Origin of the sequence: Streptomyces flaveolus (genome assembly GCF_000716535.1) — a bacterium.
Lineage (GTDB): Bacteria > Actinomycetota > Actinomycetes > Streptomycetales > Streptomycetaceae > Streptomyces > Streptomyces flaveolus_A.
In genome coordinates, this window is the sequence record NZ_JNWV01000002.1 from 55,517 (window position 1) to 113,187 (window position 57,671).

Annotated in this window: 49 protein-coding genes and 2 pseudogenes (1 of these 51 cut by a window edge); 18 read left to right on the plus strand and 33 right to left on the minus strand. The window is 71.4% G+C overall.

Annotated elements, in window-relative coordinates; translation table 11 throughout:
* A protein-coding gene (locus OO52_RS01635; protein ID WP_037628381.1) for a hypothetical protein crosses the window boundary here: on the minus strand, positions 1-621 show its beginning. 735 nt of this gene lie to the left of the window's left edge; 621 of the gene's 1,356 nt are visible here — the first part of the coding sequence; the start codon lies at positions 619-621; its stop codon lies off the left edge, out of view.
* A gap of 113 nt (positions 622-734) precedes the next feature.
* Here OO52_RS01635 and OO52_RS01640 point away from each other — a divergent pair, with 113 nt between their 5' ends.
* Positions 735-2,000, plus strand: coding sequence for a molybdopterin-dependent oxidoreductase (locus OO52_RS01640; protein WP_030639790.1), 1,266 nt, complete (start codon positions 735-737; stop codon positions 1,998-2,000).
* A gap of 313 nt (positions 2,001-2,313) precedes the next feature.
* On the opposite strand, the gene OO52_RS01645 is transcribed toward OO52_RS01640, so the two are convergent.
* The 3 genes from OO52_RS01645 to OO52_RS01655 are packed head-to-tail and all read right to left on the minus strand — an operon-like array spanning position 2,314 to position 4,470.
* On the minus strand, positions 2,314-3,102 hold the full coding sequence (locus tag OO52_RS01645; RefSeq protein WP_030639786.1) for a class I SAM-dependent methyltransferase: 789 nt from the start codon (positions 3,100-3,102) through the stop codon (positions 2,314-2,316).
* 28 nt (positions 3,103-3,130) lie between these two features.
* Entirely contained in the window at positions 3,131-3,763 is a 633-nt protein-coding gene (locus tag OO52_RS01650) for a TIGR04282 family arsenosugar biosynthesis glycosyltransferase (protein WP_030639785.1), read from the minus strand.
* Positions 3,760-4,470: a glycosyltransferase family 2 protein gene (locus tag OO52_RS01655; RefSeq protein WP_030937980.1), complete on the minus strand. Its 711-nt coding sequence runs from the start codon at positions 4,468-4,470 to the stop codon at positions 3,760-3,762. The genes OO52_RS01650 and OO52_RS01655 overlap by 4 nt, the downstream gene beginning before the upstream one ends.
* Before the next feature lie 115 nt (positions 4,471-4,585).
* Between OO52_RS01655 and OO52_RS01660 the strand changes: the two genes are divergently transcribed.
* The gene (locus OO52_RS01660) at positions 4,586-5,368 is read left to right on the plus strand and encodes a response regulator transcription factor (RefSeq protein ID WP_234337828.1); all 783 of its coding nucleotides are present in this window, start codon (positions 4,586-4,588) and stop codon (positions 5,366-5,368) included.
* 1 nt (position 5,369) lies between these two features.
* A complete protein-coding gene (locus OO52_RS01665; RefSeq protein WP_030639780.1) occupies positions 5,370-6,479 on the plus strand; it encodes a sensor histidine kinase in 1,110 nt (369 codons plus the stop codon).
* 161 nt (positions 6,480-6,640) lie between these two features.
* Here OO52_RS01665 and OO52_RS01670 read toward each other — a convergent pair whose 3' ends face one another.
* The 6 genes from OO52_RS01670 to OO52_RS01695 form a co-directional block, all read right to left on the minus strand.
* Positions 6,641-7,630, minus strand: coding sequence for an NAD-dependent epimerase/dehydratase family protein (locus tag OO52_RS01670; protein ID WP_030639778.1), 990 nt, complete (start codon positions 7,628-7,630; stop codon positions 6,641-6,643).
* A 96-nt stretch (positions 7,631-7,726) separates the two neighbouring features.
* Positions 7,727-8,653 (minus strand): RNA polymerase sigma-70 factor, encoded by a 927-nt coding sequence (locus OO52_RS01675; RefSeq protein ID WP_030639775.1) that lies wholly within the window; start codon positions 8,651-8,653, stop codon positions 7,727-7,729.
* Positions 8,654-8,851: 198 nt separating this feature from the next.
* Positions 8,852-10,249 carry a GH1 family beta-glucosidase gene (locus OO52_RS01680; RefSeq protein WP_030639773.1) on the minus strand — a complete coding sequence of 466 codons (1,398 nt, stop codon included), beginning with the start codon at positions 10,247-10,249 and terminating at the stop codon, positions 8,852-8,854.
* Between the two features lie 33 nt (positions 10,250-10,282).
* Positions 10,283-11,110: a carbohydrate ABC transporter permease gene (locus OO52_RS01685; RefSeq protein ID WP_030639772.1), complete on the minus strand. Its 828-nt coding sequence runs from the start codon at positions 11,108-11,110 to the stop codon at positions 10,283-10,285.
* Positions 11,111-11,115: 5 nt separating this feature from the next.
* Positions 11,116-12,069, minus strand: a complete 954-nt coding sequence (locus OO52_RS01690; RefSeq protein WP_030639770.1) for a carbohydrate ABC transporter permease — start codon at positions 12,067-12,069, stop codon at positions 11,116-11,118.
* 11 nt (positions 12,070-12,080) lie between these two features.
* Positions 12,081-13,355: an ABC transporter substrate-binding protein gene (locus OO52_RS01695; RefSeq protein WP_037628375.1), complete on the minus strand. Its 1,275-nt coding sequence runs from the start codon at positions 13,353-13,355 to the stop codon at positions 12,081-12,083.
* 279 nt (positions 13,356-13,634) lie between these two features.
* On the opposite strand from OO52_RS01695, the gene yicI reads away from it, so the two are divergent.
* Both yicI and OO52_RS50665 read left to right on the plus strand, forming a co-directional pair.
* Positions 13,635-15,905: an alpha-xylosidase gene (gene yicI, locus OO52_RS01700; RefSeq protein WP_030639766.1), complete on the plus strand. Its 2,271-nt coding sequence runs from the start codon at positions 13,635-13,637 to the stop codon at positions 15,903-15,905.
* Positions 15,906-16,064: 159 nt separating this feature from the next.
* Positions 16,065-16,301 carry a hypothetical protein gene (locus OO52_RS50665; protein WP_158712466.1) on the plus strand — a complete coding sequence of 79 codons (237 nt, stop codon included), beginning with the start codon at positions 16,065-16,067 and terminating at the stop codon, positions 16,299-16,301.
* 8 nt (positions 16,302-16,309) lie between these two features.
* Here OO52_RS50665 and OO52_RS01705 read toward each other — a convergent pair whose 3' ends face one another.
* From OO52_RS01705 to OO52_RS01750, 11 genes and pseudogenes are all read right to left on the minus strand, one after another.
* On the minus strand, positions 16,310-18,730 hold the full coding sequence (locus OO52_RS01705) for a SpoIIE family protein phosphatase (protein WP_030639764.1): 2,421 nt from the start codon (positions 18,728-18,730) through the stop codon (positions 16,310-16,312).
* Between the two features lie 103 nt (positions 18,731-18,833).
* The gene (locus tag OO52_RS01710; protein WP_030639762.1) at positions 18,834-19,682 is read right to left on the minus strand and encodes an oxidoreductase; all 849 of its coding nucleotides are present in this window, start codon (positions 19,680-19,682) and stop codon (positions 18,834-18,836) included.
* A gap of 308 nt (positions 19,683-19,990) precedes the next feature.
* Positions 19,991-22,201 (minus strand): xanthine dehydrogenase family protein molybdopterin-binding subunit, encoded by a 2,211-nt coding sequence (locus OO52_RS01715; protein WP_030639760.1) that lies wholly within the window; start codon positions 22,199-22,201, stop codon positions 19,991-19,993.
* Positions 22,198-23,187 carry an FAD binding domain-containing protein gene (locus OO52_RS01720; protein ID WP_030639758.1) on the minus strand — a complete coding sequence of 330 codons (990 nt, stop codon included), beginning with the start codon at positions 23,185-23,187 and terminating at the stop codon, positions 22,198-22,200. Before OO52_RS01720 ends, OO52_RS01715 begins: the two co-directional genes overlap by 4 nt.
* Positions 23,188-23,189: 2 nt before the next feature.
* Positions 23,190-23,657, minus strand: a complete 468-nt coding sequence (locus OO52_RS01725; RefSeq protein WP_037628373.1) for a 2Fe-2S iron-sulfur cluster-binding protein — start codon at positions 23,655-23,657, stop codon at positions 23,190-23,192.
* 242 nt (positions 23,658-23,899) lie between these two features.
* Complete coding sequence (locus tag OO52_RS01730; protein WP_051816250.1) at positions 23,900-24,796, minus strand: helix-turn-helix domain-containing protein; 897 nt, start codon at positions 24,794-24,796, stop codon at positions 23,900-23,902.
* A gap of 44 nt (positions 24,797-24,840) precedes the next feature.
* Positions 24,841-25,689 (minus strand): oxidoreductase, encoded by an 849-nt coding sequence (locus OO52_RS01735; protein WP_030639752.1) that lies wholly within the window; start codon positions 25,687-25,689, stop codon positions 24,841-24,843.
* Between the two features lie 38 nt (positions 25,690-25,727).
* On the minus strand, positions 25,728-26,996 hold the full coding sequence (locus tag OO52_RS01740; RefSeq protein ID WP_030639750.1) for an MFS transporter: 1,269 nt from the start codon (positions 26,994-26,996) through the stop codon (positions 25,728-25,730).
* Between the two features lie 151 nt (positions 26,997-27,147).
* Positions 27,148-27,330, minus strand: a pseudogene (locus OO52_RS52400) (hypothetical protein); the annotation flags it as partial.
* A 310-nt stretch (positions 27,331-27,640) separates the two neighbouring features.
* Positions 27,641-28,615, minus strand: a complete 975-nt coding sequence (locus OO52_RS01745; RefSeq protein WP_234339735.1) for a magnesium transporter CorA family protein — start codon at positions 28,613-28,615, stop codon at positions 27,641-27,643.
* 76 nt (positions 28,616-28,691) lie between these two features.
* A complete protein-coding gene (locus OO52_RS01750; RefSeq protein WP_030639746.1) occupies positions 28,692-29,159 on the minus strand; it encodes an SHOCT domain-containing protein in 468 nt (155 codons plus the stop codon).
* Between the two features lie 429 nt (positions 29,160-29,588).
* Between OO52_RS01750 and OO52_RS01755 the strand changes: the two genes are divergently transcribed.
* Positions 29,589-30,167 (plus strand): ion channel, encoded by a 579-nt coding sequence (locus OO52_RS01755; RefSeq protein WP_078876959.1) that lies wholly within the window; start codon positions 29,589-29,591, stop codon positions 30,165-30,167.
* Positions 30,168-30,231: 64 nt separating this feature from the next.
* On the opposite strand, the gene OO52_RS01760 is transcribed toward OO52_RS01755, so the two are convergent.
* The 3 genes from OO52_RS01760 to OO52_RS01770 all read right to left on the minus strand — a co-directional run bounded on the left by OO52_RS01760 (position 30,232) and on the right by OO52_RS01770 (position 33,865).
* Entirely contained in the window at positions 30,232-30,429 is a 198-nt protein-coding gene (locus OO52_RS01760; RefSeq protein WP_030639741.1) for a hypothetical protein, read from the minus strand.
* A gap of 130 nt (positions 30,430-30,559) precedes the next feature.
* Positions 30,560-33,238, minus strand: a complete 2,679-nt coding sequence (locus OO52_RS01765) for a LuxR C-terminal-related transcriptional regulator (protein ID WP_030639739.1) — start codon at positions 33,236-33,238, stop codon at positions 30,560-30,562.
* A 90-nt stretch (positions 33,239-33,328) separates the two neighbouring features.
* A complete protein-coding gene (locus tag OO52_RS01770; protein ID WP_031027645.1) occupies positions 33,329-33,865 on the minus strand; it encodes a hypothetical protein in 537 nt (178 codons plus the stop codon).
* 436 nt (positions 33,866-34,301) lie between these two features.
* On the opposite strand from OO52_RS01770, the gene OO52_RS01775 reads away from it, so the two are divergent.
* The 8 genes from OO52_RS01775 (at position 34,302) to OO52_RS01810 (ending at position 44,696) form a co-directional block, all read left to right on the plus strand.
* Positions 34,302-34,760: a hypothetical protein gene (locus OO52_RS01775; RefSeq protein WP_030937997.1), complete on the plus strand. Its 459-nt coding sequence runs from the start codon at positions 34,302-34,304 to the stop codon at positions 34,758-34,760.
* 30 nt (positions 34,761-34,790) lie between these two features.
* Positions 34,791-36,065: a hypothetical protein gene (locus OO52_RS01780; protein WP_030639734.1), complete on the plus strand. Its 1,275-nt coding sequence runs from the start codon at positions 34,791-34,793 to the stop codon at positions 36,063-36,065.
* A 25-nt stretch (positions 36,066-36,090) separates the two neighbouring features.
* Positions 36,091-37,521 (plus strand): Dyp-type peroxidase, encoded by a 1,431-nt coding sequence (locus OO52_RS01785; RefSeq protein WP_030639732.1) that lies wholly within the window; start codon positions 36,091-36,093, stop codon positions 37,519-37,521.
* Entirely contained in the window at positions 37,518-38,681 is a 1,164-nt protein-coding gene (locus OO52_RS01790; protein ID WP_030639730.1) for a hypothetical protein, read from the plus strand. The genes OO52_RS01785 and OO52_RS01790 overlap by 4 nt, the downstream gene beginning before the upstream one ends.
* Before the next feature lie 110 nt (positions 38,682-38,791).
* Complete coding sequence (locus tag OO52_RS01795) at positions 38,792-39,181, plus strand: hypothetical protein (RefSeq protein WP_030639728.1); 390 nt, start codon at positions 38,792-38,794, stop codon at positions 39,179-39,181.
* A gap of 55 nt (positions 39,182-39,236) precedes the next feature.
* A complete protein-coding gene (locus tag OO52_RS01800; protein WP_030639726.1) occupies positions 39,237-41,051 on the plus strand; it encodes a peroxidase family protein in 1,815 nt (604 codons plus the stop codon).
* Between the two features lie 74 nt (positions 41,052-41,125).
* Positions 41,126-44,038, plus strand: coding sequence for a hypothetical protein (locus tag OO52_RS01805; protein ID WP_037628407.1), 2,913 nt, complete (start codon positions 41,126-41,128; stop codon positions 44,036-44,038).
* A gap of 256 nt (positions 44,039-44,294) precedes the next feature.
* Positions 44,295-44,696: an STAS domain-containing protein gene (locus OO52_RS01810; RefSeq protein ID WP_158712467.1), complete on the plus strand. Its 402-nt coding sequence runs from the start codon at positions 44,295-44,297 to the stop codon at positions 44,694-44,696.
* A 106-nt stretch (positions 44,697-44,802) separates the two neighbouring features.
* Here the strand turns inward: OO52_RS01810 and OO52_RS45980 are convergent, their stop codons facing one another.
* Positions 44,803-46,254 carry a sensor histidine kinase gene (locus OO52_RS45980; RefSeq protein ID WP_051818137.1) on the minus strand — a complete coding sequence of 484 codons (1,452 nt, stop codon included), beginning with the start codon at positions 46,252-46,254 and terminating at the stop codon, positions 44,803-44,805.
* Between the two features lie 81 nt (positions 46,255-46,335).
* Between OO52_RS45980 and OO52_RS01820 the strand changes: the two genes are divergently transcribed.
* The gene (locus OO52_RS01820; RefSeq protein ID WP_048910536.1) at positions 46,336-47,049 is read left to right on the plus strand and encodes a response regulator; all 714 of its coding nucleotides are present in this window, start codon (positions 46,336-46,338) and stop codon (positions 47,047-47,049) included.
* Here OO52_RS01820 and OO52_RS01825 read toward each other — a convergent pair.
* A complete protein-coding gene (locus OO52_RS01825) occupies positions 47,027-47,422 on the minus strand; it encodes a response regulator (protein WP_324606059.1) in 396 nt (131 codons plus the stop codon). The genes OO52_RS01820 and OO52_RS01825 overlap by 23 nt on opposite strands.
* Before the next feature lie 524 nt (positions 47,423-47,946).
* On the opposite strand from OO52_RS01825, the gene OO52_RS01830 reads away from it, so the two are divergent.
* Together OO52_RS01830 and OO52_RS01835 are read left to right on the plus strand one after the other, a co-directional pair.
* Positions 47,947-49,023 (plus strand): PP2C family protein-serine/threonine phosphatase, encoded by a 1,077-nt coding sequence (locus tag OO52_RS01830; RefSeq protein WP_234337879.1) that lies wholly within the window; start codon positions 47,947-47,949, stop codon positions 49,021-49,023.
* 37 nt (positions 49,024-49,060) lie between these two features.
* Positions 49,061-50,656, plus strand: coding sequence for an ATP-binding SpoIIE family protein phosphatase (locus OO52_RS01835; protein WP_051816247.1), 1,596 nt, complete (start codon positions 49,061-49,063; stop codon positions 50,654-50,656).
* Here the strand turns inward: OO52_RS01835 and OO52_RS45985 are convergent.
* The gene (locus tag OO52_RS45985) at positions 50,617-50,802 is read right to left on the minus strand and encodes a hypothetical protein (RefSeq protein WP_030639710.1); all 186 of its coding nucleotides are present in this window, start codon (positions 50,800-50,802) and stop codon (positions 50,617-50,619) included. The genes OO52_RS01835 and OO52_RS45985 overlap by 40 nt on opposite strands.
* Before the next feature lie 447 nt (positions 50,803-51,249).
* Between OO52_RS45985 and OO52_RS01845 the strand changes: the two genes are divergently transcribed.
* On the plus strand, positions 51,250-52,281 hold the full coding sequence (locus OO52_RS01845; protein WP_051818134.1) for a M28 family peptidase: 1,032 nt from the start codon (positions 51,250-51,252) through the stop codon (positions 52,279-52,281).
* Positions 52,282-52,405: 124 nt separating this feature from the next.
* On the opposite strand, the gene OO52_RS01850 is transcribed toward OO52_RS01845, so the two are convergent.
* The 6 genes and pseudogenes from OO52_RS01850 to OO52_RS01865 form a co-directional block, all read right to left on the minus strand.
* A complete protein-coding gene (locus OO52_RS01850; protein ID WP_030639706.1) occupies positions 52,406-53,482 on the minus strand; it encodes a glycerophosphodiester phosphodiesterase family protein in 1,077 nt (358 codons plus the stop codon).
* Between the two features lie 38 nt (positions 53,483-53,520).
* On the minus strand, positions 53,521-54,774 hold the full coding sequence (locus OO52_RS01855) for an alkaline phosphatase (protein WP_234339737.1): 1,254 nt from the start codon (positions 54,772-54,774) through the stop codon (positions 53,521-53,523).
* 217 nt (positions 54,775-54,991) lie between these two features.
* Entirely contained in the window at positions 54,992-55,501 is a 510-nt protein-coding gene (locus OO52_RS52405; protein ID WP_234339745.1) for a hypothetical protein, read from the minus strand.
* A gap of 47 nt (positions 55,502-55,548) precedes the next feature.
* Positions 55,549-55,806, minus strand: a pseudogene (locus OO52_RS52410) (purple acid phosphatase family protein); the annotation flags it as partial.
* Positions 55,689-56,324 (minus strand): fibronectin type III domain-containing protein, encoded by a 636-nt coding sequence (locus OO52_RS52415; protein WP_234339739.1) that lies wholly within the window; start codon positions 56,322-56,324, stop codon positions 55,689-55,691. The gene OO52_RS52415 and the pseudogene OO52_RS52410, both read right to left, overlap by 118 nt.
* Before the next feature lie 222 nt (positions 56,325-56,546).
* The gene (locus OO52_RS01865; RefSeq protein WP_234339740.1) at positions 56,547-57,383 is read right to left on the minus strand and encodes an alpha/beta hydrolase; all 837 of its coding nucleotides are present in this window, start codon (positions 57,381-57,383) and stop codon (positions 56,547-56,549) included.
* Between the last annotated feature and the right edge of the window lie 288 nt (positions 57,384-57,671).

Genomic DNA, 57,671 nt, shown 5'->3' on the forward strand with positions numbered 1-57,671 from the left:
CTCGTCGGCCAGCGCCCGCACCGCCACCAGCACCGCCACGCAGGCGGTCGCTCCCACGGTGACGCACCAGGCACCGGCCCAGCCGCCGCCGCGCAGCCCGGCCCGGTCCAGGAGGACGAAGGTGACGGTGGCCGCCGGGGGATGCCCGGCGATGTGCGCGGGCCAGGGGTGGGGAGATCCGCTCACGATGTGGTGGGTGAAGCCGCGCAGCGCGGCCGGGAGGTCGTGGAACCGGCCGATCACCGTCAGGTACTCGTTGCGGGTGGTGAGCCGCCCGGCCACCCCCCGCTGCCAGCCGTCGACCAGCGCCAGCGACCACGTCCAGGCCAGTGCCGCGGCCCAGGCGGCGGGGAGCAGCCCCCGCCACGGCAGCCGTGCGGCGACGGCCGGCCCGTACGCCACCACGGCGACCGCCACCAGGACGGCGGCCGGAGTGCCCGGGCCCAGGTGCGGGTCCCAGTCGGCGAACAGCGGCGGCCAGTGCACGAACAGGGTGCGCCGGGTGTCCTGGATGTGCCGGCCGACCAGCACGGCGACGAGGACGAGCAGGGCGGCGGCCGACGCGGCACAGAGATCGGCGCGCAGGCCGGCGTACCGGTCACGGAGGGGAGCCTGGGTCACACCGGAACGCTAGGGCGCCGATCGGGGGAACGAGGGGACCGACGGCCCGACGTCAGCGTTTCGTCATGGGTCACGGCCCCGGTCAGGGGGCGCTTCCGGCCTAACGTCGGAGCATGCGAGACGACGACCCGCGGCTCCCCTCCTCGCCCGGCTTCTGGCGCAGCCCACTGCGCGGCCCGTGGTTCACCTCGGTGCTCGGCATCGTGCTGCTGGCGGGCATCACCGTGCTGTTCGTGACGGGCCTGGTGTCCTACGCCGCCTACAACCCGGGCCTCGCACGGGTGAACGACCAGACGCCGGAGAAGGGGATCCTGGGCTCCTACCTCTTCGCCTGGCCGACGAACCCGTACTGGCTGTACCGGCTCACCCAGGGCCTGCACGTCACCCTCGGCATCACCCTGATCCCGGTGCTGCTGGCCAAGCTCTGGTCGGTCGTGCCGAGACTGTTCGCCCTGCCCCCGGCCCGCTCGCTCGCACACGCCCTGGAGCGGATCTCCCTGCTCCTCCTCGTCGGCGGCGGGCTGTTCGAGTTCACCACCGGCGTCCTCAACGTCCAGCTCGACTACGTCTTCCCCGGCTCCTTCTACCCGCTGCACTTCTACGGCGCCTGGGTGTTCTTCGCCGCGTTCGTGGCACACGCGGCGCTGAAGCTGCCGACCGCCGTACGGAGCCTGCGCCGACGGCGCGAAGAGCGCGGGGAGCCCGTGTCCCGCACGCCGGAGCCGGGGGAGTTGGTGTCCCCCCGCCCGCTGCCGCCGACCGTGACCCGGCGTGGGGCGCTGTGGTTCGTCGGGGGCGCCTCGTTGCTGCTCCTGGTCACCACCGCCGGCCAGAGCATCGGCGGCGTGCTGCGGCGCACCGCCCTGCTCGCGCCGCACGGCGGGGCCGACCCCGGCAGCGGGCCGAACGGTTTCCAGATCAACAAGACGGCCGCCTACGCCGGGATCGACGCGGCGGAGACCGGAGAGGACGCGTGGCGGCTCGTCGTCACCGGCCGCACCGGAACGGTCCGCCTCAGCCGCGCCCAACTGCTCCGGCTGCCGCTGCACAGCTCGGCGCTGCCCATCGCCTGCGTCGAGGGCTGGTCGACGGACGACCAGTGGTGGCGCGGGGTGCGGCTGCGCGACCTCGCCGCGCTCGTCGGGTACGACGGCGACCCGCCGGATCTGTTCGTGGAGTCGCTCCAGCGGCACGGGGCCTTCCGCCGGGCCGCCCTGCGCGCCAACCAGGTGGCCGACCCGCGCTCCCTGCTCGCCCTGTACGTCAACGGCGAGGACCTGTCCCCCGACCACGGCCACCCGGCGCGGATCATCGTGCCCGCGGCGCCCGGTGTGCTCAACACCAAGTGGGTGGCCCGGCTGACCTTCGGAGACCTGTGATGCGCCCGCGCCCGACCCTCGGCAGCCCCTTCCAGATCCTGCTGCTGGCCTGCTCCTTCGCGCTCGCCGGTTATGCCGGCGTCCGGCTGTTCGCGGGCGACTGGCAGGGGGTCGCGCTGTGGCTGGTGGGCGCGGCGCTGTTGCACGACCTCGTCCTGCTGCCGCTGTACGCGGTGGCGGACCGGGCGGTCGTCCGCGCTCTGCGCGTCACCGGGCGGCGGGAAGGGACGATGTACGTCCGGGTCCCGGCCGCCCTGTCCGGACTGCTGCTGCTCGTGTGGTTCCCGCTGATCACCGGCATGGTGGACCGGCCCTACCGGTCCGCCACCGGCCTGTCGACGGACGGCTTCCTCGCCCGCTGGCTGCTGATCAGCGCGGCGCTGTTCGCCGGCTCGGCGCTGCTGCTGGCGCTGCGGGAGCTGCGGGTGCGCAGGGCGACGAAGCGGCGCCCGCCGGCCGTCCACTGACCGACGGCGCGCCAGCCCGCCCGGCCCGCGTACCGCAGCAGGGCCGGGGTGCCGAGCCGCGCCCACGGGAAGACGCCGGCGCCGCCCGTCCCCGCGCCGGTGTCGCCCCATTCCGCGCCGGTGCCGTCGACGACCTGCACCTCGGACAGTTCGTCGACGTCCACCGCGGCCGTCTCGGCGATCAGCAGACCGCCGGGGCGCAGCAGCCGGGCCACCCGGCCCAGCAGGGCGCGCGGGTCACCGCCGATGCCGACGTTGCCGTCCATGAGCAGCACGGTGCCCCAGCGGCCCTCGCCGGGCAGCGGCTCGAACACCGAGCGCCGCAGCGCCTGGCCGCCGAGCCGCACGGTGTGGTCGACGGCGGCCTGGCTGACGTCGATGCCGAGGACCGTTCGGCCCCGGGCGGCGAGCTCCGCCACCAGCCGCCCCGGTCCGCAGCCGACGTCGAGCACGGCACCCTCGCACCGGTCCAGCACCGCACGGTCGACCGCGTCCGCCCGCGCACACCACCGCTCGACCTCCAGCGGCAGCAGCCAGCCGTCGGTCCGGCGCAGGAAGAGCGGACCGCGCCCGGCGCGCAGGGCGACGGCGTAGGGATCGGCCCCGGCCCAGGAGACGGCCGGCGGGGTGTTCATCGCCCCTCCCGAGCCCGGTACCGGCCGGTCATCGCCCCGCCCCGGGTCCGGCGGAGCGCGCGGTGCACCGGGCCAGGCGGGCGGCGAACCGGCCGTGCGGCGCCCGGGCGGCGACCGCGACCGCGTCGGCGGCCGTGTCCACGTCCCGCAGCCGGGGCAGCTCGCGCACCCGCAGCCCGGCGGCCACCAGCCGCCGCCGCTGGACGGCACCCGTCCACCGCGTCGACATGGGCACGCCCCGCAGCAGAGCCGGGTCGGGCTCGGCCAGCCCCAGGGCCCAGAAGCCGCCGTCCTCCGCCGGGCCGAAGCACGCGTCGTACGCCTCGAAGTCCACGGTGAGCAGCTCCGGGGTCACCTGCGGGGTGTCCATGCCGATGAGCAGAGCGGGACCGGCGCACCGCGCGAACGCGTCGGCCAGCCGCAGGTCCAGCCCGCCCGCGCACTGCGGTACGACGTCGAAGCCGGGCGGCAGCCAGGGGCCGGGCCGCCCGTCCAGCACCAGGACGCGCCGGGTGGCGGGGGCCGCCGCGACGGCGTGCAGGGTGTCGGCGAGCGAGGCCTCGGCGAGCTGGGCCGCCTCGGCGGGGCTGAACGGCGGGGTGAGCCGCGTCTTGACCCGCCCCGGCAGCGGTTCCTTGGCGATCACGAGCAGCGTGGTCACGGTGCGGTCCTCCCGCCGGCCGGGGGCTCCGCCAGCACGCGGCTCATGTCCCGCACCGCCTGCCAGGTGCCGCGCCAGGTGCCCGTGACCTTGGAGGCGCCGGTGCGCGGCAGGTACGGCACGTCGTGCTCGGCGATCCGCCAGCCCGCGTCGGCCGCGCGCACCACCATCTGGAGCGGATAGCCGCTGCGCCGGTCGCTGAGGCCGAGCGCCAGCAGCGGCTCCCGGCGGGCGGCGCGCAGCGGGCCGAGGTCGTGCAGTCGTAGCCCGGTGCGGCGGCGCAGCAGCCGGGCGAGCGCGAAGTTGCCGGCCCGGGCGTGCGCGGGCCAGGCACCCCGGGTGCGCGCACGCCGCCGGCCGAGGACCAGGTCGGCCCGGCCGTCGAGGACTTCCCGGACGAAGGGCACGAGGTGCCCGGGGTCGAGGGAGGCGTCGCAGTCGCAGAAGCAGACGACGTCGGCGGTGGCCGCGGTCAGCCCGGTGTGGCAGGCGGCGCCGAAACCGCGCCGGGGCTCGTGCACGACGGTCGCGCCGAGGGCGCGGGCGATGTCCGTCGAGCCGTCGGTGGAGCCGTTGTCGACCACGAGGGCGCGCCAGCCCGCCGGGATCCGGGCGAGCACCCAGGGCAGGGCCTCCGCCTCGTCCAGGCAGGGCAGCACCACGTCCACGCTCGCCGATGAGGGGGATGAGGGGGTCACGCCGTTCACCCTACGAATGCGAACCGGGCATATCGGGCCGGCGCTGCTTACGAAACGCGGACGTCCGGGCCGGGACCCGGCCATGCGTGCGACACCTGCCACGGCCCGGTGCGAGGCTGGAGGCATGCAGCAGCCGCACGTGCCCGCCGGGCGCCCAGCCGTGGACGGGACCGCACCCGACACCGCCGCACCGGCTTACCGGTCCGCTCCCGGTGCCGCCCGGATCCTGGTCGTGGACGACGACACGACCGTCGCCGAGATCGTCGCCGGATACCTCGGCCGCGCCGGATACGTGGTCGACCGCGCCGCCGACGGCCCCGCCGCCCTCAACCGCGCCGCCGCCCACTGGCCGGACCTGGTGGTGCTGGACCTGATGCTGCCCGGCATGGACGGCCTGGAGGTCTGCCGACGGCTGCGCGCGCGGGCTTCCGTCCCCGTCGTCATGCTCACCGCCCGCGGCGACGAGGACGACCGCATCACGGGTCTGGAGGTCGGCGCCGACGACTACGTGACCAAGCCGTTCAGCCCCCGCGAACTGGTCCTGCGGGTGCAGTCGGTGCTCCGCCGCGCGCTCCCCGGGACGGGTGCCGGCCCGCTGACCGCGGTCGGCGTCACCGTCGACCCGACGGCCCGCCGCGCCACCAAGAACGGCACCGAACTCGCCCTCACCCTCCGGGAGTTCGACCTCCTCGCCTTCTTCATGCGGCACCCGGGGCGGGCCTACAGCCGCGAGGACCTCATGCGTGAGGTGTGGGGCTGGGACTTCGGCGACCTGTCCACCGTGACGGTCCACATCCGCCGGCTGCGCGGCAAGGTCGAGGACGACCCGGCCCGGCCGCGCCTGATCCAGACCGTGTGGGGCGTCGGCTACCGCTTCGAGCCGAGCGGCGCGGAAGAGGAGGGCTGACGTGCGCGACATCGTCGTCATCGCCCTGCTCGCCTTCGCCGGGGCCGCCGTCACGGGCCTGGCCGGGGCCACCGCGCTCCGGCTGCTGCGGCGCCGCTCGCTCACCGCGTCGCTCGCCGTGATCGCGGCGGTCGGCGTGGGCGGCGTGCTGGCCGGCACCCTCGCCGTCGCCTGGGCGATGTTCCTGTCCACCCACGACCTGACCGTGGTGACGACGGTCGTCGCCATGGCGGCCGTGGTCTCCCTGGCGACCGCCCTGATACTGGGCCGCTGGGTCGTCGCCCGCAGTCACGAACTCGCCATGGCGGCCCGCTCGTTCGGCGAGGCCGGTGACTTCGCCGCCCCCAAGGGCCCGGCCACCGCCGAACTGGCCGAACTGAGCCGCGAACTGGCCGCCACCAGCGCGAGACTCGCCGAATCCCGGAAACGGGAACGCCTGCTGGAGACCTCACGCCGGGAACTCGTCGCCTGGATCTCCCACGACCTGCGCACCCCGCTCGCCGGTCTGCGCGCCATGTCGGAGGCCCTGGAGGACGGCGTCGCCGACGACCCCGGCCGCTATCTGAAGCAGATCCGCACCGAGGTCGAGCGCCTCAACGCCATGGTCGGCGACCTCTTCGAACTCTCCCGCATCCACGCCGGCACGCTCCCGCTGAGCCCGTCCCGGATCTCGCTCTACGACCTCGTCGGCGACGCCCTCGCGGGAGCCGACCCGCTCGCCCGCGCCCACGGCGTACGGCTGGTCGGCGACCGGGTGGAGCCGGTCCCGGTCGAGGTCGACGCCAAGGAGATGAGCCGCGTCCTGGGCAACCTGCTGGTCAACGCGATCCGCCGGACGCCGGCCGACGGAACCGTCGCCGTCGCCGCCGAGCGCTCGCCCGACGGTGTGGTGCTCTCCGTGACGGACGGCTGCGGCGGCATCCCGGAGGAGGACCTGCCCCGCGTGTTCGACACCGGCTGGCGCGGCACCCACGCCCGCACCCCGCCGGCCGGCGCGGGGCTGGGCCTCGCCATCGTGCGCGGCATCGTGGAGGCCCACCAGGGCCGGGCCACCGTACACAACATCCCCGGCGGCTGCCGCTTCGAGGTCACGCTTCCGCCGGCCCACTAGGGCTTCCGGCAGCCCCCTGGGGAAGGCCTCCCGGACCGTGCCGCCGCCGAGGGAGGTCTTCGACGACCATGCCGTCCGCTACGACCGCGTGATCACCTGGGCACCGACGGGACCGTCCACCGGACCGGGGACCCGTGTCCCGAAGCGACGCCCCGCCCCGGTCACTTCGAGGCCGCGAACTCCCGCATGCCCTCCTGGAAGCCGACCTCCGGCCGCCAGCCCAGCTCGGCCCGCAGCCGTGAGGAGTCGGCGGTGATGTGCCGTACGTCGCCCAGCCGGTACTCCCCGGTGACGACCGGCGCGGGACCGCCGTGCGCGTCGGCCAGGGCGCGGGCCATCTCCCCGACGGTGTGCGGCTCGCCGCTGCCGGTGTTGTACGCGGTCAGCGCGCCCGGCGCGGAACCGGCCTCCAGCGCCACGACGTTGGCCGCGGCCACGTCCCGCACATGCACGAAGTCCCGGCGCTGCCGACCGTCCTCGAAGACGCGGGGCGCCTCGCCCCGGGCGAGCGCGGACCGGAAGAAGGAGGCGACGCCGGCGTACGGGGTGTCGCGGGGCATCCGGGGCCCGTACACGTTGTGGTAGCGCAGCGACACGGCGGACCCGCCGGTCGACCGGGCCCAGGCGGCGGCCAGGTGCTCCTGCGCCAGCTTGGTGGTGGCGTACACGTTGCGCGGATCGGCCGGCGTGTCCTCGCCGACCAGCCCCGGGGCCGGCTCCGCGCCGCACACCGGACACCTCGGCTCGAACCGCCCCGCGTCCAGATCGGCGACGGCACGCGGCCCCGGCCGTACGACCCCGTCGCGCGGGCACACGTACCGCCCCTCGCCGTACACCACCATCGACCCGGCCAGCACCAGGCGCCGTACCCGGGCCTCCGCCATGGCGGTGAGGAGTACGGCGGTGCCCAGGTCGTTGCGGGAGACGTACTCCGCCGCGTCCCCGAACCCCACGCCGAGCCCGACCATCGCGGCCTGGTGGCAGACGGCGTCCGCACCGGCCACGGCCCGCGCGACCGCGACGGGATCGCGCACGTCGGCGGCCGGATCCGTCCGGACGTCGAACACGACCGCCTCGTGCCCGCGCGCCGTCAGCGCCTCGACCACATGAGACCCGATGAACCCGGCGCCGCCGGTGACCAGTACCCGCATGCCCCCACGCTAGGGCCGCCGCCGCACCGGGCCAGGAGGCCGCGCCCGCACGTCACGACTCCGTAAGACGGGCGCGGGGCGCGGTGGGGTGGCGGTTCAGCGGCGCAGGACGGTCTCGCGTTCCATGCGGGACAGCTTCTCGGGGTTGCGGACGGCGTAGAGGCCGGTGATGCGGCCGTCCTCCAGGTGCGCCGCGATCACGGTGTCGATCCTGCCGTCGAGCCGGAAGACCAGCGCCGGGTAGCCGTTGACCTGGGCCGGCTCCAGCGACGCGGCGGGACCGAACCTGCTCAGGCCGGCCGCCAGCGAGGCCACCCGCTCCGCACCCACCACCGGCACCGGCGCGGCCTCGGCGACTCCGCCGCCGTCGCCGAGGAAGACGACGTCCGGCGCCAGGATGTCGAGCAGGCCCTGCAGGTCGCCCGTTTCGACCGCCCGCCGGAACGCCTCCAGCGCGGTGCGGGTCTCGGCCGCGGAGACGGCTCCGCGAGGCCGGCGCGCGGCGACGTGCGCCCGTGCCCGGCGGGTGATCTGGCGGACGGCGGCCGGGCTCTTGCCGACGGCCTCGGCGATCTCGTCGTACTCCACGCCGAACACCTCGCGGAGCACGAACACGGCCCGCTCGGTCGGCGTGAGCGTCTCCAGCACCAGCAGCATCGCCATCGAGACGCTGTCGGCCAGCTCGACGTCCTCGGCCACGTCCGGGGCGGTCAGCAGCGGCTCGGGCAGCCAGGGACCGACGTAGGACTCCTTGCGCCGGGCGAGCGTGCGCAGCCGGCCCAGCGCCTGGCGGGTGGCGATCCGGACCAGGTAGGCCCGCTGGTTCCGCACCGTCGCGGGGTCGACGCCCGCCCAGCGCAGCCAGGTCTCCTGCAGGACGTCCTCGGCGTCGGCGGCCGAGCCCAGCATCTCGTAGGCGACGGTGAACAGCAGACTGCGGTGGGCGAGGAACGCCTCGGTAGGGGAGCCCGGGCGGCTCCCCCCGGCGCGGTGTCCGGTTCCGTCCGTCTCCCGCTCGCCCATCTCCGGCCCCCGCTTCTTCGTGCTCGACTCTGCCACACCCACGAGATGCCGGTCTGCGCCGCCGTGTGACGGTCACGGTCGGTGGCGTGCGTCACATCACCTCACGATCTGTGGCGGTGACGTCTTCGACACCGCCCCGGAGATCACCGACTGCCTCGACGTCTTCGTCACACGGCGAGCGTCCGTGCGGGCCCCCCGTCACCCCCGATGTGCCGCGATCAAGGCCCGGTACCAGTGGTAGCTGTCCTTCGGCGTGCGCCGCTGGGTGCCGTAGTCGACCCGGACGATCCCGAAGCGCTTGTCGTAGCCGAGGGCCCACTCGAAGTTGTCCAGCAGGGACCAGACGTAGTAGCCGCGGACGTCGACGCCGGCGTCCATCGCGGCGCGCAGCGCGGTGAGGTGGTCGCGCAGGTAGGCCACCCGGTCGGTGTCGTGCACCGCGCCGTCGGCGGAGAGCGTGTCGTCCTCCGCCGAGCCGTTCTCCGTGATGTGGACCGGCGGCAGCGCGTCGCCGTACCGCTGCCTGAGCTGGACCAGCAGATCGGTGAAGGAGCCGGGGACCACGGGCCAGCCCATCGCCGTGTGCCGTACGTCCGGCAGCCTGACCTCCGCGTAGCGGTTGTCCGTGGCCACCCGTCGCGCCGGGTCGGCCTCGCGGTGCGGGGCGTCGGCGACCACGATGGGCCGGTAGTAGTTGATGCCGAGGAAGTCCAGCGGCTGGGAGATCAGCTCCAGGTCGCCGTCCCGCCGGAAGTCGGCCCCGGTGATCAGCTCGCCCCAGGTCTCCTCCTCGGTGGCGGGATAGCGGCCCGCGAGGATCGGCTCGGTCCACACCAGGTTGTGCTGGGTGTCGGCGCGGACGACGGCCGCGAGGTCGGCGGGGGAGTCGCCGGCCGGCAGGTTGCGGTCGAGGTTGAGGGTGATGCCCACCTCGCGCACCCCGGCCGCCCGCAGTGCCTCGACCGCCAGGCCGTGGCCGACCAGCAAGTGGTGCGCGGCGGCCAGCGCGCCCCGGCCCTCCTGCGCACCGGGCGCGTGCCGGCCCACGGAGTAGCCGAGGAAGGCGCTGCACCACGGCTCGTTGAGGGTGATCCAGCGTGGCACCCGGTCGCCCAGGTGTCCGGCGACGACGGCCGTGTACTCGGCGAACCGCTCCGCCGTCTCCCGCACCCGCCAGCCGCCCCGGTCTTCGAGCGCCTGCGGCAGGTCCCAGTGGTAGAGGGTGGCGGCCGGCTCGATGCCGGCCGCGAGCAGCTCGTCGACGAGCCGGGAGTAGAAGTCCAGCCCCTTCGGGTTCACCGGGCCGGAGCCGTCGGGGACGATCCGCGGCCAGGCGATCGAGAAGCGGTACGAGTCCACGCCCAGGTCGCGCAGCAGCGCCACGTCCTCCCGGTAGCGGTGGTAGTGGTCGCAGGCCACGTCTCCGGTGTCGCCGTTCGCCGTCCGGCCCGGCGTGTGGCTGTAGGTGTCCCAGATCGACGGCCCGCGGCCGTCCTCCCGGGCCGCGCCCTCGATCTGGTACGAGGCGGTCGCGGCACCGAAGACGAAGCCGGGCGGGAAGCCGGGGAAGCCGGTGGCGTCGGGGAAGTCAGTCATGGAGGCCGTCTCCAGGTGTGCGGTGGGGGCGGGTCACTTGACGGAACCGCCGGTGATTCCGGCGGCGATGTACTTCTGGGCGAGCACGAGCAGGATGGCCGCGGGCACCGCGGACAGCACGGACGCGGCCATCACCGAGCCCCAGTCGCCGACGTGCGCGCCGATGTACTGGTAGATGCCCAGGGTGACCGGCTTGACGTCGTCGGTCGTGTTCAGCGTGAGCGCGAACATGAAGTCGCTCCACGAGAAGAGGAAGGCGAACAGGCCCGACGTGATCAGCGAGTTGCGGCTCATCGGCAGCACCACCCGCAGGAACGTCCGCACCGGCCCGGCACCGTCCATCTGCGCCGCCTCGATCACCTCACCCGGGATCGAGACCATGAAGGACCGCATCAGCACGATCGAGAACGGGATGCCGAGCGAGGCGTCCGCCAGCATCAGGCCGAAGTAGGAGTTGACCAGGCCCAGGTCGACGTACGAGTTGTAGAGCGCGTTGGCGATGACGATGCCCGGCACCATCTGGGTGATCAGCGTGCCGAACACGATCGTCCGCGAGCCGCGCAGGCCGAACCGGGCCAGCCCGTAGGCCGCCGGGGCGGAGACCGCCAGGCAGATGACGACCGCGCCGAGCGAGACGACCAGCGAGGTCAGCAGGTGACCGCCCTGGTCGTCCAGGGCCTTGGAGAAGCCGGACAGGTCCAGGCTGTGGGGTACCGGGTCGACCTGGAGCAGACCCGAGGCGGGCTGGAGGGCGGTGTTGAGCATCCAGTACAGCGGGAACAGCATCACGCACAGGATGAGCACACCGGCGATGGTGGAACCCCAGCGGCGCCCGGATGTCGTGGGCGTGCGAGCGGCCATGGACGTCACTTCCCCTCGGTGCGGTTGGCCCGCAGGTAGAACACCGCGAAGACCGCGGAGACAAGGATGAGTACGTTGCCGACGACCGCGCCCGCGCCGAAGTCGAGCCGTACGAACGAGTTCTGGTAGGTCAGCGTGCCGAGCGTCTGGGTGGCGTCGGCCGGGCCGCCGTCGGTGAGCGCGAGGATCAGGTCGAGGATCTTCACCGTGGACATGAAGCCGAGCACGAGGACGACGGTGATCACCGGCTTCAGCTGCGGCAGGGTGATGGAGCGGAAGGTCCGCCAGGCCGAGGCGCCGTCCAGGGAGGCCGCCTCGTACAGCTCCTTGGGGATCTCCTGGAGACCGCCGTAGAGGATGACCATGTTGAACGGGATGCCGATCCAGATGTTGACCAGGATCACCGACAGCAGGGCCATGCCGGGACTGGTCAGCCACGGGGTGTGGCCGCCGAGGCCGAGCGTGTCCAGGAACGAGTTCAGGACGCCCGTGTCCTGGTCGAGGATGCGGCGCCACACGATGCCGGACACCACCATGGGCACCAGCCAGGGCAGCAGGATCAACGACCGCAGGACGCCGTTCAGCGGAAAGCGGCGGCTGAAGAACACCGCGAGCGCCATCCCGATGCAGAACTGGCCGAGCAGCGACCCGGCGGTGAAGACCAGGGTGTGCCAGAGCGCCTTGCCGAAGAGCGGGTCCTGGAACACGTTCGACCAGTTGTCGGCGCCGTTGAAGGGCGCGTCGCCGGTGAAGAACGTCTTCGGTGTGAAGTGCTGGAAGCTCATCACGACGTTGCGGACGAGCGGGTAGCCGAAGAACAGCAGCATGAAGACGACCGCGGGGGCGACGAACCCCCACTGGGTCAGTCTGCGGCGGCGGCGCAGCCGGGCCGGGTCCGGCGCGGTGGCCGTCCTGGACGCCTTCTGCGGCGCCTGAGCGGTGACGATGGACGTGGTCATGGTGGCTTACCTCAGTTCCCGCTCGTGGCCCGCTGCTGGGCACGCTTCAGGGCGGCCTCGCTGGACTGGCCGGTCAGGGCGGACTGGAAGGCGCTCTGCAGGGCGAGCGACACGCTCGGCCAGCCGGCGCCCAGCTTGGCGGTCCGGGACCGGGCGGCGGCGACCTGGTCGGCGAGCGCGTCCAGCTCGGGCACCCGCTTGCGCCACACGGCGGCGGCCTTGGCGTTCGCCGGGACCATCCAGCTGTTGAGCGCGTAAGTGAGCTGTTCCTTCTGGCCGGCGAGACAGGCGACGATCTCGCCCGCCCGCTTCTCCCGCGCCCGGTCACCGGTGTTGGGCACGGTGAGCACGGCACCGCCCAGCGGACCGACCGAGGCGGCCCCCGCCCTGGGCACCGGGATCCGTGCGATGCCCCAGTGCAGCGACTTCTTGGTGTTGAGCGTCTCGACCTGCCACGGGCCGTTGATCATCATCGCCGCGTTGCCGGCCATGAACTGGTCGTTGACGTCCGCCTGCGTCCAGCTGACCGTCGACTTCGACAGCGAGCCGTCCGCCAGCAGGGCCTTCCAGTAGTCGAGCGCGCCCACGACCTGCGGGCTGTCCAGCTCGGTCTCGTCACCGCCGTTGGACCACATGAACGGCGTGAACTGGAAGACGCCGTCCTCCGCGCCGCCCGCGCTGAGCGCCAGGCCGTACCGCTTGCCCCGGGTGAGCTTCTTCGCGGCCTTGCGCAACTCGTCCCAGGTGGTGGGGACCTTCACCCCGGCCTGGGCGAGGACGTCCTTGTTGTAGAACAGCGCCAGGGTGTTCACGGACCGGGCCGCACCGTAGTACGTGCCCTTGTACGAGCCGAAGTTCACGATGCCCTGGGGGATGTCCCTGGTGCTCAGGCCGAGCGTCTTGAGGTCGACCAGGCCGCCCGCCTCGGCGAACGTCGGCATCTCCGAGGCGTCGAACTGGACGATGTCGGGCAGCGACTTCGAGGACGCCATGCGCAGCGCCTTCGTCATCACCTGCGCGGCCGGGACGCTCTGCTGCTCGATGGTGACGCCGAGCTGCTTGCCGCAGCGGGTCATCGCCTCGGCGTCCCAGCGGTGGTAGGTCTCGTCGGTCGAGGAGTTCATCACGGTGTAGACGTCGCTGTCGCGCTGCTGACCGCATCCGGTCAGGGCCGCCCCGGCGACCAGGACCGACACGGCGGTGAGTGGTGCCACGGCCCTGCGGGAGCGTCCCCGGCGTGCGGCGGCCGGGGACCTCTCAGGAATGCGATTGAAGCGCTTCGACATGCTGCGGCCCTTGCTGTCGTCTGCCCGGCTTCGTCGCCGGGGCTTTTGTTTGGCCTGATGACTAATACGTCAATCCCGGGTGTCACGCTAGACCCGCATGCGTGTTCGTCCGATCACGCAACGAAGTGACAATCGATCACTTGCCGGGAAAACCGCAGGTCATGGCGTTGCTCCCGGCGTGAAGCGCGCTTGACAACGATTTCTGCTGTGTACGATCAGCTCGCCGGGCGACAGCCTCCGCCGTCCCCGCCGAACAGCCCCGCTCCCCCGAGGAAGACCATGAAGTTCACCAACGGCTTCTGGCGCATCCGCGACGGTGTCCAGGTCGCGTACGCCACCGAGGCGCGCGACGTGCGCGTCGAATCGAAGCGCTTCACCGCCTACGCCGCCGTGCAGAAGGTGACGCGCAGAGGGGACACGCTCAACGCGCCGCTCCTCACCGTCAACTGCTTCTCACCCGCCGAGGGCGTCATCGGCGTGCGGGTCACCCACCACGCCGGCAAGCGCCGTCCGGGACCGGACTTCGCCCTCGCGGCCGAGCCCGGCGATGCGGGCGAGGTCCGCCGGGACGGCACCGTCACCGAGCTGACCAGCGGCCCGCTGACCCTGCGCCTGGACCGGGCCGCCCCGTGGTCGCTGACCTTCCACGACGGGGACGGGCGGGAGCTGACCCGGGCGGGCCGCAAGGGCACCGCCTTCGCCACCACCGACGACGGCGCCCACCACGTCCTCACCCAGCTCGCGCTCGGTGTCGGCGAGCAGATCTACGGCCTCGGCGAGCGCTTCACGCCGTTCGTCAAGAACGGCCAGGTGATCGACATCTGGCAGGCCGACGGCGGCACCAGCAGCGAGCAGGCCTACAAGAACATCCCCTTCTACCTGTCCTCACGGGGCTACGGCGTCTTCGTCAACCACCCCGGCGCGGTCTCCTTCGAGGTCGGCTCCGAGGCCGTCGGGCAGGTGCAGTTCAGCGTCGAGGACCAGACGCTGGAGTACTACGTCGTCGCCGGCCCCACCCCGAAGGACGTCCTCACCCGCTACACCGCCCTGACCGGCCGCCCGGCCCTGCCGCCGGCCTGGTCCTTCGGCCTGTGGCTGACCACGTCCTTCACCACGGACTACGACGAGCGGACCGTGATGTCGTTCGTGGACGGCATGGCCGAGCGCGGCATCCCGCTGTCCGTCTTCCACTTCGACTGCTTCTGGATGCGCGAGTACCAGTGGTGCGACTTCGAGTGGGACCCCGAGGTCTTCCCCGATCCCGAGGGGATGCTCGCCCGGCTGAAGGCCAAGGGGCTGAGGATCAGCGCCTGGATCAACCCGTACATCGCGCAGAAGTCCCCGCTGTTCGAAGAGGCCGCCGCGCTCGGGCACCTGGTGCGCCGGCCGAACGGTGACGTGTGGCAGTGGGACCTGTGGCAGGCCGGCATGGGACTGGTCGACTTCACCAGCCCCGACGCCCGCGCCTGGTTCCAGTCCAAGCTGAAGCCCCTGCTGGACCAGGGCGTGGACTGCTTCAAGACGGACTTCGGCGAGCGCGTCCCGACCGACGTCGTCTGGCACGACGGCTCCGATCCGGAGCGGATGCACAACTACTACACCCACCTGTACAACCAGACCGTGTTCGAACTCCTCGAAAAGGAGCGCGGACAGGGCGAGGCCGTGCTCTTCGCCCGCTCCGCGACGGCGGGCGGTCAGCAGTACCCCGTGCACTGGGGCGGCGACTGCTGGTCGTCCTTCGAGGCCATGTCCGAGTCGCTCCGGGGCGGCCTGTCCCTGTCGCTGAGCGGCTTCGGGTTCTGGAGCCATGACATCGGGGGCTTCGAGGGCACGCCCGACCCGGCGGTCTTCAAGCGCTGGCTGGCGTTCGGCCTGCTGTCCTCGCACAGCCGGCTGCACGGTTCGTCGTCCTACCGGGTGCCGTGGGCGTTCGGCGACGAGGCCGTCGACGTCGCCCGGCGGTTCACCCTGCTCAAGCACCGCCTCATGCCCTACCTGTACGGCGCCTCGGCCGAGGCCCACCGCACCGGCGTTCCGGTGATGCGGCCCATGGTCCTGGAGTTCCCGCACGACCCGGCCTGCCGCCCGCTCGACCGCCAGTACATGCTGGGCGCAGACCTCCTGGTGGCCCCCGTGTTCAGCGAGGACGGCGAGGTGGAGGTCTACCTCCCCGAGGGCACCTGGACCCATCTCCTCAGCGGCGAGCGAGTCACCGGCCCGGTGTGGCGCACCGAACGGCACGGCTTCGACAGCCTTCCGCTGTACGTCCGCGAGGGCGCCGTACTGCCGCTGGCCACCGACGACTCGCGCCCCGACGGCGACTGGCTGGACGACCTGGCCCTGCTGGTCCACCCGCCGGCCTCGGCGACGTACACCCGTCAGGTCCGCGTCCCCGACCTGACGGGTGCGCCGGCCGCGGTGTTCCGCGTCCAGCGTGACGGCGACCTGCTGCGCGTCACCGCGGACGGCACCGACCGTCCCTTCACCGTGCGCGTCGCCGGCGGAGCGAGCGCCGAGGGCAGGGGCGAGGTGACGGTCCCGCTGCGCTGACCGAGGCCCGATGCAGACGTGGCGGCGGTGACCGGAGCTCCGGCCACCGCCGCCGTCCACCGGGGTGCCGGCGGTCGCGCCCGCAGTCGGTCAGTCGCTCTCGGCGGCGTGAGGATCGTCGCCGCGTCCGCCGGGCGGAGTGCGGCGCGTCATCCCCCGGTGCCGGAAGCGCCGGCGCTGCCGGTGGCCAGGGAGTCCAGCACGTCGCGCGGCATGGCGCGTGAGGTGATGCCGGCGGGCACCGACCCCGGACTCGCGGCCGAGGTGATCGTCCTAGGCGGTAGTCAGGTCATCGCGCAGCAGATGTCGAACGGCTACGACGGCGAGGATGCCGTCGTAGCCCGCGAGCCGGCCCGTAGCTACTGGTGCGGCGTGTACCGCCGCCCGGAGGACTGACCGCCGGCTCAGTCCCGGGGTCCGGGAAGGTTCTGCTCGACCCAGACGGTCTTGCCGTCCTCGGTGTAACGGGTGCCCCACCGTTCGGAGCACCGGGCGACGAGCAGCAGCCCCCGGCCGCCCTCGTCCGTGGTCCGGGCGTGCCGCAACCGTGGCGAGGTGCTGCTGCCGTCGGAGACCTCGCAGGTCAGCACATGGCCGCGGATGAGGCGCAGCCGCATGGGAGGGCCGGCGTAGCGGATGGCGTTGGTGACGAGTTCACTGGCTATCAGCTCGGTCGTGAACGCCGCTTCGTCCATGCCCCACTCCGTGAGCTGCCGGGCGACGAGCGACCGGGCCCTGGAGACCACGGACGGATCGCTCGGCAGGTCCCACGACACGACCCGGTCCGGCCCCAGCGTGTTCGTGCGGGCGATCTTGACCGCGGCGTCTTCTCGGAGGGGCCGCGGGATCAGCGCGTCGGTCACCATGTGGCATGCCTGGCGCGCGGAGCCGGAGAACCCGGCGAGGAGGCCGGCCAGGCGCTCACGGCCACGGTCTTCGGACTGCTGCTGGAAGAGGCCTGGCGTGAACACGGCGAGCAGCGAACCCTCGGGAAGGTCGATGTCGACTTTCTCGAACGGCTCACCGGTGTGGGCCAGGGCTGCGCCGACCGGCAGTTCCAGTGGTGCCGGCGTGCCGTCGGGGCGCACGATCACGAGACCCGGGTGGCCCGCACAGGAGACGGAGCAGCGCCCCGACACGGGGTCGTATATCAGGTAGAGGCACGTCGCGCCGGCCTCGCTTCCGCCCGCGGAGCGCAGCCTGTCCCGCGCCGGCCCTTGTCGGTGGTCCCCGGCCCCGTGCCCCTTGTCGCCGTTGAGCCGGCGCACCAGATCGTCGAGTCGGGCGAGCAGCTCGTCCGGCTCCAGGTCCAGGTCCGACAGGGTGTGCACCGCCGCGCGCAGCCGTCCCGCGGCCGCGGCGGTCTGTACGCCGTGGCCGGGCGCACGGCCCGCGACGAGGGCCACCCGCGCTCCGGACAGGGGTATCGCGTCGACCCAGTCGCCGCCCGAGCCCGCGTGCACGTACGCGTGCGCCACGTCGAGAGCATGGTCAGGGGGGAGCGGGCCCGGACGCAGGGCGTGTGACAGGGCGGTCAGGGAATGGCGTTCCCGCAGGTACCGACGGGTGTTGTCGAGGCACGCCGCCGTGCGCAACGCGAGTTCTCCGGCCAGGGTCAGATCGTCGCGTTCGAAGGCCCTGCGCTGTCCCCAGCGGCAGAACGTGGCCAGCCCGAGGGCGCGGTGCTGGGAGAGCAGCGGGACGAGCATCAGCGAGTGGACCTTTTCCGTGGGCGCCCGCAGGCTGTGCAACGCCCGCTGTCCGAGGGAGGACTGCGGATCGACCATGCGCGGTTCGAGATCGGCGAGGGCCTCCGCGGCGGCCACCGGCGGCAGGGCGCCCTCCTGCTCGCAGGCCGTCCACGGCTCCGGGTCGTCCCGGGACCGGCATGCCGCCCGGCGCAGCACGGTGTCGCCCCGTACGGGACCGGGTTCGAGGTCCTCTCCCGCGAGTACCGGCTCCACCACCTCCACGGCCATGCCGTCGGCCAGCCCCGGCACGGACACTTCCGCGAGGCCCCGAACGGTGTCGAGCACGTCGAGGGCGGAACCGATCCGGGTGCCGGCCCGCGCGAGCACCTCCAGCCGCTCCCGCGCCAGGTGGCGGTCGGTGACGTCGACGGTGGCGTCGGCGAGGCCCAGGAGCCGGCCCCGGCCGTCGTGCAGGGGGAAGACGGAAGCGGAGTAGACATGCTCGTGCTCGGGGTCTCCTGGCGGATGCAGGTGCTTCTCGATGCCGATGACGGGCTGTCCCGTGGCGAGCACCTTTTCCATCACGCGCTCCACTGCCTCCGTGGGGAAGCCGGGCCACACTTCCGTGGGACGTCTGCCGACGGCTTCCGCGACGGAGGAGCCCTGCATGCCTTCGGCCGCGGGGTTGAACCGGACGATCCGCAGATCGGGGTCGAGGAGGTACAGACCCACGGGGGACACGGTGAAGAGTGTCTCCAGCAGGGCTCGGTCGAGTGCGGCGGTCGGGCTCGCCTGTTCCACAGGGGTGAGGGTCACCGTCCACCTCTTCCCCGCCTCGTCCTCGCGCTCGGCGCGGACGGCCAGCCGGCAGGGCAGGAAGGTACCGTCCTGACGACGCAGTGGTACGGCGATGTCGCCGATGGCGGCGAGCGGGTGCGCGGTGGTGCCGGCGCCGGTGAGCAGGTCGGCAACCGGCCGGCCCACCATGGCACGAGCGGGATGGCCCAGCAGCTCCTCGGCCGCCGGACTCCACTCGACCACCGTGCCCCCCTGGTCCATGACCAGGTGAGCCTGGCTCCGCGCCGGGACGTCGTCGTGGGGGTCACCGCGGTTGGTGGCATGAGATGCACCCATGGTGATCAGCTCTCGCTCGCCTCAGAGCTCGGTACGCCCCTCAGTGTCCTCCAGGACGGGCGTCCGCGACATCCGGGCCGCCCGCCGGTCCTGGAGGCGACGCTCAGGCGATCTGCTGCCCGTCGGGGTAGTCGGTGGACCTGGACAGCTCGCTCCAGGCCGCCGTCTCCGCGTCGAAGGCGGAGCGCGCCTCGGCGACCAGCCGGAGCGCGTCGCTGCCGAGGATGAGGTGGGTCGGCGGGTTCTCGGCCTCGACGACGGCGAGCAGGGCACGGCCGGCCTCGGCGGGATCGCCGAGCTGCTGACCACTCATGCCGAGGCGGCGTTCGCGGACCGGGGCGAAGATCGGTTCGTAGTCGGCGACGGTGCTCTCGACCCGGTCCATGGAGCGGCCGGCCCAGTCGGTGCGGAAGGAACCGGGCTCGATCGCCGTGACGTGGATGCCCAGCGGCGCGACCTCCTGCGCCAGCGTGGCGGCGATGCCCTCGACGGCGAACTTGGAGCCGTGATAGGCGGCCAGACCGGGGAAGGCGCGCAGACCGCCCATGGAGGTCACGAACAGGATGTGTCCGGCACGGCGCTCACGCATCCGGGGCAGGACGGCCTGGGTGACCGCGACGGCGCCGAAGACGTTGACGTCGAACTGCTGCCGGAAGGTGCTGAGCGGGGTCTCCTCGAAGGTGCCCTCGACACCGTAACCGGCGTTGTTGACGAGCACGTCTATGGGGCCCGTCTCGTCCTCGACCGCCGCGACGGTCGGCGCGACGGCGTCGGTGTCGGTGACGTCGAGCACGCGGGCGTGGGCGCGGTCCGGGGCGAGCTGTTCGAAGGCGGCGACCTGGTCCGGCTTGCGGACGGTGCCGACGACGGTGTGGCCGGCGTCGAGGGCGGCGGTGGCGAAGGCGCGGCCGAGGCCGCTGCTCACGCCGGTGATGAGGAACGTGCGGGGCATGTGTCTCTCCGTTCGCGTCAGGAGGGTCAGGAACAGTCGGGGGGTGTCAGGAACGAGGGGGCGGCGGTCCGTTGTACCGGCCGGTGAGCTGCGGGCCGGTTCATGTCCCCAGGCGTCCGGGCGCTTGCACGTCACGGACCGGTCCAGGGCGAAGGCAGCCGCCGTGTCACGGTGGAGAGGAGTACGCGCGCCGGCCAGGGCTCCGGTCACGGGGGCCCGCCCGGCAGCCGTGCCGGACTCGTCCACGGTGAGGCGGACATCACGGCATCGTTCACTCCATGGGCACGGATCTCGCCGTGGGGCGGGGCTCAGAGCATGAGTTGGTCGATGGTGAACGGGAGCGAGCGCAGGCGGCGTCCGGTGGCGTGGAAGACGGCGTTGCCGATGGCCGCCGCCAGACCGACCAGGCCGACCTCGCCGACTCCCTTGGTACCGACGGCGGTTGCCCGGTCGGGGCCGCCGACGAACAGCACCTCCATGTCGGGGATGTCGGCGTTCACCGGCATCAGGTAGTCGCCGAACGTGGCGTTGGCGATGCGTCCGGTGCCCCGGTCGGTGGCGGTCTCCTCGAACATGGCCTGGCTGATGCCGCCCACCGTGCCGCCGACGATCTGGCTGGTGGCCGTCTTCTCGTTGAGGACGCGGCCGCCGTCGATGGCGGAGACCACGCGTGCCACGCGCAGCAGACCCAGTTCCCGGTCGACGCGCACTTCGGCGAACTTCGCCCCGAAGGCGCCCGCCATGGCCATCCCCAGTTCGTCGCTGCTGGGCGGCGTGCTCCTGCCGTCGGCGCTGAGTTCCTCCAGGCCGTGACGGGCGAGGATGTCGACGTAGGACTCGCCTTGTCCGGGATCCGCGAGGCGGTGGACGCGCCCGTCGGTGACCGTCACCTCGTCCACTGTCGCTGCGCGCAGGGGGGATTCGGTGTCGTCGCGGACCACCTCGAGGAACTCCCGCACCAGGCGCCGGCAGGCGGCGTGGACCGCGTTGCCGAGGGCACCGGTGAGACCGGAGCCGCCGGCCTGGGGTGAATAGGGCATGTCGGAGTCGCCGAGGTCGAAACGGACCCGGGTGACGTCCAGGCCCAGGAGTTCGGCGGCCAGTTGGGTCATGACCGTGTAGGTACCGGTTCCGATGTCGGTGGCGGCGCTGCGCACATAGGCCGAGCCGTCGCGGCGCACGGAGGCACGGGCCTGGCACGGCACCTGGTAGAAGGGATAGGAGACGCCGGCCATGCCGTAGCCGACGAGCCAGCGGCCGTCCCGCATGGAACCCGGCTCCGGTGTGCGCCGCGACCAGCCGAACCGCTCGGCACCCTCCAGGAAACACTCCCGCAGCGCCTTGCTCGACCAGGGAAGGCCGAGGACCGGGTTCTCCTCCGCGTAGTTGCGCAGGCGGAACCGGAGGGGGTCCATGCCCAGGGCGTGGGCGACTTCGTCGATCGCGGACTCCAGAGCGAAGTTGCCCTGTCCCTCGGCCGGCGCGCGCATGGAGCCCGGACACGGGATGTTCAGCCGCGCCTGCCGGTCGCGGGTGAGCACGTTGGGGCAGGCGTAGGCGACCGCGGAGCCGAAGGAGACGGGTTCGTAGTCGTCGTCCTCCATCGCGACGGACGAGATGCCGCGGTGCTCGATGGCGACGAGGTCCCCGTCACGGGTGGCGCCGATCCTGATCTGCTGGACGCTGTTGGGCCGGTGTCCGACGGAGGTGAACATCTCGGGCCGGGTGAGGACCAGCTTGACCGGGCGGTTGACCTCGCGGGCCGCCAGCACGGTGAGGATCACGTGGGACCACACCCGCAGTCCGGCCCCGAAGCCGCCCCCGACGAAGGGGGCCAGGACCCTGATCCCGCTCTCGGGGATCCCGAAGACAGTGGCCAGCGAGGTACGCACGTTGTGCGGCCACTGCGTCGAGTCGTGCACCGTCAGCGCATCACCGTGCCAGGACGCGACCGTCGTCATCAGGCCGAGGGGGTTGTTGGTGTTGTCGGGGGTGGTGTACGTCCCTTCGACGATCACGTCGGACGCGGCGAAACCGGCGTTCACGTCTCCGCGTTCGGTGTCCAGTCCCCAGGGGTTCTCGACGATCTCGGCCCGCGGGTCGTCGACGTCGAGCAGGGCCTCGGTCGCCTCGTACTCGACGCGCACCAGCCGGGCGGCGTACCGGGCCTGTTCCGCGCTCTCGGCCACCACGACCGCGATGTGCTGGCCGTAATGCAGGACGCGGTCGTCCCGCAGCGGAGCCGGGGGTGATCCGCCCAGCAGCGTCATCGGACCGCGTTCCAGCCTCGGCGCGTTCAGATGCGTGAGGACGGTCAGCACGCCCGGTGCCGCCAGGGCGCCGGTCACGTCGATGCCACGGATCCGCCCCGCGGCGATGGTGCTGCCGACCAAGGCGGCGTGCGCCATGCCGGGGAAGGAGAAGTCGTTGGGGTACCGGGCCTCCCCGGCCACCTTCAGCGGGGCGTCCACGCGGTCGATGCCCGCACCGACGATCCTGCCCGTTTCGAGAGTCGTCATGACAGCGCTCCTGCGACGGTCTCCAGCGTGCGCACGAGCGTGCGCTTGGCCAGCTCCACCTTGAACGCGGTGCCGGGCAGCGGCCTGGCCCCGGCGAGGGCCGCCTCAGCCGCGCCCCGGAAGGAGTCGGTGCCCGCGCGGGCCCCCCGCAGCGTGTCCTCGGCATCCCGGGCGCGCCACGGGATGGTGCCCACTCCGCCCAGTGCCACGCGGGCCTCCCGGACGACGCCGTCCTCGATCACGAGAGCGACGCCGGCCGAGACCAGGGCGAACTCGTAGGACACCCGGTCACGGACCTTGAGGTAGTGAGAGCGCGCCCCTTCGGGAAGCAGCGGGACCTCGACCGCGGTGATCAGTTCACCGTGCCGCAGTACGTTCTCGATGTGGGGCGTGTCGCCCGGTGGCAGATAGAACCGGGTGAGGGGGACCGACCGGGATCCGTCGGCGCCCTGGACGTGGACGATCGCGTCGAGCGCGGTCAGCGGTACCGCGACGTCCGAGGCGTGCAGGGCGATGCAGTGGTCGCTCGTGCCCAGGATCGCGTGCATCCGCTGGATCCCGGCGATGGCGGCGCAGCCCGAACCCGGGCTGCGCTTGTTGCAGGCGGCGACGGCGGGGTCCCTGAAGTAGCGGCACCGGGCCCGCTGGAGCAGGTTGCCGCCGATGGTGGCCATGTTGCGCAGTTGTGTGGAGGCGCCGAGCAGAAGGGCTTCCCGTACGAAGGGCACTCGCTCGCTCACGACGGGATCGGCGGCCAGTTCCTCCATCGTCGTCAGCGCGCCGACCCGGATCGACGAGGCGGTGTGGGTGATGCCGCCGAGCGGGAGACGGGTGATGTCGACGAGCCGGTCGGGGTGCAGAACACCGTCCTTCATGAGGTCGAGTTGTGTGGTTCCGCCGGCGAGGAACGAGGCGTTGGGATCGGCGGTGACCACGGCCACGGCCTGGTCGGCGTCGGTGGCCCGGTCGTACTCGAAGGGATGCATGGTCAGCCCTCCGCCGTCACGTCGCGGATCGCCGCGCGAATGTTCGGATAGGCGCCGCAGCGGCAGATGTTGCCGCTCATGAACTCACGGATGTCGTCGTCCGAGTTCGCGCGCCCTTCGGCGATGAGGCAGATCGCGGACATGATCTGCCCCGGCGTGCAGTAACCGCACTGGAAGGCGTCACGCCGGGCGAAGGCCGCCTGCATGGGATGCAGCTCGCCGTCGACCGACAGGGCCTCGACGGTGGTGATCTCGCGCCCCTCGTACTGGGCGGCCAGCGCCAGACACGACACGATGCGCCTGCCGTCGACCATGACCGTGCAGGCACCGCACGCGCCCTGGTCGCACCCCTTCTTCGCGCCGGTCAGGCCCACGTGATCACGCAGTGCGTCGAGCAGCGTGACCCGCGCGTCGAGACTGAGCCGGTGCAGTGTGCCGTTGACATTGAGGGTGACGTCGACGAGGGGCACTGGTGAGGGTGACTGGGGGGCCGGGCGCGCATCGGGTTCCAGATGCTTCATGGTGCCTCAATTCTGATCTTCCCGGTGGGATTGCTGCCGGAAGGGGAATTCCGGTGTGGGGAAGACGTGGCTGCACACCTGCGGGAGGTTGTCGCTGGTGCGAAACTAGTCCGGGTTATTACTTTTGTAAAATTGGGGCGGAATATCCCTTTCCTTTCGGAATTGACGGAGAAGAAGGGCCGCCCCCACGGTCATCGGCGCGGCGACTGCTCGTCCTTGGACCGGGCCGCCGCGTCCGCCGCCCCTGCCGGGAGCCCGGTGGCGGCCCAGCCCGTCAGGAAGGTCAGGGCCTGCGCGGTCGGCGAGTGCGGTTCCGCGGTGTAGACGAGCAGACTCTGCTCCGTCGAGCCCCGCACATCGAGCACCTGGAAGTCCAGGCTGAGCTCCCCGGCGATCGGGTGGACGAACTCCTTGCGGCCGTGACGCTGGGACCGGACCCTGTGGTCGGACCACCATCGGCGGAAGTCCGGGTCCTTCAGGGAGAGTTCCCCGACGAGCCGGGCGAGTTCGGGATCGTTCGGGTAGCGGCCGGCGTCCATGCGGAGATAGGCCACACACTCCTGGGCGACTCTCTCCCAGTGCGCGTACAGCCCGCGGACCTCGGGGTCGAGGAAGGTGAGCCATATGTGGTTGCGGCGCTTGGCCGGCAGCCTGGAGTAGTCGGTGAACAGCGCCGCGCCCAGGCTGTTCCACGCCAGGACGTCCATACGGCGGCCGAGCACGAGCGCCGGGACGTTCACCATGCTGTCCAGGAGGACCTGGGTCGCCCGCGACACCTGCTGGCTCCTCGGCGCGGCCGGCTTCGGCCCGCCCGACATACCGGCCTCTGCCGCGCACCTCAACAGGTACTCCTCCTCGTCGGGACGGAGCTCCAGCGCCCTGGCCAGGGCCGTGAGGATGGCCGGCGAGGCCGACCTCGCACGGCCCTGTTCCAGCCTCACGACGTAGTCCACGCTGACGCCCGCCAGCGAGGCGAGTTCCTCGCGCCGCAGTCCCGGCACCCGGCGGTGCCCGGACGTGGGCAGCCCCACTTGCTCCGCACTGACCCGGGCACGGCAAGCGCGCAGGTATGCACCGAGCTCTGTCACGGCGGCCTCCTTCTCGTACGAGCCGTGCCGGGTCGTGCGACCGGTCAGACGGCGGCCTTCGCGTCGTCATGGTCGGTGGACAGGGCCAGCTCCCGCCAGGTGTCGGTCTCCTCGCGAAGCTGAGCGATCTTGTGGTCCATGGCCGCCGCGCAGTCGCTTCCGAGCTGGGCGCGCAGCGGCGGGTGGGCGGCGTCCGCGAGGACGAGGACGGCCGCGGCGCCCTTGACGGGGTCACCGGGCTGGGCGTGGTTGAGCCCGGGCACGGCCTGCCGCACGGCGCCGGCGGTCCCGGCGTAGTCGGGGATGACCTGGCCCTCCGTGAGCAGGCTCGTGGCGTCGAGGAAGTCGGTGCGGAAATATCCCGGCTCGACGATCGTGACCTGGATGCCCAGCGGTGCCAGTTCGGCGCGCATCGCCTCGGACAGGCCTTCCACGGCGAACTTGGTGGAGCAGTAGACGCCGAAACCCGCCACGCTCTCGAAACCCCCGACGGAACTCAGGTTGAGGATGCGGCCCGACCTCTGCCGGCGCATGACCGGCAGTACGGCGCGGGTGACGTTGGCCAGACCGAAGACGTTGGTGTCGTAGACCGAGCGGAACGCGGCGTCGGAGGTCTCCTCCACCGCGCCCAGCACGCCGCGTCCGGCGTTGTTGACCAGGACGTCGATGGTCCCGAACCTCTCGACGGCTGCCCCGACGGCTTCGCGGGCCTGTGCCTCGTCGGTGACGTCCAGGGCGACGGCGAGCAGGCTGTCCCCGTACCGGGAGAGCGCGTCCCGGACGTCCTGGGGCCTGCGGGCCGTCGCCACGACCTTGTCGCCCCGCTCAAGTGCCTGACGTGCGATCTCCAGGCCGAAACCGCGGGACGCGCCAGTGATGAACCAAGTGGTCATGCCACTGCCTTTCATTCGTTCGATGGTAGGAAAACGGGTCAGACGGAGCGAATTGCCGAGCGGGATCCGGGCCGGTCCCGGCGGGCGGCGAGAGCGCCCGCCGGCACGGCGAGCAGGACCACCAGCAACCCGAACCACGAGAAGGCGGCGGCGAGGCCGAACCGGGACGCGGCGGTGCCCAGGGCGACCACCGGCACACTCACCGCCAGGTAGGCCAGGGCGAAGAACCCCGGCAGGAGCTGCGGATGGCCCCCGGCGACCACCACCGCCGTCACGGTGCTGGTGGACCCCATGAACGACAGGCCGAACCCCGCGCCGGTGATCGCCGCGCCGACGAAGAACAGCACGGCGTGAGCCGTGTCGAACCCGATCACGGACACCCCGACCCCGGCCACCAGCAGCGCGCACCCCGTCACCGACGCCGCCCGGTCGCCGAGCCTGCGCAGCACCATCGGAGCGACGCCGCCGCAGCCCTGCACCACGAGGATCACCAGCGAGGACAGTGCCCTGTCGGTGGTGTGCAGCAGGCCGGCGACCAGGTCGACGCCCAGTGCCAGATACAGGCCCACGACCGCCCAGCCGGCCGTCACCATGGGGGCGACCCGCAGCAGGGTCCCGCGAGGCTCCGCCCCCAGCCGCAGCACCCGGGGACGCCAGGGTCCGAGCCGGTCCGGCACGGCCTGCCAGGCGGGGATCGACCGCACCAGGAGCAGCCCGCCGATGGACAGGACGGTCAGCACGACGAACGGGGTGACCAGCGGCGCGGGAGCGAACCGCACGGCGAGGCCGGAGAAGACCGCGCCCAGCGCGATGCCTGTGGAGGTCGCCGCGCTGTTGGCGGCCGACGCGGCCCGGTGACTGCGGTCCCGGTGCAGGTCGGCCAGTGCCGAGCCCGCGCCGCTGGTCAGCAAGCCGACCGCGACGCCCTGGACCAGGCGGGCCAGGCACAGGGCCCAGGCCCCGGTGGCCACGAGGAACACGAGGAAGCTGACGACGGCGGTGGCCAGCGCCCCCACGATCGTGCGTTGCGTCCCCAGGTGCTCGGCCAGGCCCCCGGCGAGGAGCAGGGTCAGGATCGCACCGAGGGCGTAGCAGGCGTACACGACCGTCGAGGTGGCCGTGCCGAAGTGCCATCGCTGCTGGTAGAGCCCGTACAGCGGAGACGGCGCGCTGCTGGCGGCCATGACGACGAACACCACGCCGACCACGGTGCGGAAGTGCCAGGGACGGTACGTCCGGCCGTGGTGGGCGGTGCGGTGCCGGGCCCTTGGGGGCTGGAGGACGGCCGGCTTGTCGGTGGCGTTCATGAGGCTTGCCATCTCCGTGGGACGCGCGGTTCGCCGCGGCATGGACAGGTGTGTGGCGGGGCGCCTTCATGTGGCGAAGCCGCCTTGCGGAATCCATCGTCGTGACGGAGCGCCCTGGCATACAGGGAGGGCTTTTCCTGGGCATGGCTCCCTAGGAAAGCCAGTACCAGGCACGCGGCGCGGCTTCCTGCCGGAGCAGGAGTCCGGTGCCGTAGGCGAAGAGCACGCCTGGACGCGGTCGCGCGCCTCGATCTTGGCGAGGTTGTGGCCAGTGGGGGGACGCGACGGTGGGATCGGCGCGGTGGAGCCGTTCGGCGATCTCGGCGTTGGTCCAGTCGGCGGCGACGGCGGTGAGTACGTGGCGTTCGCGCTCGGTGAGGTCGGCGAGTGGCGTCGTCGCCGCGACGAGTTCCTCCGGCTCCGGCGCGCGAAGGCGGTCAGGACCAGGACGCGGGAGCGGCCACCGGACCCGGCGATGCGGCGGCGGCCCCGATGCAGTCGATGCCCGGCATCCGGACGTCCATCAGGACCAGCCGCCGTGGGTGTCCGGTAGAGGGCGGCGCGCTCGCGCATGCCGACCGGTACGACGTGGTCGCCGACATGCCCGGTCGGCAGTCTCCCCAGGCCGAGGCCATGCTGCCCGGCTAGGCCTGGTCACGCAGTCTCCGCCACAGTCGGGTGCGGTGCAGTACGTAGAGCGCGGCGAGCAGGACGACCGCCTGAAGTCCTATGGCCAGCAGCCAGAAGACCGCCCTGCTCTCCAACCGGTTGGTCAGGAACTCGAAGTTCATGCCGAAGAAGCCGGTCAGGAAGGACAGCGGCAGGAAGATCACCGACACGATGGTCAACCGGTTGATCACACCGTTCTGTTCGTCCGCGACCAGGGACCCGTAACTGGCGAAGGCCCGGCGGGTGGCCTCCTGGAGGGACTCGATGTCCGCGAGGACCAGCCGTGCAGCGCGCTGGAACTCCTGGGCGAGCCGCTGACGCTCCACCGGGAAGTCGCGGCTCATCATCCTGCGGGTGATCATCTCTTCGACCACCTGCAAGAACGGCAGCAGCGAGTGGTGCAGGACGGCGGCACGACGGCGCAACTGGGACAGACGGTAGATCTGCTCGGGGCGCCGCTGCTCGAACATGTCGTCCTCCAGCTCTTCCACCTGGAGCAGCGCGCGCACCGCGGCACGACGATACGTCGCCAGCGCCTCCTGGAGCATCAGGAACAGCGTGGAGACGGCGTCGTGGGGCTTCTCCCGCCGAAGGTGCGTCGTGATGTCCGCCGCCAGGACGGCCCGGCCCCGGTGGCAGAGGACCAGGAAGCGTTCCCCGGCCACGACGTGCAGCTGGGTCACCCGCTCGTCGTGCACCAGCGGTACGACGAAGCCGGCGATGTCGCCCAGAAATTCGGCCCGCGCGGACTCGCCCTGTCTGCCGAACCAGGTCAGCTCCTCGCCGTCCAGCCCGAGCCGGTGGGCCAGTGGCTGGTCCGCCGGGCTCTCCTGGTCGGGCAGTTCCACGTCGAGGAGCAGGAAACGGTCCAGGGCGAGCCGCTGACGCGCCTCCGCCACGGAGAGGCGCGTGGCGGCCCCCTCCGGCATCGACACCATCGTTACGATCATCGTCCTCACCGCGATCCTCGCCCCGCCCCGGCGCGCGGCCCCCGGTCGGCCTCGTTTCCGTACTGCGCGCTGTGGTTCAGTGCGGCGGGGCGGAGGATGCCGCGTCCGTACGCCGGGACGGCCCGCCGCCGGCGAGGACCAGTTCCTTCGCCCGCCGGAACTCGTCGTCGGTGATGTCTCCGTGCGTGCGCATCTCGGACAGTTTCGCGAGTTCGTCGGCGCTGCTCGGGGGTGCGTCCGCCCAGGCGGCCCGGCGGATGTAGTCGTCGACGGCCTGCTGTCGCGCACGGGCCTGCTCCGCCTCCCGGTGACCCATGTGCCTGCCGCGGGCGATCAGGTAGACGAAGACGCCCAGGAAGGGCAGGACGACGACGAACACGAGCCAGCCGGCCTTGCCCCAGCCACCCAGGTCGTCGTCACGGAAGATGTCGGTCACGACCCGGAAGAGAAGGATGAACCACATGATCCACACGAAGAACACCAGCATGGACCAGAAGACACTCAGCGCCGGATAGTCGTAGGCGAGATAGGTGTGCGCGCTCATGTCTCCTCCTCCGCTCCGGGTCCGCACCCGGTGGTCGTCGCGTACGCCCCTCAGCGTGGACGGGGCGGGACCGCGGCCACCTCACCCGGGGCGGGTGAACGTCCGGTCCCCGTCCGGGAGCGGCTGAGCTCCGTCGGCGCGAGCGCCGGTCGACGGCCCGGACGGGAGGGGCCCCGCCGGGAAGCCGCCGCGATCCGGCGTGCGAGGTGTGACCACGGGACTCGGTCACGGCTTCTCCTCAGGCGATCGGGGTCCCCCTCTTCGGACGGCCCTTGGGACCGTGTGCGGGGCACCTCACCGGGCCGGCGTGCCGCCGACGGTCGCCGTGGGCGTCACCCCTGGCGGGTGATCCGCGCCGCGGACCAGGACGGTGAGGTGGGTACCGAGGGCCGGCGGTCGGCCTGGGCGGACCGGATGAAGAGGCACGAGATGACCGATCCAGCGGCTGCGGGGAAGCGACAGGCCCGGCCGGAGCGGACGGCGCGTCGCGGCCGGCCGGGTCCCTTGGCGACGGCCGCCTCCGTCGTCCGCTCGGCCAGCGTGGCGGTCGGCCTCGTCACCGCGTACTACCTGTTGCCGCTGGACTGGCACGGCGAGGACGTCACCGCGCTGGCCCTCGTCGGTGGGCTGCTGGCGGTCGGCCTCTTCTTCGGCTGGGAGGTGTGGCTCATCAGGCGCTCGCCCTCGCCGAGGCTGAAGGCCCTCGAGGCCGTGGCCGCCACCGTAGCCCTGTACCTGGTGCTCTTCGCGAGCGGCTACTACCTGCTCGAACGCGCTGTACCCGGATCCTTCAACGAGCACCTGAGCAGAACCGACGCGTTGTACTTCACGCTCACCACGTTCACCACCGTCGGCTTCGGTGACGTCCTCGCGATCTCCCAGACGGGCAGGGTGCTGGTGATGTGCCAGATGGTGTGCAGTGTCCTGCTCGTGGGTCTGGCCGTACGGGTGCTCGGGGCCGCGGTCCGCGCCGGCCTTCGACGCCGGGGGCGGGACACCCCGGAGTGAGGCTTCCCGGCGCCGGGGCGGCGGAGCGGCCGGGAGGGGGCAGGCCGCCGGAGCGGTGCCCGGATCACGACGGCGTCTGGCGCAACTCCAGCACCCGCAACCCCAAGGACTGGCAGCGCGCGAGCAGCCCGTACAGGTGTGCCTCGTCGACGACCGCTCCGAAGAGGATGGTCTGACCGGCCATCAGGACGTGGTCCAGCTCGGGGAACGCCTTGACCAGCGTGTCGGTCATCCGTCCGTCGACGCGAATCTCGTAGCGCATGAGCCGCTCTTCCCCACGTTCCCCACGGGCCTGCATGGTCCCTCCGTACGATCCTCCGGCCCCGGTCACGGCACCGCTTCACCCGTGGGAGGTGACACCGCCTGCCGCGCAGACACCGCGAAGCGTTCCGTCACAGGAGCCCCAGTTCCCGCGCGCGGCGCACCGCGTCGTGACGCCGGTTCACGGCGAGTTTCCGGTAGGCGCTCTTGAGATGGGTCTTGACCGTGTTGACCGACACATACAGGTCGGCGGCGATCTCCTCCGTCGACATCAACTGCGCCAGTCGGCACAGGACGTCGCGTTCGCGCCCGCTGAGCTGCTCGACGACAGGAAGCACCGGCCGATCGCCGGTCCGCGCCGGGTCCCCGGGACTAGCGGGACCGGAGGGCAGCCAACCGTCGGCCAGTGCGTCCAACGGCACACTGCGCAGCCACGGCGCGGCTTCCACGAAGGGGCGTCGCAGCCGCTCGCGTCGGGCGTCCCGCAGCGCCCGGGAGACGAGCCCGCGCTGGGCGGCGTAGTCTCCGCCCTCGCCTGCCAGCCGGGCTCTGAGCAGTGTGGCCCGTACGGTGACGGCGGGGCCGAGGTCGCCGTGCGGCCGCACTCCGTCGAGCAGTTCGGCCGCAGCTCCGGGTCTGCCCGCGGCCAGCTCTGCCTGCGCGGCTCCCACGAGGCAGACCGGTTCGCCGCCGGGCGCTTCCTCCAGCAGCTTGACGGCCATCTCCGGACGCCCCTCGGCGAGGTGAGCGGCGGCGGCCACGGACGCCGTGTGCGCTTCGGCCCAGGGGCACGGCACGTCGGCCACGACGGCCAGGTCCGCCGCTTCGAGCGCGGCCTGTGTGTCCCCGCGGGCCAGCAGGACCCGCCCGGTGACGATCGCCCGCGCCGCTTGCGTCACCGGGTCACGCGGCGGGCACCGCGTGTCCACCGCGGCGTCGAGGAGCACCTGGGCCCGGTCCAGCTCGTGGCGTTCGACCGCCACCGCGGCCAGGACCAGTGATGCCAGCTCCGGCCCGGGCGCCGAAAGCGGGCAGGCCCGGTCCGCCTCGGTGACGGCGGCCGACGCCTTGCGCTCGGCTCTGCCCGGCCGGCCCTTCAGGTAGTCGATCAGGGCCAGGTGGCCGAGGCACTCCTGACGTGCCTGCGCCGGTGCCCCCGCCCGGCCGGAGTCGACCACCGTGGTCAGGGCCGCCTGGGCATCCCGGATCCGGCCCGCCCACAAGCGTGCCGAGCCGAGGTGGGTCAGCAGGAGCGCGATCAGCTCGGGGTGCGCCTCGAGAAGCCCGCCGGGCACTTCGCGCCGGAGCTCCTCCGCGGTCCGTGCCGCCGCTTCCGCCCGTCCCGGCGCGCCCGCCAGACGCGCCGCCAGAGCTTCCAGGAAGGCCCAGCTCAGCCGGGCCGCGGCCAGGTCGGCCGGATCGCTCTCGGACGGTCCGTTCCGCGGCTCCAGGGCCCGTGCCGCCCGTCGCAGGCGGGAAGAACCGCGCTCGACGTCGCAACGGGACAGATCGCGGGCCGCGCGGACGAGGTCCGTGGCCGGACTGGTGGGCTCGGGTCCCATGCACGAGATCAGCCGGGACAGATCATCGCGGTGGAGGCCGGTGAAGACCTCCCCGATGGCGAGATCGCCGATGAGGGCACCGGCGGCGGTCTCCCAGTCCTGCGCAGCGGCTGCGTGGCCGAGCGTCTCGCCGAGTGACCCCGAGCGCCGCAGCCAGTGCGCCGCGCGGCGATGCAGTTCGGCTTCCAGCCCCGGGGAACGTACCCGGAGGTGGGCACGGAGGATCTCCCCGAACAGCGGATGGAGACGGAACCAGCCGCGCCCGAGGTACTCGACGAAGGCGTTCTGGCGGTGCAGATCGGTCAGGACGCGTTCGGCGTCGGTGCGCCCGGTGAGGGCGTTGGCGAGATCGGGGCTGAAGCGATCGAGGACACTGACCCGCAGCAGCAGGTCCTGCGTCTGGGGCGTCTGCCGCTTGAGCACCTCGGCCAGCAGGAAGTCGGCGATCGTGGTGCGGTCGGCCTCGAACTCCTTCAGATACGTCCGCTGGTCCGTCTCTCCCCGCGCGGCCAGCGCGCACAGCCGCAGCCCGGCTGCCCAGCCCCGGGTCCGCTCCACCAGCGCGCCCACGTCGCCGGCCGGGAGACGCAGGCCGTGCAGCGCCAGGAGCTCGGCTGCTTCGTCGGGGGTGAAGGCCAGCTCGGCGCCCCTGATCTCCGTGACGGTGCCGGCCGCCCGGTAGCGGTGCAGCGGGAGGAGGGGCTCGGTGCGCGTGACGAGAACCAGGTGCATGCCGCTGCCGGCCTGCTGGAGGACGAAGTCGAGCTGGTCCGCGATCTCCGGGTCGGTCACGCGATCGTATTCGTCGATGATCAGGGTCACCGGGGCCTTGCGGGCGCTCAGCTCGGCCGCGAGCCGCGTGAGCAGCCTGTCGTCCGCGCGGCCGGCTTCGGCGGGGAAACCGACGTCGGCGGACGGTGGCACGCCGGCGAGGTGCAGGGCCTTCAGGAGGTACGCCCAGAAGGTGCCGCCTCCCCTGTCCGCCACCTGGGCGGTGAGCCAGGCGACGGGACCGTCCTGGGCCGAGGCCCAGTCAGCGGTCAGCAGCGTCTTTCCCGCCCCCGCGGATCCGTGGACCACCGTCAACGGCGTCAGCAGGGCCTCGTCGAGGTGAACGACCAGCCGGTCGCGCCGCAGGAACGTCACGGAACGCGTCGGTACGGCGAACTGCGTCCGGAGAAACGGATCCCCCCGGGGGTCGGCATGCGAGGGGGCCGGCGCCGGTCCGTTCCTGCCCGGTACGGCCATGCTGCTCACCACCACTCGTGATCGTCGGGGCCGCGGACGACGTTCCTCCTCGCCACCAGAGTGTTCCCGCGGCGTCGAACGAAACGGTGCTCATGGCGGCGTCTGGTCTCGCCGCTCCTCGCGAAGGTGCGTCAGTGGGGAAGTCCGTGGGCTGAGGCGGGTGGTGAGTCGGTGCTTCGCAGCGGCTGTCAGGTCGTCGAGACACCACTGAAGCCGGTTCAGGTCCGGGGCGAACTCCCCCTCCGCCACCTGGCCCAAGACGGTGGTGACCTCCTGGTCGAGGCCGGCCATGGCCGAGCGAACCTCGTCACTGTCGATGTCCTTCCAGGCGATGTCCCAGACCATGTGACACTCGTCGCTGTGCCTGACGGCTTCCTCCTGGATCCGGCGCCGATGCTCGGTCGAGTCCGACGCGCGGACCGACTGCGGTAGCCCGGCCACCCAGTCCCTCGTCGCACACACGCGCGTGAACTGCTCGTGGACCGCTTGTCGCTGCGCTTGAAGTCCCGACTTCTCGTCTCGGTGCCGCTGTCCCAAGGTTCTGATCACGAAGTGAGCCGCCGCTCCCAGAAATCCTCCGCCAAGGGCGCCGCCCAGGCCGGCGAGCGCTGTTTCAAGCCTGATCACGCCTCCCAGTGAACGGCTTGCCGTGGTGCGTCCGGCGTTCCACGCCGAACGCATCACCCGTTGTGCCCGCAGGGGGAACGCGGTCGGTGGAGCGATGTCGAGGAGCCCCGCGGCCTTCCGGCCGTGCGGATCCCACGCGTATGCACACCTGATCACCCGTCAGTGATGTCGGCGTCGTCGGCGTTCGTCCGACCGCCGCCGCTCGTCGGACGAGGAGGCGTGTTCCGAGGAAACGCCTGGACAGGCCTGATGGCTAGTTCACGATTCAGCCATCTTTGGCGGGCCCGACCCTCACACTCATCGTGCGCGTGCCCCCCGCGGCTGTCGAATCGCAGGGCCGTCGGGATGCCGAGGGCGGGCGAGCGGAAATAGGATGGCCGTAGCGACGGTGCACGAAAGACACGTGCCCGCGGCAGTGGGCTCATGGAGGTGCACGATGAGCCACGCCACCGACATTCGCACGAACCGGCTGCTGGACATGTCGCGGCCCGAGCTCGACCGGTTGTTCCGTTACTCCCCACCCGGGGAGATACCCCGGGGAAAGGGCCTGGGGACGGTACTCCTGGGACTCGACCCGAAGATGAACGCCCTGGCCGCCGTGCTGGCACGCCGTCTCGCGTGGCAGGGCAAAGTCTTCGACCCCGACGGCCGTGGACTGCGCAATCTCGTCTCGCCGTTCGGGATCCGGGCGGTGCGGGCGCGGGTCTACCGGGACCAGAGCTGGTCGGACCAGGGCGCCTGCATCGTCCTCGACTACTCGCGCACCTCGCTCGTGGCCCACTGGATCCGGGACGAGATCCGCAGCGTCGGGCAGGGGGTCTACCTCGGCAACGTCTACTGGGGGCGGCGCAAAGTCCTGGATTTCAGCCTGACGTTCGGGGACGCGCGGACCTGAAGTCCTGAGCGGAGGCGGAGGTGCTTGAAGATGCCGTATCAGACGGCGGTCACCGTCCAGGCCGCCCTGCCGCCGGACCGGGTCGCCGAGGTGCGGGAAGTGCTGCACGAGGCCGGCCCGAAGAGTACGGCAGGGGAGTTGTTCCCCTTCGCCGAAATACCGGGCATCCACTTCGCACGCGTCGTCCTCGTTCCCGAGGGACCCGGCGGCGCCACAGCGGACATGCCGCCCAGCGTCGTGTACATGAGCGAGGTGGACGGGCCCGTGGAGGCGCACCTCACCGATCTCGTCCGCAAGGCGGGAGACGGCCTGGACCGCGTGTTCGGGCACTGCGCCGGATATCCGGCGGACGGCTCCCCGGACGCGGCGCGCATCGACTGGCTGCGTTCCCATGTGGTGCCCTGCGCCGCCTTCTACGTCAACACCGTCGGCAGGGGGCGGCAGCAGATCGAGCAGGAGGCCCTGCTGCGCGAGGTGATCGAGGAATTCCTCGACCGGAACGGACCGGCCCTGGCCGACCGGAGTCCTGTGGAGATCAGGGCCGCCGTCCAGGACCACGTCAGCGGTCGCGAGGACCTCGCCTGGGCCCGCACCGGGCCCGCGCCGTCCCCGCTCGGGTGGCGGATCCGCCGGGCCGCCCACCTGGTCGGTGTCCCGCTCGCCGGCCTGGTGCTGCTGCCGCTGCTCGCGGGCGCCCTGCCGGTCTGGGCCGTCCTGCTCAGGCGGCACGAGCGCCGCGACGTCCCCGACGACGCCCGTCCGAGCCACGACCGCATACGCGAACTCGCGGGCTGCGAGGATTTCGTGGCGCAGAACCCGTTCACCGCCGTCGGCTCCGTCAAGGCCGGACCGTTCCGGCGGATCACGCTCACCACCGTCCTGTTCGTCGTGGACTACGGCGTACGCCACATCTTCGACCGGGGTGACCTCGCCGGGGTCAAGACGATCCACTTCGCCCGCTGGCTGTTCGTCGACGGGAAACGGCGGGTGATCTTCGCCAGCAACTACGACGGCAGCCTCGAAAGCTACATGGACGACTTCATCGACAAGGTGGCCTGGGGGCTCAACGCCGTCTTCAGCAACGGCCTCGGCTATCCACGGGTGCGGTGGCTCCTGCTGGACGGTGCCAGGGACGAGCAGGCCTTCAAGAACTACCTGCGGTGCCACCAGGTGCCGACGCAGGTCTGGTACTCCGCGTACGACACCTCGACCGCGCACGACCTCGACATCAACGCCCGCATCCGGGCAGGCCTCTTCGGGCACCTCGGCCCCGCCGAGACGGAGGCCTGGCTCGCCCTGTTCTGAAGGGCTCCGAAGGAAGGGTGACACCATGACGACGCCACTGGAACTCGACGACATCCAGGGCCTGGTCACCCGCGGCTACCGCACCCTGACGTCGGCCTCCTTCCTGGTGCTCGCCACCGCCGGGCCGGCGGCCACCGCCCGCGCCGCGCTGGGGCGGCTGGCGTCCCGCGTGACGAACGGCCTCTCCGACCCCTCGGACACCGCGGTCAACGTGGCCCTCACCTCGGACGGTCTGCGGCGCCTGGGACTGGAGACACCCGAACTGGACCGGTTCCCGTACGAGTTCGTCGTAGGCATGACCGATCCCGACCGCAGCCGCTTCCTCGGGGACGTCGGGGAGAACGCCCCCCGGCACTGGCAGTGGGGTGGCCCGGCCGGTCCGCCCGTGCACGTCCTGGTGATGCTCTACGCGCGCGACGGGCAGGGACTGCGGCAACTGGAGGACGAGACACGCCGGGAGGTCCTGGCCCCCGGCGCGTTCACCGAGACCGTACGGCTGGGCACCGACGAGCTGACCGGCCGTGAACCCTTCGGCTTCCGTGACGGCATCTCCCAGCCCCTCGTCGAGGGCCTGCCCAAGGCCATGGCGGCGGCCCCCGTCGGTGACACGGACGGTGAGCAGGTGGTCAGGGCGGGGGAGTTCGTCCTCGGTTACCCCAACGAGTACGGGCTGCTGACGGACCGCCCGCTGCTGCCGCCCCGCTACGACCCCCTCGGCGTGCTGCCCCGCACGCCCGAGGGCGGCGCCGACATCGGGCGCAACGGCAGCTACCTGGTCTTCCGGCAGCTCCGCCAGGACGTCGAGGCATTCCGGGACTACCTCGACGCGGAGACACGGCGCCCCGACGGCAGCAGCGACCCCGCCGCACAGGAGGCACTCGCCGCGCGCATGGTGGGTCGCTGGCCCGGCGGCGCACCTCTGGTCCGGGCGCCCGACCACGACGACCCCGCACTGGCGACGGACAACGGCTTCGGCTACCACGCCACGGACCCGGCCGGTCTGCGCTGTCCGCTCGGCGCCCACATCCGCCGGGCCAACCCCCGTGACTCCCTCGATCCCCGCCCGGGTTCCGCCGATTCGGTCGCCGTCGGACGCCGCCACCGGCTGCTCCGCCGCGGCCGGCCCTACGGTCCCGACGGCACGGACGACGGCCCGGACGCACGCGGACTGCACTTCGTCGGACTGAACGCCAACATTTCCCGCCAGTTCGAGTTCATCCAGCACACCTGGCTCGACAACCCGAACTTCAACGGGCTCCACGACGGCCCCGACCCGATCCTCGCGCCGCGCCAGGAACGCCGTGCCACATTCACCGAGCAGGCCAGGCCGTTCCGCACCCGTCACCTCGGCCTCCCGCAGTTCGTCACCGTTCAGGGCGGCGCCTACTTCTTCCTCCCGGGCCTGAAGGCGCTGCACTACCTCTGCACGGCCGTACCCGGGGGTGGACGGCGGTGAACGCCGGGCGGCGACTCAACGACGCGCTCCTGGGATGCGTCCTGCTGGAGCGGCGCATCGACCCCTACCTGCGCCCGCTGTTCGACCGGACCCTCCTGCGTCCCCTCCAGGCCGCCGTGCAGTGGTGCGTCAACGTGCGCCGCCGGGACGAGCGCCTGGGCCTCGCCGAAGAGCGGGCCGTGCCGGGCGAGGCGGCTCTCGCCGAGGCCATCGCACAGCAGATGACCCGCTTCGTCCGGCGCCAGTACCGGCCGGGCCAGGCCCAACGGGCCGGCAACACCAAGACCTACGGGGTCGTCCACGCGGACTTCACCGTCCGCGACGACCTGCCCACACGGCTGCGGCACGGTGTGTTCCGCACCCCCGCCACCTACCGCGCCTGGGTCCGCTTCGCGGGTCCCGGCCCCCTCGCGCCGCCCGACATCAAGGACAACGGGATCCTCAGCATCGGCGTCAAACTCCTCGGCGTCGGCGGCGAGAAGCTGCTCGACGACGAGCGGTGGACCCAGGACTTCACCGGCATCAGCGCGCCGACCTTCACCACGCCCGACGTCGTCGAGAACCTCAGGCTCCAACGGCACGTCTTCGCGGGCACCCCGGTCCTGTACTTCCTCGACCCCGCGCACCCGCACCTCTGCGACATGATCATGCAGGGGCTGTACGCGAAGACCCAGACCAGCCCGCTGGAGGCCCGCTACTGGAGCTGCGCACCGTACCTCCTCGGGGCGGGCCAGGCCATGCAGTACTCCATCGTGCCCCGCGAGCGGACCCGCAGCCGGGTGCCCTTTCACCCGCCCGACGACTACCTGCGGCAGGCCCTGGCCACCGCACTGCGACAAGGCGACGTCTACTTCGACTTCCTCGTCCAGGTGCAGACGGACGCCCACCGGATGCCGGTCGAGAACGCGTCCGTGGTGTGGCCCGAACGCCTCTCGCCGTTCGTGCCGGTGGCCACCCTGCGCCTGTTCCGGCAGGAGTGCGATGCGGCGGACCAGTTCGCCCGTGCCGACCGGCTGTCCTTCAACCCCTGGCACGCCGTGCCCGAACACCGGCCGCTCGGCAACCAGAACCGTGCCCGCCGCACGATCTATCTGCGGCTCGCGCGGCTCAGACAGACCATGAACGGCACGCCGCACCAGGAGCCCGGAGAGGAGGGATGACAGGCCGGCGGCCGCCCCGCGACCCCGACGGGCGCATCGGGACCGCATCCCATATCGTAGGAACCAGGGCGTGAACATCCTCTGGATGCCCGCCTGGAAGGGACGCTGAGATGGACGTGCGGACAGCCGCGCGCGGTTCTCTGGCCGTCATCCGACTGGTGAACGGCGCAGCGGCGCTGGTGACCCCGCAAGTGATGGCCCGCCGTCTGGGCGCGGACCCCGGACAGCCCGCCCTGGTCTACGTGCTTCGCATGTTCGGCGTGCGCACCGTTGTCATCGGAGCCCGACTGCTGTTCCCCGCGGACGCGGACGAACTCGACCGGGAGCTGCGGACCGGCACGCTCATCCACGCGAGTGACGCCCTGGCAGCCGCCTGCGCCGGCCGCGAGGGCCTGCTCCCGCGCCGCATGGCCGCCGCGGCCACGGCGATCTCGACGGTCAACGTCGCCCTGACCCTCGTCGCCCGGGGGTGGCCGTGCCGGCTGCCGGACGTCCGCTGACGCCGTAGCCGCCGCGCCGGGCCTCCCGGGATGGGACGCCGGAAGGAATCCCCTCATGAGCACAGCACCACAAGGCCGGGCCCCCTGGTTCGTGCAGCTGCACGACCGGCTGGCGGTCGCCGTCGACCACAAGGTCGGCTGGCAGCGCCTGCCCAAACCCCTCGGTCTGCTGACCCTCGTCGGCCTGCGGGACAACCTGCGCCGCAAGAACCTCTTCGACACCGGCTCCTACCCGTCGCGCGACCTGCCGGAGGTCGGCCCCCCGAACGTGCAGAACCTCACGGGGCGCACGGCCGACGGCACCTACAACGACCTGGCCGACCCCCGCATGGGCATGTCCCGTTCGCGCTTCGGCCGGAACGTGCCGCCGGAGCAGGCCTTTCCCGAACCCGAGCCCCGCCTTCTCTCCCCGAGCCCCCGCGAGGTGAGCCGGGCCCTGCTCACCCGGCACGAGTTCGTCCCGGCGGAGTCCGTCAACGCCCTGGTCGCCGCCTGGCTCCAGTTCATGGTCAGGGACTGGGTCAGTCACGGGCAGGGCACCATGGACCGCCCCTGGCACATCGACCTGACCGACGACGACCCGTGGCCGACACCACCGATGCTCATCCCGCGGACCATCCCGGACCCCACCCGCCCCGACGGGCACGACGGTCTGCCGCCGACCTATCTCAACGATAACTCGCCCTGGTGGGACGCGTCCCAACTGTACGGGAACAACCTGGACGAGCAGCGGTCGCTGCGCACCGGCGAAGGCGGCAGGCTCCGGGTCCCCGACGGCCCGCTGTTCCCGGACGACCCGGACAAGGACCCGGCGGCGATTCCGGGCTTCTGGGTGGGACTGGCCATGATGCACCTGGTCTTCCTGCTCGAACACAACGCGATCTGCGACGCGTTGCACGACGCCTACCCGACGTGGTCCGATGAGGAGCTCTTCCAACGGGCACGGCTGATCACGGCGGCGCTCCTCGCCAAGATCCACACCGTGGAATGGACCCCCGCCGTCCTCAGCCACCCGACGACCGTCACCGCCCTGCACACCAACTGGTACGGCCTGCTGGGCGAGCGCCTGCACAGGCTGCTCGGCAGGGTCAGCGGCAGCGAGGTGCTCAGCGGCATCGTGGGCGGGCGCACGGACCACTTCGGCGTCCCGTACTCGCTCACGGAGGAGTTCGTCGCCGTCTACCGTATGCACCCCCTCATCCCGGACGACTGGAGCTTCCGGTCGGCCGCCGACGACTCGCTCCTCCAGGAGGCCACCTTCCGGGAACTGACGGGATGGCACGCCTACGACATCCTCGGCAAGCACACCCTGAGCGACCTGCTCTATTCCTTCGGCACCTCGCACCCGGGACTGGTGACCCTGCACAACTACCCCCGGTTCCTCCAGGAGTTCCAACGGCCCGACGGCAAGCTCATGGACCTCGGGGCCGTCGACATCCTGCGCTCGCGTGAAGTGGGTGTGCCCCGCTACAACGAGTTCAGGCGCCAGCTCCACCTCCGCCCTGCCCAGGACTTCGACACCCTCACGGACAACCCCGTCTGGGCCGAGGAACTGCGCCGGGTCTACGACGGGGACATCGAGCGCGTCGACCTCACGGTGGGCATGTTCGCCGAACCCCGCCCACAGGGCTTCGCGTTCAGCGACACGGCCTTCCGCGTCTTCGTCCTGATGGCCTCCCGCCGCCTCAACAGCGACCGGTTCCTCACCGAGGACTACACGCCGCAGGTGTACACCCGGACCGGCCTGGACTGGATCGAGAACAACACCATGACCAGCGTGTTGCTACGGCACTTCCCGGGGCTGCGAGCGTCCCTGCGGTCGGTGGACAACGCCTTCGCCCCGTGGGCCGCGGCGGGGGCCCCGCGGTGAGACCGGAGACGGACGGCGGAACGCGCGGTCTGCCGGCCTCGCGGGGAGACGCACGCCCCGCACCGCTGTCGCGCGTGGTCGGTTGCACCCTGGCCGTCGTGGCCCTCGCCGTCTTCGGTGCGGGACTCTGGATCCGCAGCCGTGCCCCGGCCGTCGACGACGTCGGGCTGCAACTGGCCGGGGACGCCCGTGCGGCGCACACCCTCGTCGGCGGCCGGACGGCCGACTTCCGTACGGCACTGACGGCCGACTTCGTCCTCATAGGGACGTACACCGTCAGCACGGTGCTCGCGTTCTGGCTGAGCGGCCGCACCATCGCGGTGCGCATGAGACACAGCTCCCTGATCGTGTACGGCATCGGCGCGGCCGTCGCGGCGTGTGTGTGCGCCGTGACCGAGGAACTGCTGCTTCTCCATGCGCTGAGCGGCGCGGACTGGGCGTTCGCGTGGGCGGCGGGCTTCGCGACGGTCAAGTGGCTGCTGCTCGTCGTCACCGTGCCGGTCGCCGCGGTCCTGGTCGCGATCGTCCTCAAACGGGCCGCGTTCCACGGCTGTGCCCAGCGCAGGTACGCCAGGGAGCGCGCCCGCCACGGGACCTGCGTATGCGGAGGCAGGCACGGAGGCGACACGACCGGCTCCGGCCCCGACGTCGTCGCTCCCTGGCCCGTTATGGCGTGGGGCCGGCGGCGCTGGCCGGGGACGGCGCGCGGTGACCCTCCCCGCTCCAGGGCGGCGCGCTGGGAGAACGGCAGCCGGGTGCCGCCCGGCCGGGAACAGGGCGGCCTCGGCTTCTGCGTCTCGGGCGGCGGCATCCGGTCGGCCTGCGTCACCCTGGGCGCGCTACAGGTCCTGCGCCCCCAACTGCGCAGGGCGCGCTACCTCGTGTCGGTCTCAGGAGGCGGCTACACCGCGGGTGCCCTGCAACTGGCGCTGGCCGGGGCGGGCCAATTCCGTGGGGAGGACCGGTACCGGGCCGGTTCCGGCGACGTCTTCATGCCCGGCACGCCGGAGGAGGACCACACCCGCCGGCACTCGAAGTACGTCGCGGAAGGCACCGGCCAGTGGCTGGCCGCCATCGGTGCCGTCCTGCGGGGCCTGCTGGCCTCCCTGGGGCTGCTCACCGCCACCCTGCTGGTCGTCGGGCTCGCCCTGAGCTGGGGCTACCACCTCGTCCCGCTGGCGGACCCGACCCGGCTCCCGGGCTTCCGGGGACCCGCGCTGTGGGCCGTTTTCGCCCTCCTGTGCTGCGCGGCCGTGTTCTGGTTCCTCTGGCTGGTGTCCTTGTGCCTCGCCAGGCAGTTCCTGTCGGGCGTGCTGAAGAAGACCTTCCTCACCTTCGTGGTGGCGGGCCTGCTGCTGGCCGTCGTGGTGGTCGTCCTCCCCGCCCTCGAGTGGGCGACGGCGCGTCTGTGGACGCTCCATGCCCCGGCGACCGCGGTGAGCGGCGGAGTCGTGGGGCTGCTCACCTATGTGACCGTGCTGGCCGGCACCACATGGCGGCGCATTGAGTCCACCGAGCACGCCGTCCAGTCCGCCAGGCGTACGCGACTGGTGCGGACCATGCCCGTCGTCGGAAAGTATCTGCTGGTATGGGTGGTTCTCCTTGTGGTGGCAGTGGCCTCGCTGCTCATTCTGGGCGGGGCGATCCACGTCGGGCGGACATGGCCCGCGGCCGTCCAGATCGGCCTTCCCGTGGTCCTCTGCGCGGTCGCGCTGAGCCTCGACCAGACGTGGACGAGTCTCCACCCCTTCTACCGCGCCCGGCTGGCATCCGCTTTCGCCGTCCGCCGCAAGACCGATCCGGACGGTGAACAGCTCGCGGTCCCCTACGAGTTCGACGAACCGACGCCGCTTTCCTGCTACGGCAGGCGGCACCCCGGCTTCCCCCAGGTCGTCTTCGCGGCGGCGGCCAACCTGTCCGGCGACGACCGCACACCGCCGGGGCGGCACGCGGTGTCGTTCACCCTGTCGTACGACTACGTCGGCGGTCCGGACGTCGGGTACGCCCGGACGGACGTCCTGTGGAACCGCACCAGACCGGTCATCCGCAAGGACCTGACCGTCGAGTCGGCCGTCGCCGTCTCCGGCGCGGCCTTCGCCTCGGCCATGGGACGCCAGGCGCGTGCCTTCCAGACACTGTTCGCGATCTCCAACGCCCGGCTCGGCACCTGGCTGCCCAACCCCGGTGTGCTGGGGGCCCTTTGGGACGAGCGCGCCGACTGGGGACTGCCCCCGATGCCCGGCATCCGCCGCCTGCCGTACCTGCTGCGGGAAGTGTCCGGGCGCTACCCGTTGGACGACCGGATGCTGCTGGTCACGGACGGCGGCCACTACGAGAATCTCGGCCTGGTCGAACTGCTCCGGCACGGCGTCACCACCGCCGTGTGCGTGGACGCCAGCGGGGGCTCCGGGGCCTTCGCCCCCGCTCTGGGCGAGGCCATCGCCCTGGCCCGGGAGGAACTCGGGGTCGAGATCAGGATCGCGCGCGAGGACTGGCAGAAGCTCGTTCCCGGCAGCGCCTCTCCCCTCACACCGCAGCCGAACCAGCCGCCCCAGCCGAACCAGCCGGCCCAGCCGGCCGCGCCGAACCCGCTGGCGGCCCTCGACCTCCGGCTCTCGGCCGACGCGGTGGCCGAGGGCGAGATCATCTATCCGCGCGCATTGGTGGACGAACGCGGCCGAACGCTGGGGACGCGGGGACGGCTGATCGTCGCGCGGGCCACGCTGACCGCGGACATGCCCTACACACTTCTCGCCTACGCCCAGGCCAACGGGGCGTTTCCCCACGACGGCACCAGCGACCAGTGGTTCGACAGCCGGCGCTTCGACGCCTACCAGGCACTCGGCCGCTGGATCGGCGAGCGGGTCGCGAAACTGCTCCCGACGGAGGGCGGCACCCCCCGGACCGGATGGCGGGGTGCCGGAAGTCCGGCCGCCGAGCAGCAGGACCCGGTGCACTACGGGTGGGCGGGCGGAACGCTGTCCTGAGCGCGAAGAGCCGTACGGTGGCCCGGGGGTGCACACGCTGCTGCCGGCCGCCATCGGCGGTGCCATGACCTCAATGCCTGGTGGCTGGCGGGAGGTGTGCGGTGGGGGCTGGCTGCAATGGCGGTGGGGGCTGGCTGCAATGACTGAGCCGTAACTGTCTTCCTAGCGTGGACGTGTTGGCTGATCTGGCCGGACATTCCTTCGCAGGTTCTGCCATCCGTTGTGACTCGACACCCTCTGAGAACGGGAAACGCAAGTGAAAGCCGTCTGCACCGTCTTTGTCGGAACCTCACCCATGGTGGTGAATGTTGCCGGTGAACTGGACATCGCGACCGCCGCCCATACTGACGCCATCCTTACGGCCGCGACCGGCGGTACGCATCCCGAGGTCGTCATCGACCTGAGGCAGGTGACCTTCGTGGACTGTGCGGGAGCGCGCCCCCTGATGGCCGCCGCACGCCGCATCCATGAGGCCGGGGGCTCGCTGACCCTGCTGGCCGGTCACCCCATGGTGGTCAAGGTCCTGCGCTTCAACAATCTGATTCCTGACGCGGCGGCGTCATCCGACGGTGCCGTCCCGCCCCGGCATCTCCCCGCGTACCCGCTCGCCGTGCATCGCTGCGACCACCGCTGTCGCGCGCTGGCGGAGGAATGCTGACGGTGCCGGAACCCGTCGAGCGCGAGGTCGACGACGGCCCCCGCGGGCTGGTGCACGCATCGGTGCACCAGCCTCAGCACAGCACGTTCGGCCCGTCCGCCTCCTCCTACTGCGCCACGTCCGTGGGATACGACCGCGTCACGGGAAGGCGCGCTTCCAGCGTGGTTCCCTGACCGCTGGGGCTGTGCAGGGTGAGGGTCCCGCCCAGGGCCCCTATGCGGTCGGTGAGGCCGACCAGGCCCGAGCCCTGCCCCCACACGGCCCCTCCGACGCCGTCATCGCGAACGGACAGGCGCAGGACGTCGTCGCTGACATGCGCGGAGATGCGAACGCACGACGCGAGGGCGTGCTTGGCCGTGTTGGCCAGCGCCTCCGACACGACGTAGTAGGCCGCCACCTCCACCGGCTCGGGAAGTCGCTGGGGGACGTCGATGTCGAGTTCGACCGGAACCAGTGAGCGACGGGCCAGCGCCCGGAGCGCGGGGACCAGCCCGCCCTGCGAGAGGATCGCTGGATGAATGCCGCGGGAGAGCTCGCGCAGCTCGTCGAGCGCCGCCAGCAGCGATTTGGTGACCCGGGCCATCCTGGCCTTCAGCTCCGGTTGGTTCGCGGGTACGGCGCCCTGGGCGGCCCGCAGTTCCAGCACCAGGGACACCAGCCGCTGCTGGGTGCCGTCGTGCAGGTCACGTTCGATGCGTCGCCGGGCCTCGTCGGCGGCTGCGAGGATCCTGCACCGTGAGGTGGACAGTTCGGCGTGGCTTTCCTGGAGCGAGTCGGCCATCCGGTTGAAGCTGCGCTCCAGCACACCGATCTCACCGACCCCTGTCTCAGGTGTGCGTGCGTTCATGTCGCCGCCGGCGAGCCGGCCGGCCATGGCGGCTGCCTGTCGCACGGGATGCACGACCGCCCGGGTGACGTAGCCCGCGTAGCCGATGACGAGCACGACCGATCCGGCCAGACCTCCGACGGATGCCATGACCGCCTGGTTGGCGATCCCGGCGGCGCGTTCCTCCCGGGCCGCCGCGAGCTTGCGTTCGGTGAGCACGATGCGGTGGCACTCGTCGCGGACCGCCGCCACGCGCCGGTCGTTCTGCACGCCCGGGGCCGCGGTCCGCATCGTCGCGCGGTCCTGCTTCGCGACCTTCATCAGCGGCATGGAGTATTCCTTGATGATGTAGGCGAAACCCGCCTGCTGGACCTGCTCGGTCCTGATCCGCTGGGCGGAGTTGGCCAGGTGGGTCAGTGTTTCGACCTCCTTGGGCAGGGCGGCCTGGGCAGCCTGCCAGCGCTTGATGAACCGCTCGCGCCCGGTCAGTTCATAGCCGCGCAAGTCCGCCTGGAGACTGAGCGTTCGGCGCTGCACCTGGTTGGCCGCCAGCAGCAGTTCCTCGGATCGCTGCGCGAGCCGCTGGGAGGCGCGCAGATCCACACTCGAGCGGAACAGGATGACGAAGGCCGAGCCGATGAGGAGCAGGAGGAAGCCACTGGCGACGACCACGCGGCGCACGAGATCGCCGTTCGCGCCGGTCCCCAGGGCACGGAAGGCGAGCGGACGCACGTTTCCTCCGTGGCGTTGACCAGGTTTTGCGTGGGCCACTGGCAGGTGCCCACCGGACGAGACGCAAGGACAATGGTAGGTATGACGTCAGGGGGCTCGACGTCCCCTGCTGGGGACGAGCCGAGCGACAGCGGACCAGCCACGACGGACCTGCGGGTCGTCCTGGCCGAGGACGATGTCCTGTTCCGCGAGGGGCTGGCCAGTTTGCTCCAGGGTGCGGGTTGTGCGGTCGTGGGGCAAACGGCCGATGCCGTCCAGCTTCTCGACGCGGTCAGGCAGGCGAGGCCGGACCTGGTCGTGACCGACATCCGGATGCCGCCTGGTCAGGGCACCGAGGGGCTGGACGCAGCCCGCACCATCCGGCAGGAGTTCCCCGAGATGGGAATCCTGGTCCTGTCGGCGTACGCCGAGGTGGAGCGGGCGCTGGAACTCCTGGAGAGCGGCCACGGTGTTGGTTACCTGCTCAAGAGCCGTGTCAGCGACCTGCAGGACTTCCTGGAGGCCATGCACCGGATCGCCAGGGGCGGGTCGGTGGTGGACCCCGCCCTGGTGCAGGAGCTGGTCTCCGCCCGCCGTAGGGAGGATCCGCTGGCGGTACTCAGTACGCGGGAGCGCGAGGTGCTGGAACTGATGGCCGAGGGCCGCTCCAATGCCGGCATCGCCCGTCGTCTGTGGGTCACCGAAGGAACGGTGGAGAAGCATGTGCGCAGTATTCTCACGAAGCTGAACCTGCCTGAGACCGACGACGATCACCGTCGGGTCAGGGCCGTCATCACGTTTCTCGAGGCTCGATGAACGAGTCGTCCTGGTGATTGCCGTCCTCCTCGGCGAGCAGAGTCCGAATGGCGTCGCCTGACAGAGCGGATTTCGCCAGGAACCCGGCCGCCGCGCTCTCCTCGATCACATCGCCGTAATCCTCCTCGGCGTAATTAGAAATCAAAATGACCGGGGGAGGGGAGGGGTCGGTCTCGTGTTGCAGTCGGCGGGTCAACTCCAAACCGCTTTCGGTACCCAGATCGATGTCCACCAGTACGACCTCCGGCCGGAGCCGCTCAACCTGCCGCAGTGCCTGCCCGCTGTCGGCTGCCACGCCCACGACTGCTATTCCCTGCCCCTCGAGCAGGCAGCGGGCGGCTTCGAGGAAGTGAGGGCTGTCATCGATGATCACGCAACGCAGCATGTACCCAGCATCCCGGGCGGACACCCGGTCGGCATTACCGCTAGCTGTAGCCCTTTCCCAGGTCGGGCGGGGGAAAGTCGGCGCCATCGTGCACGTGGGTGGCAGGATCGTTCTCCGTGTGGTCCGAAACTCGGCTCAGGGCCCGACGTTCGAATCTCGTAATGAATGAATCAGGCTCGCGATCTTGACGCGCACGTCTCCGGTGTCGCACATTGGAGTCCGCATAGCGGAAATGGTTTCTCGGAATGCGACAAGAATGTGACAAGGATGCGGTAAGAATGATGAGCCCGTGAGTGATCTGCACCCGTGTCGCCACCCCGCGTAGCCGCCATGACGTACGAACCGTGACCACAGGACCACCCATGAAATTCCTCGCTCGCGGTGTCCCGGCGCCTGGTCCCGACGGCCGCAAAGTCCCTCTCGTCCAGGGGCTCGGACACCACTGGGAAGATCGCTTCCAGCGTCGCCTCACGAGTCGCGGTCGGCCACCGGCCGAAAGCGCCCGAGCGCAGGTGGGACTACCGCTCCTGCTGATCGCGGCGATCACCCTCGCGGCATCCTTCGCCCCCCTGGCCATTCACCTCTCACCGCTCCTCGTGGCCGCCCCCACCTGCACCGTGGCGTTCGCACGAACCCCGGTGACGGTCGTCATGGCTCTGGTCGCCAGTGCGGCCGTGGTCCTCGTCGACTGGCACGACGGTCTGTTGCATTCGGCGCTCTTGCCCCTCCACATCGGCGCACTGCTGGCGGTCTCCGGCTGCGCCATCGTCGCTCGCGCACTGCATGACCGCGATCTGAGAGAACTCACGCAGGTCCGGGCGGTGTCCGAGGCGGCCCAACGGGTCTTGCTGCGGCCCATACCCCGCACATTGGGCTCCCTGCGCATCGCGTCGATGTACCGGGCGGCCACTGCGCACGCGCTGGTCGGCGGCGACTTGTACGCCGCCGCCCGCATCGGATGCACGACCCGCATCCTCATAGGTGACGTCCGCGGCAAGGGCCTGCTCGCCGTCGAGGACGCCTCCGCCCTGCTCGGTGCCTTCCGCGAGGCTGCCCATGAACACGAGACCCTGCCGGAGCTGGCGGCTGCCCTCGAACGCAGCGTCCGCAGGCACCTGGCCGAGATGACGGAACGCGACCCCGACAGCGGCGAGCGTTTCATCACCGCGCTGCTGGCGGAACTCCCCGACGGAGAGGAGACCGTCCGGATCGTCAGCTGCGGGCATCCCCCGCCGCTGGTGAGGCAGCGCGGCCGAGTGAGCCTCCTGCGCGTAAGCCGGCCGGCCCCGCCACTCGGACTGGCCGGAAGCACGACGGACGCCTTTCCCCTGCACGCCTTCGCTTTTGCCCCCGGAGACACGTTGTTGCTCTACACCGACGGACTCGTCGAAGCCCGGGACAGCAGCGGGAACTTCTATCCCGTTCTCGAACGCGCCGCCACCTGGGTGTGGAGTGGCCCACACCGCCTCCTGCAGCACATCAGCCAAGACCTCGACAGTCATGTGGGTCCCCGCCTGGACGACGACCTCGCCCTGGTGGCCGTCCACTGCCCCACCCGTTCACTGCACCACCTGGACGCACCCACATGACCTGCACAACGCCCATCATGAAAGGACAGTGACCAGGATGACCACTGTACGTCGCCTGGCCTGGCAGCCGTGCTCGCTGCTGGTCGCCTACCTCGGTGCGACCTCCGCGGTACAACTGGTGGCATCAGCCGGTGGTTTGGTCCGCTGGTCCGAATACTCGATACTGGCGCCCCTCGTGGCCGCCGGCCTGCTTCCCCTTCGGCGTACCCTCGCGATCGGCGTGGCGACCCTGGTCGCCAGCGTGGCCGTCTACGGCTTCGCGATCCGTGGGGTGTCCGACGGAGGGCGCACGGTCGTGATCACCGCGGCCGCGCTCTCACTCGCGTTGAGCCTGATCATGTGCCGGAGGCGCCTGAGCCTGCAACATCGCGTGTCCACCCCGGTGGAGCGGCCCGCGCGGGGCCTCGACAGCCCACGGATCAGCTCGGACGCGAACCGGGCGGTGGACGATGTCTCCGGCGACACGTTTCCGTTCTCGATGACCAGCACGCACGCCGGTCTGCTGCCGCAGCCCGCGGCGTTGGAGCTCGCCGGTTGCTGTGCGGCTGCCGACGACACCGTGCGGGCCGAAGCCCACTGGCTCGACGCGATACCACTGCCCGGCGCCCGGGTCGCGCTCGTTGCCGGTTCCGTCGCCGAAGACGGGAGTCCCGCGCCCGCCCTCGCCCCTGAACTCCGCGCCGCGGTGCGCACGCTGGCCGCCATGGACCTGCAACCGGAGGAGCTCCTCGCCCACCTGGCGCACGTACTGACCGGACTGCGGCTCGGCGGCGAACCGACCCGGCACAGCGAGGACGTATCCGGTGTCACCGTGGGTTGTCTGTACGCGGTCTACGACCCCGTCACCGGCCGCTGCACCCTCGCCAGCGCCGGCTACCCCGCGCTGACCGTCCTCCAGCCGGACGGCGTGATCACCACCGTCGACATTCCCGCCAACCCTCCCCTGGGACCCGCGGCATCGCCCATAGAGGCCACTGAGGTCGATCTCCCGGATCGCAGCCTGCTCCTGCTGCACGCGCACACGCCTTGGACACCCGACCCGGCAGCCGGGGCCGGCCCGAGCACGCTGCCCGAGGCGGGCCTCGGATCACCATCCCGCCTGACGTCTCTGAGCCGGTCCGCCCTCAACGCGCTGCTGTCCGACAGGCGTTACGCCCACGCCGGCGTGCTCGCGGCCCGCACCCGCACGTTCGACAGCGACAACGTCGCCTCCTGGGACCTCGCGGACGACCTTGCCGCCGTCTCCCAGGCCCGTAAGCACGTGTGGGCGAAGCTGACCGCGTGGGGACTTGAGGACGCCGCACCCACCACGGAGCTCATCGTCAGCGAACTGGTCACCAACGCCATCCGTCACGGCGGCCCGCCGGTCCAGTTGCGCCTCATCCGCCAAGGTGCCGGACTGACCTGCGAGGTCTCCGACGGCAGCAGCACCTCACCGTACCTGCGGCAGGCCAGCACCTTCGACGAGAGCGGCCGGGGACTGTTCATCGTCTCCCAGCTCGCCCAGCGGTGGGGCACACGCCATGGTTCCCGCGGCAAGACCATCTGGGCGGAACAACAACTGCACACATCCGAAGAGGCCATGGCCGACGGTCACCACACATCGGTGTCCCCGGTCCGAGAGACGACCTGACTCGACCTCGCCCGTCCCGACAGCAACTCGAAGGCGTCGGCCAGCTCCTGGCCGCCCTGGCCGGTGGAGTGCCAAGCGGGCAGCAGTCCGACTGCCTCGGCGTGGGCCTGCTCGATGGCCAGGTGCTGCTTCTCCATGACGGGCACGACGGCCGCCGCCTCCTCACCTCCATGGTGTGTGTGCAGAACGCGGCACACAAGGTCCGCGTGCGCGCCGACGACCTCGCAGCGCGCGGTGTCGCCCTGGGCGACACAGAACGATCCTGCTGGGCGACGGCACGATACTGGCGACTTCACGGCTGTGAGGGTGACCGTGGGTGAAGGATCCGGCCCGAGGAGAACGGGCCGAGCGTGACGTCGGCAGCATCGGGCAAGTGGGTGGCGGGATCGCTCCGCCCGCTCCCTACGACGGTAGGGTGGATTCGACGGGTGACTGCAGGATCAGGTCCCAGCGGCGGGCCGGAACCGCATCAGCGACGACTGCCGTAACCCGAGCTCCGCCGGCGCGCCGCGCGACGATGCTGCGGCCATGGCCGACCGGATCGACGCACTGTCAGTTGCCGCGTCGCCTTTGTCGCAGAGGAAGAAGCAGTGATGACGCCTGGCACCCCGACCGTCCGGGACTTCGAGACGCTCGTGGAGCCTCTTCGGTTGCGACGCGACGTCGAGTTCCTCGCCGCGTCGCCGCGCAGTCGGCGCCGGGCCCCGCACGCGATGGACCGCGCGGAGTCGTACGTCGGTGAGGAGCTGACCTCCGCTGGGTGGCGGGTCGAGCGGCAACCGTTCGACCTGGGATGGAAGTGGGGCTCGACCGACCGGCACGGCCACCGGGCTCTGGCGATGAAGCCACGGCTGCACCGCCGGCTTCGGGGTGCGAACCTCATCGCCTCCCTGGGGGACGCCCACGATTGCCCCACGGTGCTGATCGGGGCTCATCTGGACAGTGTCAGCGGCAGCCCGGGGGCCGACGACAACGCCTCGGGAGTCGCGGTGGTCCTGGAGACAGCACGCCTTCTTGGCCGGCTGCCAGTCGCGCCACCGGTCACCCTCGCCGTCTTCGACATGGAGGAACTGGGGTTGATCGGTGCTCGCCATGCTGCGCGCGAACTGAGCCGCAGCAGGCGCGTGGCCGGCATGATCTGCCTGGAGTCGGTCGGCTATTTCACGGACGCGCCCGGCAGCCAGAAGCTGCCGGCCGGTTTCTCGGTCGCCTTCCCCCGCATTTCCGAGGTGGTCAAGACCGACGGCCGGCGGGGAAACTTCGCACTCGTCGTCCATCGGCGGTCCTCGGCCGCGGCGGCCCTTTCCTGGCAGCGCGCTGCCGCGGCGACGTCGCTGTCGCTGCCGAGTCTCCTGCTGCGCGACCCGAGGCCCGATGGCCCGCTCGGCATGCTGATCGGCTTGGCGGTTCCCCCGGCCCAGCATCTGGGCCGCAGCGATCACGCACCCTTCTGGAACCGGCGGATTCCCGCGCTGATGCTCACCGACACGGCGAACTTCCGCAACCCGCACTACCACCGACCCACCGACCTTCCGGAGACACTCGACTTCCGACGTCTGGCCGCCGTGACCGCGGCCACCGCGGCCACCGCGATCTCCTGGCCGACCGAGTGCCAGTGCCGGTGACCCGTTCGTCCCCCTCGCGATGGGCGCGGTGGCCATGGCCGGGCGTCGAGGCCGGGAACGCGCACGCCCCCGGAGCTGAAGAGGTGCTCCGGGGGGTGGGACATGCGGAGTGGGCCGCGGGGCGTCAGGCCTTCGGCTCGTACGCCTTCGGCAGGCGCATGCCGCGCTCGGCCATGATGTCCCGGACGCGGTTCGGGTAGTTGGTGATGATGCCGTCGATGCCCATGTCCATGAGGGCCTCGAGGGTGGCGGGGTCGTCACAGGTCCACGGGACGACCTTCAGGCCGCGCTTGTGGGCCTCGGAGACCATCTTGTCGTCGACGTAGAACCTGAAGTCCGGGTTCGAGACGACGCCGTCCTGCGGGAAGCCGTAGACCGGGGAGAGCGCGGTCACGCCGGGGACGGCGGCTGCCGCCTTGACGAAGTCGCCGTCGTAGTCGTCGGCGTCGATGCCGCCGAGCCACGGGGAGGCGCCGGGCTTGCCGACCTGCAGGAAGTCGTAGTTGGTCAGCGCCACCAGGGGGTACTTCGGGGCGAGCTTGTGCATCTCCTTCAGGGCGCCCCAGTCGAAGGACTGGATGGTGACCTGGTCCTCGATGCCGGAGGCGTGGATCTCCTCGTACACGCGGCGCACGAACAGCTCGCGCGGCGCGGTCTGTTCGGGGGCGCCGGCCTCGACCTTGGTCTCGATGTTGAGCTTGATCTGCCGGGCGTTGTAGCTCTTGACCAGGTTCAGGACGTCCTTGAGCTCCACCATCCGGTGGCCCTTGATCTGTTCCTGCTCGGGGAAGCCAGGGAGCTGCTGGTAGCCGCAGTCCGTGGTCTTGATCTGCGCGAGCGTCAGGTCCTTGATGTACTTGCCGACGTACGGGTACATCGGGTCACCGGGGGTGACCGGCGCGGTGTCCTTGCACTTCTGGGCGCTGATCTGGCGGTCGTGGTTGACGACGACCTTCTGGTCCTTGGTGACGTGGGTGTCCAGCTCCAGGGTGGTCACACCGAGGCGCATGGCCTTGCCGAAGCCCTCGAGGGACTCTTCGGTGGTCATGCCGATGCCACCGCGGTGGGCCTGCAGGTCGAAGTGGGTCTTCTGGGGGAGCACCGTGGGCTGGGGGTCGGCGGGGGCCGCCTGGGCGGCGGTCGCCGGGACGGCGAGCACGGGCACGACGGCCAGTGCGGCGAAAGCATGCCGGAGGGACACTTCAAGCCTCGTATTGCTTGGGACGATCCGGTCGCTGGTCAGTGACGGGGGGCCAGGACCTGAGACAGGACGTCGTGAACGTAGGTGTTTGCGTGCTTGCCGGTGAACCGGCTCGCGAGCGGACCGGCGGCCGTGACGGGAACGTCGACACTGGTGTGGCCGGAAGTCGTCCAGTCGATCGTGAACGTCCGGTCGCTGCCGTGAATGGTGAACGGGCCGTCCTCGACGGAGACACCGGTGCCGGACTCGTCCGCGGTGTCGTTCTCCTCGACCGCCAGGCCGCCGGTCTCGTGGTCGCCGGTGATGACGAGGAGGGTGTCCGGGTGGGTCGCCTGGTAGGCGCGGGCGACGGCGACAGCCTTCTCGAGCTGCTGCATCGACTGAAGGACACGCGTGCCGTTGTTGCTGTGCGCGAACTCGTCGACGCCTTCTTCCTCGACCATGAGGAAGAAGCCCTTCTTGTTCTTGTCCAGCGTGTTCAGTGCCTTGCTGGTCATCGTGGCGAGGTCGACGGCCGGGTCGTACACGTCGCCCTGGCCCTCGGGGCGCTGCTGGAACATCTCCTCGTTGCTGAAGAGACCGAGCAGCTTGCCCTGAGGCGCCTTGCTCAGTTCCTTCGCGCCGGTGACGTACGTGTAGCCGGAGCGCTTGGCCTGGGCGATCAGGTTGCCCTTCGTGCCACGGCTGCCCTCGCTGGTGTCCTCGGCGGGCTTGTCCGGGAAGGCACCGGCGGTGCCGGCCGGCAGCCACCAGTCCTCGCCGCCGCCCAGGATCACGTCCGGCTTGCTGACTTCGAGGTACTGGCGGGCGATCTCGTCCTGCTTGCCGCGGTCGGCGGTGTTGGCGAAGAAGGCCGCGGGCGAGGCGTCGGTGACCTGTGCGGTGGTCACCAGGCCGGTGGCCTTGCCCGCCGCCTTGGCCTGCGCCCCGAGCGTGGGGAGCGGGTTGCCGTCGGTGTCGACGCTGATCGCGCCGTTGTACGTCTTCTCGCCCGTGGCCCATGCGGTGGCGGCTGCCGCGGAGTCCGTGACCACGGCCTTGGGGTCGTCCGGCGTGGTCGTCAGCTGACCGGACACGGGCAGACGATCCATCGTCAACTGGCCCTGCAGACCGGCGAGGTGCAGCCGCGCCGCCTCACGTGCGGCGGCACCCATGCCGTCGCCGTTGATGAAGATGACGTTCTTCGCGGTGGCGGCCTTCGCCTTCGCCGTGCTCTGCGGAGCACTGGCGGACGCGCCCGGCGTGGGGTTGAGCACCATGGTTGCCACCACGGCCGCGGACGCCGCTGCCACGGGCGCCCCCCATCGCATACCACGCACGTTTCTGTTCACAAAACTCTCCCATGGGCATCGCAAAGTGCTTCCTTTGCAATCTAATGGGGTGATGATCGATCGCAGCCGAACCGCAAGTGACGTCTGGGCCAACAGTCCGCGTCCGTGACCATCGCAAGGTTTGTTCCGTCAACATGCGTGGTCCTCGGTCCGTGCCGCTGCTCCACCAGACCTTGGGCTACCCGTTCCGGCGGCCATGGCCGTTGCGGTGACCCGGGTGTGCCGGGGACGGGCGGCGCAGGCCGGTCAGGTCGCGCTTGACGACGATGTTGCGGTCGGAAACGTTGTTGCCGAGCGCGAATTGCGGCCAGTACCCCTGGATCTCCTGGCGGCTGCGCTCGCTCCACCGGCGTGCCAACTCGCCGCGCGACTTGTAGAAGTTGAGCGCGTAGCCCTCCTCGTGCAGCCGCAGCAGTGAGAAGCCGCCCGGGTACTCCTTCGCCGCGGCGATCTCCTGGTGCACGACGCGGGGCGCGGACGGACTGACCGTACGGTGGTTGCGGTGCGTGTGTCCGGCGTGGTGCAGGAAGACCCCGGGGCTCTTCGCGTACTGGTCGAGGATGGTCGCCGCCTGCTTCTGGTCGAGGGTGTTGCTCGCGGTGATGGCAGCCCGGACAGGTCGGTGGAGAAGTACGTGGGCTCGATGCCGGGGAAGTACGCGTCGTGGAAACAGTCGTTGCCCTGCCATTGTCCGGCGCGGCAGGACGCGTACGGGTCGCCGGTGTGGGCGCGGTCGTGGTTGCCACGCGCGACGAAGTAGTCCCGCCGGTAGTCCCCGAAGCGCGTCAGCAGTTGGCCCGCACGGCTGAGGTCCACGGGCAGGGCCTCCGCGGAGATGTCGCCGGCGGCAAGCAGGTAGCGGGCGCCGACGCGTTTCACATCTTCCACCAACGATTCGAGCATGACGTCGGGGTACGGCGGCAGTCCCGGCTCCTGGACGATGCCGATGTACTGCGGCTGCCCGCCCACCAAGCCGGCCTGGGTCTCGCCCATGTGCAGGTCGTTGCACAGCGCGACGGAGAACAGGAACCGGCCGCGTGGCGGTTCCGGCGTGTGAAGGAAAAGGGACCCGTGGTGCCCAGGCCCGTGTCGTCCGTGCCCACGGCGTTGCCGCCGATGAGGTTGAAGGGGGTGGGGGTGGCAAGCTTCCCGTTGGAGCGTGCCTGGTGGTAGTAGGTCTGACCGGGTTCCAGGTCCCGCAGCTCCACGTAGTGGTAGGGCGTGTGCGAGGAGATGCCCCCCGCGACGCGGTTGAGGCGGTTCGGATGCGTCCCGTAGACGACCTCGCCGTCCGCCGGAGCCGGGACCATGCGGCCCAGTCCGTCGTCGGTGCCGGCCTCGCCGGTGTACCAGGTGATGATGGCGTGGTCCTCGGCCAGAGTGACCAGTTCGAGGTTGACGGGCGTCACGGCACCGCCCCCCGAGCCACCGACGGCAGCGGCGCGGGCCGGGGCGGCCAGGGCGGTCGGAGTGGCGGCGGCCGCAGCGGCAACGGCGGTCCACCGCATCATGTCTCGGCGGGTGAATCACAAGCAGGTATGGGGCGTCCGCGAGGTCGTCACACCCGCGCCGGGCACGCCTGATCGCCCTCACGCCCAGACTGCAGGCGCACTGGCCCGGCAACTGAGGACACAGAGGACCGGGCCGACGTTCTTGGGGCGGCCTCCGGGTGAAGCCCGCCTCGCCCTCGAACCTCGAAGGAGAGGCAGCCACCGCAGGCCTCCCCGGGGATGTCAGCCGACGGAGCGGGCCGCCGTGCTGATGACCTTCGCCACCGCGTCAGGGTGCGAGATCAGGGTCAGGTGCGACCCGCCCCGGAAGACGGTCGTCTTCGAGTGGGCGCGACGAGCCATGCGCTGTTCCGACTGCGGGGTGATGATCCGGTCGCCAGAACTGATGAAGTACCAGGACGGGATCGTCTTCCAGGCCGCGTGCTTCGACGGCGTGTCGAACGCGGCCGTCGAGGCGGCTCGTTGCGTCGCCCACAGGAGTTCGGCCTGGTTGGTGGGCAGGTCACTCGCGAAATCCTTCACGAATATGTTCTTTTTGAGGTAAAGGTTCTTTGCGCCGGACTGCGCCCCGGGGTATGCCGCCGTGTCGAACAGCGTGTTGGGCGGCGCGTTCAGCGCCGAGTTGGAGCCGCTCAGGGATCCGTTCGTCTCACCGACGGCGGGCGCGGCGGCGTCGACGTAGACCAGGGCCTTGACGTTCTTGGTCTCCGCGGCGGCGTTGGTGATGACACTGCCTCCGTAGGAGTGCCCGACGAGCACCACCGGACCGTGCACCGTCTTGAGGAAGTCGGCGACCGTCTGTGAGTCGGTGGTCAGGTTCTGCAGGGGATTGGCGATGGCACGTACCTGGTACCCCTGGTCGCGGAGGATCTTGACTTCGCCGTTCCAGCTGGAGGCGTCGGCCCAGGCACCGTGGATCAGCACGATCGTGGGTTTGGAGGCGGCCGGGGAGGCGGTCGCCGAAAGGCCCACGGCGTGCGTCGGGACGAGTGCGGAGACGGCGAACGAGATGCCGGCCGCGGCAGCAGCCGAGTAACGAAGCGCGTGCGTTCGGTGCATACCCATACCCCACAGATCTTCAGCCGGAGACGACCGCGACTGGCTACGGGAGGAGTGACGACCTGCTACGTGGTGTCATCCGAAGTCCTCGGGCACCAGCGGTCACAGGGCCTGGCGGCGGCCCTCACGCCCCAATGTGCCATGCGCCGCACCGCCCCGCATCCGGAGCGGGTCGGCCCGCGGTGGCCTGCGCGCAGGAAACGGAACTCTCGACCGCGGGCGGCGGCTCTGCCGGAGATCGGCAACCGGCACGGCACTCTCCTCGCGGCGTCGCCGCGAGCTGATCGG

What these genes read in the sequence shown, in the direction of transcription:
- OO52_RS01640 (WP_030639790.1), top strand. Translation starts at nt 735, where the DNA reads ATGCGAGACGACGACCCGCGGCTCCCCTCCTCGCCCGGCTTCTGGCGC.
- OO52_RS01645 (WP_030639786.1), bottom strand. Translation starts at nt 3,102, where the DNA reads ATGAACACCCCGCCGGCCGTCTCCTGGGCCGGGGCCGATCCCTACGCC.
- OO52_RS01660 (WP_234337828.1), top strand. Translation starts at nt 4,586, where the DNA reads ATGCAGCAGCCGCACGTGCCCGCCGGGCGCCCAGCCGTGGACGGGACC.
- OO52_RS01670 (WP_030639778.1), bottom strand. Translation starts at nt 7,630, where the DNA reads ATGCGGGTACTGGTCACCGGCGGCGCCGGGTTCATCGGGTCTCATGTG.
- OO52_RS01675 (WP_030639775.1), bottom strand. Translation starts at nt 8,653, where the DNA reads ATGGGCGAGCGGGAGACGGACGGAACCGGACACCGCGCCGGGGGGAGC.
- OO52_RS01680 (WP_030639773.1), bottom strand. Translation starts at nt 10,249, where the DNA reads ATGACTGACTTCCCCGACGCCACCGGCTTCCCCGGCTTCCCGCCCGGC.
- OO52_RS01685 (WP_030639772.1), bottom strand. Translation starts at nt 11,110, where the DNA reads ATGGCCGCTCGCACGCCCACGACATCCGGGCGCCGCTGGGGTTCCACC.
- OO52_RS01690 (WP_030639770.1), bottom strand. Translation starts at nt 12,069, where the DNA reads ATGACCACGTCCATCGTCACCGCTCAGGCGCCGCAGAAGGCGTCCAGG.
- OO52_RS01695 (WP_037628375.1), bottom strand. Translation starts at nt 13,355, where the DNA reads ATGTCGAAGCGCTTCAATCGCATTCCTGAGAGGTCCCCGGCCGCCGCA.
- yicI (WP_030639766.1), top strand. Translation starts at nt 13,635, where the DNA reads ATGAAGTTCACCAACGGCTTCTGGCGCATCCGCGACGGTGTCCAGGTC.
- OO52_RS01705 (WP_030639764.1), bottom strand. Translation starts at nt 18,730, where the DNA reads ATGGGTGCATCTCATGCCACCAACCGCGGTGACCCCCACGACGACGTC.
- OO52_RS01710 (WP_030639762.1), bottom strand. Translation starts at nt 19,682, where the DNA reads ATGCCCCGCACGTTCCTCATCACCGGCGTGAGCAGCGGCCTCGGCCGC.
- OO52_RS01715 (WP_030639760.1), bottom strand. Translation starts at nt 22,201, where the DNA reads ATGACGACTCTCGAAACGGGCAGGATCGTCGGTGCGGGCATCGACCGC.
- OO52_RS01720 (WP_030639758.1), bottom strand. Translation starts at nt 23,187, where the DNA reads ATGCATCCCTTCGAGTACGACCGGGCCACCGACGCCGACCAGGCCGTG.
- OO52_RS01735 (WP_030639752.1), bottom strand. Translation starts at nt 25,689, where the DNA reads ATGACCACTTGGTTCATCACTGGCGCGTCCCGCGGTTTCGGCCTGGAG.
- OO52_RS01740 (WP_030639750.1), bottom strand. Translation starts at nt 26,996, where the DNA reads ATGAACGCCACCGACAAGCCGGCCGTCCTCCAGCCCCCAAGGGCCCGG.
- OO52_RS01745 (WP_234339735.1), bottom strand. Translation starts at nt 28,615, where the DNA reads ATGATCGTAACGATGGTGTCGATGCCGGAGGGGGCCGCCACGCGCCTC.
- OO52_RS01750 (WP_030639746.1), bottom strand. Translation starts at nt 29,159, where the DNA reads ATGAGCGCGCACACCTATCTCGCCTACGACTATCCGGCGCTGAGTGTC.
- OO52_RS01755 (WP_078876959.1), top strand. Translation starts at nt 29,589, where the DNA reads ATGACCGATCCAGCGGCTGCGGGGAAGCGACAGGCCCGGCCGGAGCGG.
- OO52_RS01760 (WP_030639741.1), bottom strand. Translation starts at nt 30,429, where the DNA reads ATGCGCTACGAGATTCGCGTCGACGGACGGATGACCGACACGCTGGTC.
- OO52_RS01765 (WP_030639739.1), bottom strand. Translation starts at nt 33,238, where the DNA reads ATGGCCGTACCGGGCAGGAACGGACCGGCGCCGGCCCCCTCGCATGCC.
- OO52_RS01775 (WP_030937997.1), top strand. Translation starts at nt 34,302, where the DNA reads ATGAGCCACGCCACCGACATTCGCACGAACCGGCTGCTGGACATGTCG.
- OO52_RS01780 (WP_030639734.1), top strand. Translation starts at nt 34,791, where the DNA reads ATGCCGTATCAGACGGCGGTCACCGTCCAGGCCGCCCTGCCGCCGGAC.
- OO52_RS01785 (WP_030639732.1), top strand. Translation starts at nt 36,091, where the DNA reads ATGACGACGCCACTGGAACTCGACGACATCCAGGGCCTGGTCACCCGC.
- OO52_RS01795 (WP_030639728.1), top strand. Translation starts at nt 38,792, where the DNA reads ATGGACGTGCGGACAGCCGCGCGCGGTTCTCTGGCCGTCATCCGACTG.
- OO52_RS01800 (WP_030639726.1), top strand. Translation starts at nt 39,237, where the DNA reads ATGAGCACAGCACCACAAGGCCGGGCCCCCTGGTTCGTGCAGCTGCAC.
- OO52_RS01820 (WP_048910536.1), top strand. Translation starts at nt 46,336, where the DNA reads ATGACGTCAGGGGGCTCGACGTCCCCTGCTGGGGACGAGCCGAGCGAC.
- OO52_RS01835 (WP_051816247.1), top strand. Translation starts at nt 49,061, where the DNA reads ATGACCACTGTACGTCGCCTGGCCTGGCAGCCGTGCTCGCTGCTGGTC.
- OO52_RS01845 (WP_051818134.1), top strand. Translation starts at nt 51,250, where the DNA reads ATGACGCCTGGCACCCCGACCGTCCGGGACTTCGAGACGCTCGTGGAG.
- OO52_RS52405 (WP_234339745.1), bottom strand. Translation starts at nt 55,501, where the DNA reads ATGGCAGGGCAACGACTGTTTCCACGACGCGTACTTCCCCGGCATCGA.
- OO52_RS52415 (WP_234339739.1), bottom strand. Translation starts at nt 56,324, where the DNA reads ATGATGCGGTGGACCGCCGTTGCCGCTGCGGCCGCCGCCACTCCGACC.
- OO52_RS01865 (WP_234339740.1), bottom strand. Translation starts at nt 57,383, where the DNA reads ATGCACCGAACGCACGCGCTTCGTTACTCGGCTGCTGCCGCGGCCGGC.